The following is a 53,346-nucleotide window of genomic DNA, read 5'->3' as shown; positions in this document are numbered from 1 at the left end:
AGTGCGGCTAACCCGGCGTCCTGCCGGGTTACCCACGGATTCAAGCCTGCGTTCGGCCAGCGTGGTTTAACGGGGCGCCTAGGATCACAAGCAGGTCAAGATCAAAAGCCAGATCAAGAGCGGCTCGCTTCGCATCGTGGTTACGGTTGGGTGCTACGGTGGTGTGTAGATACGTATGGCAATCGGGGGCAAGCCCCCTCCCACATGGGGTATACCTGATTTTTAGAGCATACGCTCCAGGCCGACACTGGTGGCGAACCAGGCATTGAATCGGCGCCACCAACTGCCGGGCTCCCGGGTGAGGGTGTGCAACTGGCCGTTATCTTCCGTCACCCACACGATCTGCCCATCCTGCAGTTTCGCCTCGTAGCTCAGCGCTGGCGCCATCCCTTGCAGCGCCAGGTTGCGTACGTGTTCCGCCAGTTCCGGGCTGTCCACCAGTACGCCGACTTCGGTGTTCCACAGCACTGAGCGCGGATCGAAATTGAATGAGCCGATAAACGATTTTTCCCGATCGAAAATCATCGCCTTGCTGTGCAGGCTGGAGTCGGAGCCGTGCAAGCTGCCGCGACGAAACAGGTGCGGCCCGCTGCTTGCGCTGGGGTCGCCGGGTTGTCGACGCAGCTCATAGAGTTTCACGCCATGCTCCAGCAGCGCCTTGCGATAGGGCGCGTAGCCGCCGTGCACGGCGGGTACATCGGTGGCTTCGAGGGAGTTGGTCAAAAGGTTCACCGACACGCCCGCATCGGCGCGGCCCGTCAGGTACACCAGCCCGGGCGGCCCGGGAACGAAGTACGCCGAAATCATGATCAGCTCACGGCTGACGCCCTCGAGCTCCGGCGCCAGTTGCGTGGTGAGGAGCAATTGCGGGTCCGGGTCGGCCCTGGCCAGCACCTTGCTCGGGGCATCCCACAGCGCCTGGTTCCAGGCCCATATCAGCTCGCGACGCCAGATATCCATGCGCGGCTGGGTCTGGTAGGTGCGCAGGCGGTTATACAAGGCGTGGTTCTGCTGGCGCGATTGGGTCAGCGAGGCCTCCAGGCGCCCGCGCGCGACAGCGAGGTCGATCCTGGAAGGCATCGTTGAGACAAACTCATCGATAGGCTTGCTCAGCGCGCTGTTCCAGTACTGATCGAAACTGTGACCCAGTTGCTCGGCCACCGGCCCGACACTGAGCATGTCGATATCGGTGAAGTTCAGGTTGGGTTCGGCATCGAAATACTCATCCCCCAGGTTGCGCCCGCCCACGATCGCCACGCTGTTGTCGGCCAGCCACAGTTTGTTGTGCATGCGCCGGTGTTGCAGCGACAGGTTGAACAGGCGCCCCATGGCACGTGTCACCCCGGTGCTACGCCCCAGATGCAAAGGGTTGAACAGGCGAATGTCGATGTTGGGGTGGGCGGCAAGCGTCGCGATGATCTGGTCGAGCCCGTCGCTGGTGGTGTCGTCCAGCAGGATGCGCACGCGCACGCCGCGGTCGGCGGCCTTGAGCAGTTCATCCACCAGCATGCGCGTGCTGATACCGTCATGCACGATGTAGTACTGCAGGTCGAGGCTGGTCTGGGCGTTGCGGATCAGTTCGGCGCGGGCCATGAACGCTTCGCTGCTGTTGGGCAGCAGGCGAAAGCCGGAGCGGCCCTGATACGGTGCCGCCTGGGCCTGGATCGAACGGCCGAAGGAGGACTGCGCCGCCGGTAGCGCATCACTGGGCACGCGCGGTGTGTAGGCCGTCGCGCAGCCACCCAGTGCCAGTGCTCCCAACAGGAAAAGCGGTAAAAGCCGTTTAATCATCAAGGAAGCGGCATCCAGGTCAGGCGTTTGTCGGCATATGACGGCAATTGCTCGGAAAAGGTCAGTCTGCCCCTTCGGCCAGCAGGGCGTGCGCAGCGGTACCGACCTTGCGCACCGCCTCTTCAATCTGCGGCGTCGGTTTGGCAGCGTAGTTCATACGCAGGCAATTACGGTATTTGCCGGATGCAGAAAAGATGCTGCCTACGGCCACCTGAACCCCTTGGTCCATCAGCGTACGGTTGAGCTTGAGGGTATCGAAGCCCTCCGGCAACTCTATCCACAGCATAAAACTGCCCTGGGGCCGGCTGGCCCGTGTGCCGGCGGGGAAGTAGCGGCTGACCCAGTCGAGCATCAGGTCGCGATTACGCTGGTATTGCGTGCGCATCCGGCGCAAATGCGGTTCGAAATAGCCGCCTTTGAGAAACTCTGCAATCGCAATCTGCGGCTGGGTGGCGGTCGAGCCCGTGCTGATGTATTTCATGTGCAGCACCCGGTCCAGGTAGCGCCCCGGCGCAACCCAGCCAATGCGCAGGCCGGGCGCCAGGGTCTTGGAGAACGAACTGCACAGCAGGACGCGGCCGTCTTCGTCGAAGGATTTGATCGTGCGCGGGCGCGGGTAGCTGTAGGCCAGTTCGCCATACACATCGTCCTCGATGATCGCCACGTCGAAGCGCTGGGCCAGGGTCAGCAGTGCGCGTTTGCGCGCTTCCGGCATGATGTAGCCCAATGGGTTGTTGCAGTTGGGAGTGAGCTGGATGACCTTGATCGGCCACTGTTCCAGCGCCAGTTCCAGAGCTTCAAGGCTGATGCCGGTGATCGGGTCGGTGGGGATTTCCAGGGCTTTCATGCCCAGGCCCTTGAGGGTCTGCATGGCGCCGTGGAAACTTGGCGAATCCACCGCAACGATATCGCCGGGCTCGCAAATCGCGTGGATGCTGGCGGACAACGCCTCGTGGCAGCCGGTGGTGATGACGATATCCTCGGCCGTCAGTTGGCAACCGGAATCCAACGACAGTCGCGCGATTTGTTCGCGTAATTCCATACAGCCCATGATGTTGTCGTAGTAAAGCCCCGGCAGATCCTGGCGGCGGCTGACGCGGGCCAGGCTGCGAAGCAATGGCTTGAGGGTGGGCGATAACACATCCGGCATGCCACGGCCCAACTGTATGGTGTCCTTGCGCGGCACGGCACGAATCAATTCCAGCACCTGGTCCCACTGGGAAATCTCTACCGGCCGCTGGGCCGGGCGACCCACCTCGGGCAGCGCCGGCAGTTCACGGCCCGCCGGCACAAAATAGCCGGACTTGGGCTTGGGCATCGCCAGGCCATTGTCTTCCAGCAATCGATAGGCCTGCTGCACGGTGCTCAGGCTGACCCCGTGTTCCACACTCAATGCGCGTACGGAAGGCAGACGGTCGCCGGGGCGATAGAAGCCTTGTTCGATGCGGGTGCCCAGCAATTCGGCAAGGTTGACGTAAAGGGTCACGGCGGTCACTCCCAGCAGACCAGTACAGATAGGGGAAAAATACAGGATTCAGCCGTGCATAGGCAGTCTCTGTATGGATTTAATAAAGGGAGGCTGAATCTGTATTGGTTGTGCTCGCTCGCTCATTCTAGTCACTCAAGGCGGCAAGCTAACGAGGGACGGCAAATGAATGGCATGAGCGATGTGCGGCTGGCGTTACATAGCCAGGAACTGGAAGCCGAGCAGGAGCGGGCGCCAACTCTGCCTGGCGAAAATCGGTGGAGCCTGTTCTGGCGCCGCCTTCATACACGCAAGTCCTTGCTGACGCTGACACCAGAGCAATTGCGCGATGTGGGGCTGACGGCAGAGCAGGCACGCCATGAAGGCTTGAAGGCTTTCTGGCGCGATTGATCAGACCAGTTCCTTGAGGCGGTGCCAGAGCATCCCCAGGGCCAGCAGCGGCGAGCGCAGGTGTTTACCACCCGGGAAGGTCATGTGCGGCACTTGGGCGAACAGGTCGAAGCGCCCTTGTTGCTGGCCGCTGATGGCTTCGGCCAGCAACCTGCCGGCCAGGTGCGTGGCGTTGAGGCCATGGCCTGCGTAGGCCTGGGCGTAATACACATTGGGTTGATCTGCCAGGCGCCCGATCTGCGGCAACCGATTAGCGCCGATGCCGATCATGCCGCCCCACTGGAAGTCGATCTTCACGTTGGCCAATTGCGGGAACACTTGCAGCATCTTTGGCCGCATATAGGCGCCAATGTCGCTCGGGTCGCGCCCGGAATAGTGGCAGGCGCCGCCGAACAACAGGCGGCGATCGGCGGACAGACGGAAATAGTCCACCGTTACCCGCTGGTCGCACACCGCCATGTTCTGCGGCAACAGGCTGGCGGCTAGCGCTTCGCTCAAGGGTTCGGTGGCGATGATGTAGCTGCCGGCGGGCAATATCTTGCCACTCAAGTGCGGGTTGAGGTCGTTGAGGTAGGCGTTGCAGGCCAGCACCAGGGTCGTGGCATGTACCTGGCCCTGGGCGGTGTGCACCTTGACCTGCGCGCCGTAGTCGATGCGCGTCACCTCGGACTGCTCGAACAATTGCACGCCCAGTTGCCGGGCAGCGCCGGCTTCGCCCAGGGCGAGGTTGAGCGGGTGCAGGTGCCCGGAACCCATGTCGATCATTCCGCCTACATAGCGGTCGGAGCCGATCACGCTGGCCATCTCGCCGGCTTCCAGCAGGCGTACTGGATGGCGATAACCCAGGCTGCGCAGCTCTTCGGCGTCTTCGGCGAGACCCTGCAGGTCGCGGGGCTTGTTGGCGAGGTCGCAGTAGCCCCAGGTCAGGTCGCAGGGGATCTGGAAGCGCTCGACGCGCTCGCGTACGATCTCCACCGCTTCCAGGCCCATCAGTTTCATCTGGCGCACGCCGTCGGTGCCGATCACCTTGGCGAACTGGTCAAGGCCGTGGCCGACGCCGCGAATCAGTTGCCCGCCGTTACGCCCACTGGCGCCCCAACCGATCTTGCGCGCTTCCAGCAGCACGACGCTGAAGCCGCGCTCGGCCAGTTCCAGGGCGGTGTTGAGCCCGGAATATCCCCCGCCAATCACGCAGACATCGGCGCGCACCTCACCCGTCAACGCCGGGTAATCGGGGTGCGGCACGCTGCTGGCGGCGTAGTAGGACGCGGTGTGCCGGGCGCTGGCGATCATGGGGGCCTCCCTGTTTGGAAAATTTGACGCAGGATACAACGGTCGGACGAAGCTGTCTGCGCGGGGCGTTTTGAGTCAGAATCCACGCCTATTCGCCGTTCGGTGTGTGTTTCGATGAGTTGCAACAGTCAGAAAATCAGCGCGCTGCGTCGACAGATTCCTTCGTTCGAGTGCGTTCCCGGTTGTCACGACTGCTGTGGGCCGGTCACCACTTCGCCCGAAGAAATGTCACGCCTGCCGCGCAAGACAGCTGCCGAGCAGGCAGCGGCCATGGATGAGCTCAATTGCGTGCACCTGGGGCCCAACGGCTGCACCGTGTATGACGAGCGCCCGCTGATCTGTCGCCTGTTCGGCACCACCAAGACCTTGCCGTGCCCCAATGGCCGGCGGCCGGTGGAACTGATTCATCCACGGGTTGAAAAGCAGATCCACGCGTACATGGCGAGTACCCGACAGGTACTGGTGTAGCGGATTTACTCGGTCAGTGTGGGAGGGGGCAAGCCCTAATGCCGTCTGTAGGAGCGAGCTTGCTCGCGAAAAACTCACAGGCACCGCGCTCATTCAGAAAGCACGCGTTATCGTTGACCTTTTTCGCGAGCAAGCTCGCTCCTACAGAGGGCGGTGCAGGCTTAACTGACTGGCATTAGGGCAAGCCTCCTCCCACATTTGATTGAGTTGTGTCAGGTTAATCGGGGATCGGCAGGTTAAGGCTCTCTTTCACCTCTTCCATCACGATATAGCTCTTGGATTCGCGCACGTGGGGCAGTTTTAGCAGAATATCGCCGAGTAATTTGCGGTACGAGGCCATCTCGGAAATCCGCGCTTTCACCAGGTAGTCGAAGTCTCCGGACACCAGGTGACACTCCAGCACATGCGGTAGCTTGAGCACCGCGCGGCGGAACTCTTCAAACGTGTCGCCGGACTTGTAATCCAGGCTGATCTCGACAAATACCAGCAAACTCCCTTTCAAATGCTGCGGATTGAGCCGTGCGTTGTAGCCCATGATGATCCCTTCGCGCTCCAGGCGCCGGACTCGCTCGGTACAGGGCGTCGTCGACAGCCCGACCTTTTCCCCCAGTTCCGTGAACGAAATGCGCCCATCGGTTTGCAGGATGCGCAGGATGTTGCGGTCGATCTTGTCCAGCTCCCGCTTGGTCTGAGTGTTGGTACGCATAGGGGATACGCCTCTGTGAAAAGCATTTTTGCCGAGAATTGTCGCCAAATATAGGCATTTATATAGTGAAATGCACTGGTGATTGTTTTTTACACTGCGCCCATCATTGCTCGAATAACACACGTCAGCGGCTCAGCCCGTGATGAGGATATAAAAATGCGCGTTCTGGTCTTGGGTAGCGGCGTCATTGGCGTGACCAGTGCCTACTATTTGGCTCGGGCCGGCTTTGAGGTCGTCGTGGTCGACCGTCAACCCGCCGCCGCCATGGAGACCAGTTTCGCCAACGCCGGCCAGGTGTCTCCAGGCTATGCGTCGCCATGGGCCGCGCCGGGCGTGCCGCTCAAGGCGATCAAGTGGCTGCTGCAACGCCATGCGCCACTGGCGATCAAGGCCACCGCCGATATCGACCAATACCTGTGGATGGCGCAGATGCTGCGCAATTGCACCGCCAACCGATATGCGGTGAACAAGGAGCGCATGGTTCGCCTCTCCGAGTACAGCCGCGACTGCCTTGATGAACTGCGCGCTGAAACCGGGATTGCCTACGAAGGGCGCAGCCTGGGGACCACTCAACTGTTCCGTACCCAGGCCCAGCTCGATGGCGCGGCCAAGGACATTGCCGTGCTGCAGGAGTCCGGCGTGCCCTTCGAATTGCTCGACCGTGCCGGCATCGCCCGGGTCGAGCCGGCCCTGGCCAACGTCACCGACATTCTCGCCGGTGCGCTGCGCCTGCCCAACGACCAGACGGGCGATTGCCAGATGTTCACCACGCGCCTGGCCGACATGTGCAAGCAGTTGGGCGTTGAGTTCCGCTTCGAACAAGACATCCAGCGCCTCGATTTCGCCGGCGACCGCGTCAATGGCGTGTGGATCGATGGCAAGTTGGAGACCGCCGACCGCTACGTGCTGGCGCTGGGCAGTTATTCGCCCAAGCTGCTCAAGCCGCTGGGGATCAAGGCGCCCGTTTACCCGCTCAAGGGCTACTCGCTGACCGTGCCGATCACCAACCCGGCGATGGCGCCGACCTCGACCATCCTCGACGAAACCTACAAAGTCGCGATCACCCGTTTCGACAACCGCATTCGCGTCGGCGGCATGGCTGAGATAGCCGGTTTTGACCTGTCGCTCAACCCGCGTCGGCGTGAAACCCTGGAGATGATCGTCAACGACCTTTATCCTCATGGCGGCGATTTGGCCCAAGCCAGTTTCTGGACCGGTCTGCGCCCGACCACACCCGATGGCACACCGATTGTCGGTGGCACTCCGTTCAGGAATCTGTTCCTGAATACCGGCCACGGCACCCTCGGCTGGACCATGGCATGCGGCTCCGGACGTTTGCTGGCCGACCTGATGGCGAAGAAAACCCCGCAGATCAGTGCCGAAGGCCTCGATATCTCCCGTTACGGCAATCACCAGGAGTCCGCAAAACATGTCCATCCAGCGCCAGCTCACCAATGAACGCATGAGCCAGATCGTGGTTCACAACGGTACCCTGTACTTGGCGGGCCAAGTGGGCGACGACATGAATGCCGGCATTGAGCAGCAGACCCGTGAAACCCTGGTCAACATCGAGCGTTTGCTGGACCTGGCCGGCACCGACAAGACCCGATTGCTGTCGGTGACGATCTATTTGAAAGACATCGATGCCGATTTCGCCGGTATGAACGCGGTGTGGGACAAGTGGTTGCCAAAAGGTGTCGCCCCGGCCCGCGCCACGGTTGAAGCCAAACTGTGTGAGCCGAATATCCTGGTAGAGCTGTCCGTCGTGGCTGCGCTGCCTTAATACACATCCCTCTTGCGGTGCCGATGTTGTCGGTCGGCACCGGTTTTCTTCACTCTGCCGCCTAGAAGCCTGCCGCCATGCGTCCTGCCCGTGCCCTGATCGACCTCCAAGCCCTGCGTCACAACTACCAATTGGCCCGCGAAGTCAGCGGGGCCAAGGCCCTCGCCGTGATCAAGGCGGACGCCTACGGCCACGGCGCGGTGCGCGTAGCCCAGACGCTGGAAGCCGAGGCCGATGGGTTTGCGGTGGCGTGCATCGAGGAGGCCCTGGAGCTGCGCGCCGCCGGGATACGTGCACCGGTACTGCTGCTGGAAGGTTTTTTCGAAGCCGACGAGCTGGCGCTGATCATCGAGCAGGACCTGTGGTGCGTGGTGCATTCATTGTGGCAACTGGAGGCGATCGAGCAAGCCACGCTGGGCAAGCCGCTGACCATCTGGCTCAAGCTCGACTCGGGCATGCACCGAGTCGGCCTGCACCCCAAGGATTTCCAGGAGGCGTACAAGCGTCTGCTGGCCAGTGGCAAGGTCGCGAAGATCGTATTGATGAGCCATTTCGCCCGTGCCGATGAGCTCGATTGCGCAAGCAGCAGCGAGCAAGTGGCGGTATTCGAAGCGGCTCGCCAGGGTCTGGCGGCTGAAGTCAGCCTGCGTAATTCCCCGTCCGTACTGGGTTGGCCGAGTGTGCCCAGCGACTGGGTGCGCCCTGGCATCATGCTCTACGGCGCCACGCCTTTTGGCGATGACCAGGCTATCGCCGCGCGTTTGCAGCCGGTGATGACCCTGGAGTCGAAAATCATCTGCGTACGCGAACTGCCGGCGGGAGAGCCGGTGGGTTACGGGGCCAGGTTCATAACGCCCAAAGCGATGCGTATCGGCGTGGTGGCCATGGGGTATGCCGATGGCTACCCGCGGCACGCGCCCACGGGCACACCGGTGCTGGTCGCGGGTCAGCGCAGCCAGTTGCTGGGCCGGGTGTCCATGGACATGCTGTGCGTCGACCTGACGGATGTGCCCCAGGCGGGGCTGGGTTCCACGGTGGAGTTGTGGGGCAAGAATGTCCTTGCCAGCGACGTCGCGACCGCGGCTGAAACCATCCCCTATCAGCTTTTCTGCAACCTGCGCCGAGTGCCAAGGCTCTATTTGGGCGCTTGATCGCCAGGTACGAATGCCGCTGCCCAGGATTTAGGCCCAAGTGTTGTAAATACTGAACGCTGTCGCCATGATAACGCTCAATTACAACAAAGCCTGAATCCCAGGAGGCACCTGCATTGGACGTCGGCGAACGACTGCAATCCATCCGTAAACTCAAAGGTCTTTCCCAGCGCGAGCTTGCCAAGCGCGCGGGCGTCACCAACAGCACCATTTCGATGATCGAGAAAAACAGCGTCAGCCCCTCGATCAGTTCCCTGCGCAAGGTACTGGGCGGCATTCCCATGTCCATGGTGGAATTCTTTTCCGAAGAGATCCTCCAGGAAATACCCACGCAGGTCGTCTATAAAGCCAATGAGCTGATCGACATCTCCGACGGTGCCGTGACCATGAAGCTGGTAGGCCGAGCGCACCCGAGCCGGGCAATCGCGTTCCTCAATGAAATCTACCCGCCAGGCGCCGACACGGGCGAAGAAATGCTCACCCATGAAGGCGAAGAAACCGGAATCCTGGTGGAAGGGCGCCTGGAGCTGGTGGTCGGTCTTGAAACTTTTGTGCTCGAAGCAGGCGATAGCTACTACTTTGAAAGTACCAAGCCCCATCGTTTTCGCAATCCGTTCGACGTGCCGGCGCGACTAATCAGCGCAGCCACACCGGCGAACTTTTAAAACAGAAGGCGCCCTGCCAGCGTTGCAGGGTTCGCGCAGCTGTAAACCGTGAGGCTGAATCTCCCTTTATTTAATAGGGTTGTTTCGGCCAGGCGGGCTAACCGCTATACTTTCGCCGCCTGCGAAACCGTGGCCGCAGGCGTGAATAGCCACCATGAGGGTGAACGCGTGAACCTAATTATGAAAATGCTGGCTGCACCAGCAACCGTACTGGCCCTGTGGGCTGGCAGCGCTCAAGCTGCGACCAACGATGACATCGCCAAGCGCCTGGAGCCTGTGGGCCAGGTTTGTGTCCAGGGCCAGGAATGCAAGGGCATGGAGGTTGCTGTGGCGGCGGGTGGCGGCGGCGGTGCCAAGACGCCGGATGAAGTGATCGCCAAACATTGCAACGCATGCCATGGCACTGGCCTGCTGAGTGCGCCGAAAATCGGCGATGCCGCAGACTGGGGTAAACGTGCCAAAGAGCAGGGCGGCCTCGACGGGCTGCTTGCAAAGGCCATCACCGGTATCAATGCCATGCCGCCGAAAGGCACCTGCGCCGATTGCTCGGATGATGAGCTAAAGGGTGCGATCGAGAAGATGTCCGGCTTGAAATAAACCGATCTTCGTCAAAACAGCCGCTTACGGGCGGCTTTTTTGTGCCCCAGATTTGTGTTTCAACGCTGTTCTTTGCAGCAAAGACCCGCCACGCTCTGTCCAACCCCTAATCATGGAATGTTCAGGAGGGTCGGATGGTGCAGTTGTGTTCAATCGAGCAAGCAGTTGACGACGTACTGGCGCGGTTGCCGGCGCATATCCACATGGGCATGCCGCTGGGCTTGGGCAAGCCCAACCTGTTCGTCAATGCGCTGTACCGGCGCATTGCCAAGTTGCCCGAGCGGGCGCTGACCATCTACACCGCGCTGAGCCTGGGTCGCCCGTCCCTGGGGGACGGGTTGCAGAAGCGCTTTCTCGAACCTTTTATCGAGCGCGTGTTTGGCGATTATCCCGAACTGGATTTCCTCGCGGACCTGCACAAGGGCAGCCTGCCGAAGAATATCCGCGTGCAACAGTTCTTCATGCAGCCCGGCAGCCTGCTCCACAGCGACTCGGCGCAGCAGGATTATGTCAGCAGCAACTACAGCCATGCCGCCCGCGATATCAATGCCGCCGGCCTGAACCTGGTGGCGCAGCTGGTTGCCAGCAGCGCCGAGCATCCCGACCGCCTGAGCCTGAGCTGCAACCCGGATATCACCCTCGATCTGCTCCCCATGATCGCCAAGCGCCGCGAAGCCGGGGAAACCATTCTGGTGGTTGGCCAGGTTCACACTGAATTGCCCTACATGCCCGGCGATGCGGAATTGGGCATGGACGCATTCGACTACCTGCTCGACGAAAAAGACAGCACCACGCTGTTTTCCACGCCCAACATGCCGGTGGGGTTCCAGGACCATTTTATCGGCCTGCATGCCAGTACCCTGGTTCGCGATGGCGGCACCTTGCAGATCGGCATCGGCTCCATGGGCGATGCGCTGACCGCCGCCTTGCTGGCGCGCCAGGCCGACAACGAAGCCTATCGATTGCTGCTGACCGACCTGGATGTGTACCAGTGGGCGCCCTTGATCAGTCGTGAGGGTGGCGTCGATCCGTTCGCCCGGGGCCTTTATGGTTGCAGCGAAATGTTCGTCAACGGCATGCTGGTGCTGGCGGATGCCGGCATCATCCGGCGCAAGGTTTACCCGGATGTGGCGACCCAGGAGCAAGCCAATGCCGGGCTGCTCGACGATGCGGCGCAGCCCGATGGCATCTCCATCCATGGCGGTTTCTTCCTTGGCCCGCGCAGTTTCTACCAGCGCTTGCAGGAGATGAGCCACGCCAAGCGGCTGCAATTCAACATGACCCGCATCAGCTATATCAACGAGCTGTACGGCCAGGAAGAACTCAAGCGTTTGCAGCGCCAGGATGCACGATTCGTCAACAGTGCGATCATGGTGACGTTGCTCGGTGCCGGTGTGGCCGACCAGTTGGAAGATGGCCGGGTGCTCAGTGGCGTGGGCGGGCAGTACAACTTCGTTGCCCAGGGCCACGCGCTGGAGGATGCGCGTTCGATCCTGATCCTGCGCAGCTGGCGCGAGTCGGGGGGAGAGGTCAGTTCCAATATCGTCTGGGAATATGGCCATTGCACCATTCCCCGGCACCTGCGCGATATCGTCATTACCGAGTACGGCATTGCCGACTTGCGGGGGCAGGCGGATGCCAAGGTGATTGAAGCGTTGCTCAATATCACTGACTCGCGCTTCCAGGACGATTTGATCGAGCAGGCGCAAAAGGCCGGCAAGCTGCCCAAGGATTTCAAGCTGGACCCGCGTTTTGCCGACAACACACCGCAACGGCTCCAGGCGATTCAGGCCAGGCACCGACGCCTGTTCCCGGAGTACCCGTTGGGCAGTGACTTTACGGACGAGGAGCGGGACCTGCTGCGGGCGCTGAACTGGCTCAAAAGCAAATTCAAGCTCACGGAGATGCTGGAACTGGGCAAGGCGGCGCTGGATGCACCGGAGCCGGAGGCGTTTCCCGAGCACCTTGAGCGGATGCGCTTGGATCAGCCGGAGGGATTCAAGGAAGACCTGTACCAGCGCCTGTTACTCGCCGGCCTCCAGGCCACCGCACACTAAAAGCCAATAGCGAGCAAATGTGGGAGGGGGCTTGCCCCCGATGACCATAGGTATCTACACAACTCTGTAGCGCTCAACCGTAACCACGATGCGAAGCGAGTCGCTCTTGATCTTGATCTGCTTTTGATCTTAGGCGCCCCGTTAAACCACGCTGGCCGAACGCAGGCTTGAATCCGTGGGTAACCCGGCAGGACGCCGGGTTAGCCGCACTGGGCCATGGATGGCCCATTGCGGCGGCCCACGGATTCAAGCCTGCGTTCGGGCACACCGAGCCTAGGCGAGGTGCCGAGTGGTGGGGCAAGAGCGTTTTGCTTACTTTTGCGCTTTTCAAAAGTGAGCCGCTGTAAAAGCGGAACCATTAGCAGCCGTTACCGCAGAAACGGATATGTACTCGATCTGATCCAACATCCTGGTCGGCCCAGAGGCCGCCATCGGGGGCAAGCCCCCTCCCACAGGGTCCCGCGGGGTACCTAAAAGTTGTGTAGATACTCATGCCCCGATGACAGTGTGTCAGTCAACACATTGGGTGACTGATACACCGCTATCGGGAGCAAGCCCCCTCCCACATTTTGAGCCGCGTTGATTCAGATGAAGGTCACCACCCCACCGGCCAGCGACTTCACCCGCGCCAGCGATTCAACCCGATAACCCTGCGCATCCAGCTCGGCACGGCCGCCCTGGAACGACTTCTCGATCACAATGCCCAAGCCGGCCACGGTCGCGCCGGCCTGCTTGATGATCGAAATCAGCGCCTGGGACGCCTTGCCATTGGCCAGGAAGTCATCGATGACCAGCACGCGGTCGCTGCTGGTCAAGTGGCGCGGGGAGATCGCCACGGTGCTTTCGGTTTTCTTGGTGAAGGAATACACCGTCGCCGACAGCAGGTTTTCGGTGAGGGTCAGGGACTGCTGCTTGCGCGCGAAGATCACGGGCACGCCGAGGTTCAGGCCGGTCATGATCGCCGGGGCGATGCCCGAGGCTTCGATGGTGACGATCTTGGTGATGCCCGAGTCCTTGAACAGCGCGGCGAATTCGTCGCCGATCAGTTTCATCAGTGCCGGGTCGATCTGGTGGTTCAGAAAGGCGTCAACCTTGAGTACCTGATCGGAAAGCACGATGCCTTCTTCGCGAATTTTCTTGTGCAGTGCTTCCACGGAAAGCTTCCTCTGATGGCGCAACAGGCGCCGAAAGTAGATTAAAAAGTAGTCGATTCTAGCGCTTTAACATCGCGCGTATATCGGCCAGGGCGCTGTTGCCGCGAACGGCTTTCACCTCGGTCGGGGTGTCGTCGTTGCCTTCCCAGGCCAGGTCATCCGGCGGCAGCTCATCGAGGAACCGGCTGGGGGCACAATCGATGATTTCGCCGTATTGCTTGCGCTTGGCGGCGAAAGTGAAGGCCAGTGTCTGACGCGCGCGGGTAATCCCCACGTAGGCCAGGCGCCGTTCTTCCTCGATGGTGTCGGCTTCGATGCTGGAGCGGTGCGGGAGAATTTCCTCTTCCATGCCCATGATGAACACGTAGGGGAATTCCAGTCCCTTGGACGCATGCAAGGTCATCATCTGCACCCCTTCGGCGCCGTCTTCCTCTTCCTGCTGGCGCTCGAGCATGTCGCGCAGCACCAGCTTGCCGATGGCGTCTTCGACGGTCATTTCACCGTCTTCGTCTTTTTCCAGGGTGTTCTTCAGGGCTTCGATCAGGAACCAGACGTTGCCCATGCGGTAGTCCGCGGCCTTGTCGCTGGAACTGTTGGTGCGCAGCCAGTTTTCATAGTCGATGTCCATGACCATGCTGCGCAAGGCACTGATCGGGTCTTCGCCGGCGCACTGCTCACGGACCTTGTCCATGAAGCGCTTGAAGCGCGACAGGCGATCGGTGAAGCGCGTGTCCAGGTGTTCGCCCAAGCCGATTTCGTCGGTAGCGGCGTACATCGAGATCTTGCGTTCGGTGGCGTAGTTGCCGAGCTTTTCCAGGGTCGTCGAACCGATTTCCCGACGCGGCACGTTGATCACGCGCAGGAAGGCGTTGTCGTCATCCGGGTTCACGATCAGGCGGAAGTAGGCCATCAGGTCTTTGACTTCCTGGCGCCCGAAGAAGCTGTTGCCGCCCGACAGGCGATACGGCACCTGGTGGTGCTGCAATTTCAGTTCGATCAGCTTGGCCTGATAGTTGCCGCGATACAGGATCGCAAAGTCGCTGTAAGGGCGGTCGGTGCGCAGGTGCAGGCTGAGGATTTCCACCGCCACGCGCTCGGCTTCGGCGTCTTCGTTGCGGCAGCGGATCACACGGATTTCGTCGCCATGACCCATCTCGCTCCACAGTTGTTTTTCAAACTCGTGGGGGTTGTTGGAAATCAGCACGTTGGCGCAGCGCAGGATACGGCTGGTGGAGCGGTAGTTCTGCTCCAGCATCACCACTTTCAGCGACGGATAGTCGTCCTTGAGCAGCATCAGGTTTTCCGGGCGGGCGCCGCGCCAGGCGTAGATCGACTGGTCATCGTCGCCCACCACGGTGAACTGATTGCGCGTGCCGATCAGCAGCTTCACCAGCAGGTATTGGCTGGCGTTGGTGTCCTGGTATTCGTCCACCAGCAGGTAGCGCACCTTGTTCTGCCACTTTTCCAGGATGTCCTTGTGTTCCTGGAACAGTTTGACCGGCAGCAGAATCAGGTCGTCGAAGTCCACCGCGTTGAACGCCTTGAGCGTGCGCTGGTAGTGGGTGTAGACGATGGCGGCGGTCTGCTCCTTGGGATTGCGCGCGGCTTCCAGGGCTTCGGCGGGCAGGACCAGGTCGTTTTTCCAGGCGCCGATCATGTTCTTGATCTCGTCGACGCCGTCGTCGCCCGCGTATTCCTTCTGCATGATGTCGGTCATCAAGGCTTTGACGTCGGTCTCGTCGAAGATCGAGAAACCCGGCTTGTAGCCCAGCCGCGCATGTTCCTTGCGGATGATGTTCAGCCCCAGGTTGTGGAACGTGCACACGGTGAGGCCACGGCCTTCGCCACCCTTGAGCAGGGTGCCGACACGCTCTTTCATTTCCCGCGCCGCCTTGTTGGTGAAGGTCATGGCGACGATGTACTGGGCGCGGATGCCGCAGTTCTGGATCAGGTGCGCGATCTTGCGGGTAATCACGCTGGTCTTGCCGGAGCCAGCACCGGCGAGCACCAATAGAGGGCCGCCGACGTAGTTCACGGCTTCTTGCTGCCGGGGATTGAGTCGGGACATACAGAGTTCAGGGAGTCGTTATTCAAAAGGGCGGGCATTTTAACAGGCTGGCAAGATTCTGCTGCCTTAGAACGACGGTGTGACGTACCACTCGATCTAAATTTGCCGGTTTTGTTACTTTGCCGCAGGATGTCGTGGGTATCGCAACTATTTTTCACAGTCTGCGTGTTTGATAACACCTATCATTGGTCATGCATTTGTTATCGTCAGGCCGCACGTCATAATGCCCGCCGCCAACGAATTTTTGCAGAGTCTAGGGAGCTAGCTTGTCTACGCCTGTCGAACCCTTGCGTTTGCTGCTGCTGGCCGATACGCCGGCGTGGGCAGCGTTGTTGCGCGAGTGCCTGGCGCCGATGGGCGATGGGGCTGTGCTGATCAGTGCACCCAGTTGGGACTCGGTGAGTCGTCTGTTCGACGACGATCACGAAGCGGTGCTCTTGACCACGCCCAACCTGCAACCCGGTCCCGGTCGTTGCAGCCTGCCGTGTGTATTGCTGCTGGAACAGGAACCACTGGTTGCGCCGCTCGGCGTCAGCGATTGGCTGATCCATTCTGCGCTGGACGCCGGTACCTTGCGCCGCTGCCTGCGCCATGTGCGCGAGCGTGGCGTGCTGGAAAACACGTTGCAGCGCCTGGCCGAACAGGATCCGCTGACCGGTATTGCCAATCGTCAGGGTTTCCAGACCTTGCTGGCGGCACGGCTGGCGGAAAACGAAGGCCGCGGCCTGGCCCTCGGTCATCTGGACCTGGACAATTTCCGTCACGCCAACGATGCCCTCGGTCACCAGGCCGGCGACCGCTTGATCCTGCAGGTGGTCTCACGGCTCAAGAGCCAGCTTGAAGCCGGTGATCAACTGGCGCGCCTGGGCAGCGATGAGTTCGCGCTGCTGATCGACACCCGCCGTGCGCCCCAGCGCGCCGAATGGATGGCCGAACGCATCACCGAAGTCATGGCTGAGCCTTACTGGGTGGACGGCGAGAGCCTGCTGATCGGCTGCAGTTTGGGTGTGGCGCATGCCCGGGCCCGCGCCGGGGCCGACCCGTTGATGTGGCACGCCCATATCGCCATGCAACAGGCCAAAAGCACCCAGGGCTGTACCTTTCATATCTTCAACGAACGCATCAACCGCAACGCGCGCAGCCTGGCCGACCTGGAAAGCGAGTTGCGCCGTGCCTTGCGCCGCGATGAGCTGGAGCTGCATTACCAGCCGCGCCTGGACCTGGATGACGGGCATATCGTCGGCCTCGAGGCCCTGGTGCGCTGGCGCCATGGCGAGCGTGGACTGTTGCCGCCGAGCGAGTTCGTGCCCTTGGCCGAGCAGAGCGGCCTGATCGTGCCGCTGGGGTACTGGGTGATTTCCCGGGCCCTGCGCGACATGCAGGACCTGCGCGAACGCGGCCTGCCGGCGTTGCACATGGCCGTCAACCTGTCGTTTCGCCAGTTCCAGGACAGCCAATTGCTCTCGACACTCAGCCGGCTGATTGCCGAGCGCGGCGTGGAAGCACAATGGCTGGAGTTCGAGCTGACCGAAACCGCCGTGATGCGTCGCAGCGACCTGGTTAAACAGACCATGGACGCCCTCGGCCGCCTCGGTGTGCGGTTTTCCCTGGATGACTTTGGTACCGGTTTCTCATCGTTTGTGCACCTCAACAGCCTGCCGATTGCCTTGTTGAAGATCGACAAGAGCTTCGTCGGTGGCATGGAAGAGCGCGAAGAGAATCGCAAGCTGGTACACGCCATGATCAACCTGGCCCATAACCTCAACCTGGAAGTGGTGGCCGAAGGCGTGGAAACCCCTGAGCAGCTTGAGCTTCTGAGACTGTTTGGTTGCGATCAGGCCCAGGGTTACCTGATCAGTAAACCGTTGCCGTTGACTGAGCTGGTGGAGTATCTGACCTCCGGCAAAAGCCAGCAGGCGTTGTTGGGCTGAGTTGTAAACTCGGTCAGACCTGTGGGAGGGGGCAAGCCCCCTCCCACAGGTCTGACCGAGCAGGGCTTTACTCTGTCTGTGCCGCCTGAAAGGCAGGCTGTATGTCCGGTTCTCGCCGAATCATCCGCTTCATCTTCGCCTCGAACGCCCAGGTCAGGCTCACCGCCGCGCACGCCAACCCCAACGCCAGGCCCCACCACACACCGGTCGGCCCCCAGCCCAGGGTGAACGCCATCAACCAGGCTGCTGGCGCGCCGATCAGCCAGTAGCAACCGAGCCCCACCAGGAACGTGGTCTTGGCGTCCTTGAGGCCGCGGATGCAGCCCATGGCAATGGTCTGCACACCATCGAACAGCTCGAACCAGGCGGCGACGGCCAGCAGGCTGACGGCCAGGACGATGACATCATGAAACGCCGGATCGTCATGGTCGAGGAACAGCCCGATCAGCGGGTCGGCAGACAGCCAGAACACCAGGGCAAACCCCAGCATCAACAGGGCACCAAAGCCGATGCCGACCCGTCCGGCCATGCGTGCCCGCAGCAACTGCCCGGCGCCATAATGCTGGCCGATACGCATGGTCACCGCGTAGGACATCCCCGCCGGAACCATGAACGCCACCGAGACGATCTGCAGGGCAATCTGGTGCGCCGCCAACTGCGTACTGCCCATGGTGCCCATGCACAGCGCCGCAAACGCGAACAGCCCGACTTCCACCGCATAGGTGCCCCCAATCGGCAGGCCCAGGCGCCACAACTCGCGCAGGTACCGGGTATTGAGGCGCAGCAGCCCGCTGCTCAGTGGATAGGCGGCGTAGGTGCGGTTGCTGCGGATGTACCACATCAGTGCCAACGCCATGCCATTGGCGACGATGGCTGTGACCAGGCCAATGCCCATCAGCCCGAGTTTGGGCAGGCCGAACATGCCTTCGATCAGCGCGTGATTGAGCAGGTAGTTGACCACCGTGCCGCACAGGCTGATGACCATCACCGGGGTGGCTTTGCCGATGGCGCTGGTGAAGCCGCGCAGTGCCATGAAGCTCAGATAGCCGGGCAGGGCGAACGGCAGCAGGGTCAGAAATTGCCCGGCGGCCTGCACGTTGGTTTCGGTCTGGCCGAACATCAGCAGCACCGGCTTGAGGTTCCACAGCAGCAGCGCCGCCGCCAGGGCCATCAACCAGGCGAGCCACAGCCCGGCCTGGGTCAGCCGGGTGGCGCCGTCGATGTCGCCCGCGCCGTGACGGATGGCCACAAGGGTGCCCACTGCCGCGATCACGCCGATGCAGAAAATCGCCACGAACGAATAGCTCGCCGCGCCCAGGCCACCGCCGGCCAGGGCTTCGGGGCTCAAGCGCGCCATCATCAGGGTGTCGGTCAACACCATCAGCATGTGCGCCAACTGTGAGGCAATCAACGGCCCCGCCAGCCGCAGAATGGCCCAGAGTTCGGTACGTGCCGGATGCTGCATGATCATCGCTCTCGAAATGTCAGGGAGGTGGGGAGGGTTGATTCTCGGCGCTTTCGGCGCATTGCACAAAGGGATAAAAGCGATCGTTTGCATGATTAAAACTCATGCCTGATCGATTCTGGTAGGGTTTGGCCATTGCGCTGTCGGAGTCATCAAAATGTCTCGTCGTCTTCCCCCGCTTTATGCCCTGCGGGCATTCGAGGCCGCGTCCCGTCACCACTCCTTCACCCGCGCGGCGCAGGAGTTGTCGATTACCCAGAGTGCGGTCAGCCGGCATATCCGTACCCTCGAAGAGCATTTCGCCTGCCGGCTGTTCCAGCGCAGCGGCCGTACCTTGCAACTCACCGAGGCGGCGCGCTTGTTGCTGCCCGGCGTGCGCGAAGGCTTCGCCGCCCTGGAGCGCGCCTGCCATACCCTGAACGCCGAAGATGACATCTTGCGCATGAAGGCACCGTCCACCCTGACCATGCGCTGGCTGTTGGCGCGGTTGAGCCGCTTTCGGGCCCTGCAGCCGGGCAATGAAGTGCAGCTCACCAGCGCGTGGATGAACATCGATGAAGTGGACTTCAATCAGGAACCGTTCGATTGCGCAGTGTTGCTCAGTAACGGACACTTTCCGGCGGACTGGGAGGCCAGCCACCTGTTTGCCGAAATGCTGATTCCGGTGGGCGCGCCCAATCTATTGGATGACGGCCCCTGGGACGTGCAGCGGCTGGCAACGGCCGAACTGCTGCACCCGACACCGGACCGGCGTGACTGGCGTTACTGGCTGGAGCACATGGGGCTGACCTCCCGGGTCTCGCTCAAGGGTGGGCAGGTGTTCGACACGCTGGAGCTGGGCATGATCGCTGCCGCGCGCGGCTATGGCGTGTCCATGGGAGACCTGTTGATGGTGGCCGAGGACGTCGCCCAGAAACGCTTGAGCCTGCCGTGGCCAACGGCCGTCGCCAGCGGGGAAAGTTATTACCTGGTGTGGCCGAAAACCCGGCCCGGGGGTGAGCGCTTGCGGCGCCTGGCGGAGTTTCTGCAGAGCGAGGTGCAGGCGATGGTCTTGCCCGCGGTGACTCGCCTCGAATGAAGGGGTTGGTCTATGCACGGCAATCGATTGCGTCATACCTCTGTGAATCGCTCAAGTATTGTGAAACCGCGCCGAAGTAGGTGTGCTGGACCAATCGTGCCCCAACGTTTCCCACTAGATAATTCGCCGAGCAGCGCTAAGAGATCAGGATGATCCTGGCCTCGGCTCAGGAGCTGTCATGTCTCAACCTCGCGCTCGGATCGCTTCCCAGTTAGGCCTCGCATTAGCCGTGATTCTGGCGGTCGTCATCAGCGGCAGTACCGTTTTCGCACTACGCTCGCTCGATACCGCCAACCTCGCGACCCGTGAGGAGCACCTGGCCAGCGAGGCGCGTTTGCTCGCCGACCAGCTCAATACCTTCCACAGCACCTTGCGCGAGAGCACTCAGCGTTTGAGCGGGCTGTTTGAAAAGCGCTTCGGCGCCGGTTTGAGCGTGCGTGCGGACCAGCCTGTCGCCGTGGCCGGTGTACAAACCCCAAGCCTGTACCTGGGCGGCGAGTTGCTGAACAACAACTTCGGCGAAGTGGACGAATTCAAGGACATGTCCGGCGGCGTGGCCACGGTGTTCGTGCGCAGCGGCGATGACTTCATCCGTATCAGCACCTCCCTGACCAAGCAGGATGGCAACCGCGCCATCGGCACCGTGCTGGATCGCCAGGGCCCGGCCTACCAGCGTGTGTTCAACGGGCAGGCCTATATCGGCCGGGCCGTGTTGTTCGATCGCTCCTATATGACCCAGTACAGCCCGGTGCGTGATGCCAGCGGAAAAGTCATCGCGGTATTGTTCATCGGCTTCGACTACACCGACGAACAAAAAGCCCAGTTCGACAACCTCAAGCGCTTCCGTATCGGCCAGACCGGTTCCTTGTCGCTGCTGGATGAGCAGAAGCACTGGTTGGTGCCGCCGGCCGGTGTGCAAGCCTTGGATCAAGCTGTCGCCGTGATGCTCGACTTGGCGAAGAAACCCGGTGAAGGCCGCTTCTGGAGTGACAAGAACGAAGATTTCTACAGCGTGTCGGTCCCCTTCGAGGGCGGCCCTTGGGCGGTCGTGGCAAGTATGCCCAAGGCCGAGATTCGTGCCGTGACGTGGGACGTGGGGATGCGCCTGGTCATTGGCAGCGTGCTGGCCATGCTGTTGGCTGTGGGGGCCACGGTATGGCTGTTGCGCAGCAAGCTCGCGCCATTGAGTGACCTGGTGCGTCAGGCTGAAGCGCTCGGCGCAGGTGATCTGAGTGCGCGCCTGAATGTCTCCAGCCATGACGAAATCGGCCAGTTGGCGCGCAGCTTCAACCAGATGGGCGAGGCACTGTCGACCATGGTTTCGCACATCCGCAAGGCGGCTGAAGAGGTCAACAGCCGGGCCCAGGCGCTGTCGGGGTTGTCTGGCGGCGCCTATGAAGGCATGGAGCAGCAGTCCGGCGAAATCACCAGCATGGCCGGCGCGGTGGAAGAATTCAGCGCCACCTCGCTGAATATCGCCGACAACATGGGCAATACCGAGCGTCTGGCCCAGGAAAATGCCCAGCAGACCCGTATCGGGCGTACCTCGATGGAAGAAGCGTCGTCGTCCCTGGAACATATCGCCACCGCGCTGAACAGCACCGCTACGGTGATCAACACCCTGGGCCAGCGCTCCCAGGAAATCGGCGGTATCGTCGGCGTGATTACCTCGATTGCCGAACAGACCAACCTGCTCGCGCTCAATGCCGCCATCGAAGCGGCCCGCGCCGGTGAGCAAGGTCGCGGCTTTGCCGTGGTCGCAGACGAAGTGCGCAACCTGGCCTCGCGCACCCGCCAGGCCACCGATGAAATTTCCGTAATGATCCAGAGCATCCAGCAGGAAACCGGCAATGCCATCAGTACCATGGAGCACGGCAACGTGTTGATGCAGGAAGGCCTGTCGCGCAACGCGGATGTGGCCTCGGCCCTGGCGCGCATCGACGAGCAGAGCCGCTCGGCCGGTCAGCAGTTCGCCGCAATCACCACCGCCACCCAGGAGCAGAGCAGCACCGCGACGTTGCTCAGCAGTAATTTGCAAAGCATCGCACTGGCCAACAGCGAGCAGCGTGAAGTGGTGTCGAACCTGGCGATCACCGCCAAAGAGCTGGAAACCCTGGCGGCGGGCTTGCGGCATGAGGTGGATCGCTTCCGCTAAGCCACTCAAGAGCTCGCTGCCGGGCGGTATTGCAAGGCCTCTTGCAAATGGTGGCGAGCGATGGCGTCTTGTTGTTCCAGGTCCGCCAACGTACGCGCCACCTTGAGCAAGCGATGAGCCGCGCGCAACGACAGCGTCAGCCGCTCGCAGGCGTTCTCCAGCCAGCCTTCGTCGACCTTCGCCAGCGTGCAGTACTCGCGCAGCCCCGGCAGGTCGAGGAAGGCATTGGCGCAGCCCTGGCGTCGTTGCTGGCGTTCCCGTGCGTCGGCCACCAAGGCGGCCGTTTTCGCGGTGGTGTCATCGGTCTGTTGTGCCGGGCTCAGCGCCGTGGCTTCTCGCGCCACCGTCAGGTGCAGGTCGATCCGGTCCAGCAACGGCCCCGAGAGCTTGTTGCGATAGCGCTGTATCTGTTCCGGCGTACACCGGCAACGGCCGCTGGGTTCGCCCATATAACCGCACGGGCAGGGGTTCATCGCCGCGACCAGTTGAAAGCGCGCCGGGAAGCTCACCCGGTCACGGGCGCGGGAAATCACGATATGTCCCGACTCAAGCGGCTCGCGCAGGACTTCCAGCACCTTGCGGTCAAATTCCGGCAATTCATCCAGGAACAACACGCCGTGGTGGGCCAGGGTGATTTCCCCCGGTTGCGGCTTCGAGCCGCCGCCGACCAGCGCAGGGCCCGAGGCCGAATGGTGCGGCTGGCGAAACGGCCGGTGCGGCCAATGGCTCAACGGTGCCAGGCTGACCACCGATTGAATCGCCGCGACTTCCAGCGCTTCCTGCTCACTGAGCGGTGGCAGCAACCCCGGCAGGCGGCTGGCGAGCAGCGTCTTGCCGGTGCCGGGCGGGCCGCTGAGCAGCAGGTTATGCGCCCCCGCCGCCGCGATCAGCAGCGCTCGCTTGGCAGCCATTTGGCCCTGGACTTCGCTGAGGTCCGGGTAAGGTTTGTTCAGGTACAACAGGCCGTCCGACCGGTAGGGCTCGATCGGCACATGCCCATTCAAGTGCGCCACCACCTGTAGCAAGTGATCCACCGCAATCACCGTCAACCCTGACGCCAGGCACGCCTCCTCAGCGTTTGCCCTGGGCACTATCAAGGTGCGCCCGGCCTTGCGCGCCGCCAAGGCGGCCGGCAACACGCCTTTGACCGCGCGTACTTCGCCGGACAGCGCCAACTCCCCCAGGCACTCGACCTCATCGAGCATCAGCGCCGGCACCTGCACGCTGGCCGCCAGGATCCCCAGGGCAATCGCCAGATCAAAACGCCCGCCGTCCTTGGGCAGGTCGGCGGGCGCCAGGTTGAGCGTGATGCGCCGCGCCGGGTACTGCAGGGCCGAGTTGAGAATGGCGCTGCGCACGCGGTCCTTGCTTTCCTTCACCGCAGCTTCCGGCAAGCCCACCAGCGTCAGTGACGGCAACCCATTGGCCATATGCACTTCAACAGTGACGGCGGGGGCTTCGACGCCGACCTGGGCGCGGCTGTGAACGATGGCGAGGGACATGCTCGATCCTTGAATGGGGGGCCGCTTCCTGCGGATTATTCAAGGGTAGACGAGGTGGGAATAAGGATGGCGGGGAGGTTTTACAGAACGTATCCAGACAACGAAGTGAGGGAGGGGGCAAGCCCTGATGCCAAGGCTTTTTGTAGGAGCGAGCTTGCTCGCGAAAAACTCACGGGCACCGCGTTCATTCAGGAAGCACGCGTTATCGTTAACATTTTTCGCGAGCAAGCTCGCTCCTACAGGGGGCGGCATCAGGGCTTGCCTCCCACACTCATCGGGTTTATTCGGCCGATGGGGGCGTCAGCCGCGCTTCCAGTTCCGCTACCTTCGCTTCCAGGCTCTCAAGCCGTGCACGCGTGCGGGCCAACACCACCATCTGGCTGTCGAATTCTTCACGGCTGACCAGGTCGAGCTTGCTGAAGCCACTTTGCAGCAGGGCCTTGAACTGGCTTTCGATTTCGTTGCGGGGCAGCGGGGTGTCGCCGCTGAACAGGCGAGAGGCGTGGCCGCTCAGGGCGTCGAGGAAGTCTTTGGGCGCGAGCATGGGAAATATTCCGGAAAACAGTTGGCCGGCAGTGTATCACGCAGCGTCTATAGTCTTTTCATGGCCCGGCACGCACGCTTTTCGCGCATAGGGATGGGCGGTCGCGCACTGTTTTGATGCGCATCGCCGTCGCCGGAGCGCCCCGCAGATGGGCATAAGTGGGCAACGGACTGATTTCAGTGATTTTTACGGAGCTGGCAAGGTTTCTGCTTAGACGATCATGACCCATGCACTGATGCAGTCGCTGTGACGAATGCAGTGCGCCGACGGATCAGGGGTACAGGTTTCGTCACCAGTGGTTCGCTGGCGTCGCCACGGTAATACGCAGGCGACGATGCGTTACAAAGCCAGGCACTGCGCTTAGACTTGAGACGGGTTTGTTTTCCTGGGGCAAGTCCACCAATTCGGGAGAGAGTTTTCATGAAGCTAGTCACTGCCATCATCAAGCCGTTCAAGCTGGACGACGTACGCGAGTCACTGTCCGAGATCGGCGTGCAGGGCATTACCGTCACTGAGGTCAAGGGCTTCGGTCGGCAGAAGGGTCATACCGAGCTGTATCGCGGTGCGGAATACGTGGTCGATTTCCTGCCGAAGGTGAAGATTGATGTCGCCATTGACGACAAGGATCTTGACCGGGTTATCGAGGCGATAACCAAGGCCGCCAACACCGGCAAGATCGGTGACGGCAAGATCTTCGTGGTCAATCTGGAACAGGCTATCCGCATTCGTACCGGCGAAACCGATACCGACGCAATCTAAGCCGCCAAACCCCAACGCCCCAGGAGAAAAACACTATGACTCTGCGTAAATTCGCAGGGCTCGGAGCCCTGTTGTCCATCGTAATGCCAAGCCTTGCCATGGCGGCGGACGAAGTGGCGGCTCCAGTCCTCAACTCCGGCGATACCGCCTGGATGCTGACCGCCACCGCACTGGTGCTGTTCATGACCATTCCTGGCCTGGCGCTGTTCTACGGCGGTATGGTCCGCTCCAAAAATATCCTGTCGGTGATGATGCAGTGCTTCGCCATCACTGGCCTGATCAGCATTCTGTGGGTTGTCTACGGCTACAGCATTGCGTTCGATACCACCGGTATGGAACAGGGCGTCGTCAACTTCAACTCCTTCTTCGGCGGCATGGGCAAGGCATTCCTGGCGGGCGTCACTCCGGCCAGCATCACCGGGCCTGCGGCGCTGTTCCCGGAAGCGGTGTTCATCACCTTCCAGATGACGTTTGCCATCATCACTCCGGCGCTGATCGTCGGTGCATTCGCCGAGCGCATGAAGTTTTCCGCGATGCTGATCTTCATGGCCATCTGGTTCACCCTGGTCTATGCGCCGATTGCGCACATGGTCTGGAGCGGCAACGGCGGCCTGATGTGGGACTGGGGTGTGCTGGATTTCGCCGGTGGCACCGTGGTGCACATCAACGCCGGTGTGGCTGGCCTGGTGGCGTGCATCGTGCTCGGCAAGCGCAAAGGCTTCCCGACCACCCCGATGGCACCGCACAACCTGGGTTACACCTTGATCGGCGCGGCCATGCTGTGGATCGGCTGGTTCGGCTTCAACGCCGGTTCCGCTGCCGCGGCCAACGGCACGGCCGGTATGGCGATGCTGGTCACCCAGATCGCCACTGCCGCCGCTGCGCTGGGCTGGATGTTCGCCGAGTGGATCACCCACGGTAAGCCAAGCGCACTGGGCATCGCCTCGGGCGTAGTGGCCGGCCTGGTCGCAATCACTCCAGCTGCCGGCACCGTGGGCCCGATGGGCGCTTTGGTCATCGGCCTGGCAGCGGGTGTGGTGTGCTTCTTCTGCGCCACTACTCTCAAACGCAAGCTGGGATACGACGATTCCCTGGACGCCTTCGGCGTGCACGGTATCGGCGGTATCCTCGGCGCGATCCTGACCGGCGTGTTCGCGGCTCCATCGATGGGTGGCTTCAATGCCGCTACCACCGACATCGCTGCACAGGTCTGGATCCAGTGCAAAGGGGTCGGCTTCACCGTGATCTACACGGCGATTGTCACCTACGTCATTCTCAAGGTACTGGACATGGTCATGGGCCTGCGGGTCACTGAAGAGGAAGAGGCGGTCGGCCTCGATCTGGCGCAACACAACGAGCGCGGTTACAACTTGTAATTACGCGAAAAAAAGATGCCCGGCTTGCCGGGCATTTTTTTGCCTGGCGTTTGTCTTTGACTATAAGTTGCATGGGTTTTCCATCGACTTTGTGGTGCGATCCACACGGCACTTTCAAGGGTGCGAATGTCTTACAGGCATGTGGGCGTATTCGGCACTTTGTTTTTTTCCAGAGCGCGCTAGAATGCGCGCCGATGGGCGGAGAACTGTATGTGGCAACAGACCCTGATTACGCTGCGGGCCAAGCCCCGGGGCTTTCACCTGGTGACCGACGAGTTGCTTGCCGGCCTGCCTGAATTGAAGGCCTGCCGCGTGGGCCTGTTGCATCTGTGGCTGCAGCACACCTCGGCCTCGTTGACGGTCAACGAGAATGCCGATCCGGCGGTCCGCCGCGACTTCGAACGTTTTTTCAACCTGCTGGTGCCGCAAGGCCAGGCAGGCTTCGAACACAACGACGAAGGCCCGGATGATCTGCCGGCGCACTTCAAGGCCAGTCTCCTGGGCTGCCAGCTGAGTTTGCCGGTGAAGGCCGGCCGCTTGGCGATGGGGACCTGGCAAGGTGTTTATCTGGGCGAGCACCGTGATCATGGCGGTGCTCGTAAAGTCCTCGCCACCTTGCACGGTGAAGGGGCATAAGCCACTGGTGATCCAGTGGATGTTGATTTTTTTCCGGCGGCCTCGACAGAGGGTAAAGCTGGGCTATAACTAATCTGCTTTTCGCAAGTCATGAGGTAGAACATGAGCGACGATGATCTGGAAAACGACGACCTTGAAGTAGGTGACGAAGAGGACACTGAAGACAGTCTTGAAGTGGCGGCTGATGACGTTGCTGAAGACCTCGAGGACAGTGCTGCCGACGATGCCGCTCCCAAGGCCAAAGGCAAGGCCAAGGCTGCTGTTTCGGTAGACGAGCTGCCCAGCGTTGAGGCCAAGAACAAAGAGCGCGATGCCCTGGCCCGAGCGATGGAAGAATTCCTCGCCAAAGGCGGCAAAGTGGTCGAGGTCGAGCCCAATGTGGTTGCGGATCCACCGAAGAAGCCGGATAACAAGTACGGCAGCCGTCCCATCTGAGGTCAGCTGACTGCTTGTAAGAAGAAGCCCGCCGTCGCTGCGGGTTTTTTCATGCCTGGTGAATTACTCGAGCCTTGTGGTGATTCAACTGTGGGAGGGGGCAAGCCCCCTCCCACAGTTGGATCTCCAGTGTTACTGCCAACTGCGCAGCAACGCCGGCAACTCCGTCAGGCTGCGAATCTCTGCATCAGGGCGCTTATCTGCTTCCCATGCCTTGGCGCTGGGGTTAAACCACACCGCCCGTAACCCCGCCTGCTGCGCGCCGGCGATGTCATCCCCGGGGTGATCGCCCACATGCACCGCCGCACTGGCGTCCACACCGCCGCGCTGCAACGCTTCCTCAAACAACCGCGCATCCGGCTTGGCGATACCGATGTCTTCAGCGCGCAGGGCAAAGTGGAAGTAGTCCGCCAGGCCTACACGTTGTACGTCGGCATTGCCGTTGGTGATCACCCCCAGGAGGAAGTGCTGGCGTAGCGCTTTGAGCATCGGTTCGGCTTCGGGGAAGACCGTGAGCTGGTGCCGCGCATGAATGAACGCCTCAAAACACACATCGGCCATCTCTGTCGCTTCGGGCTGCGGATAGCCGGCCTCTTCGAACGCATGCAGCAATACGCGATGGCGCAGGACGCTGATGCGGTGTTTGAGCTCAGGATGACGTTCCAGCACCTGTTGGCGCAGGTTGGCGAAATGCTCCAGGGGCAGGTCGCCGACCCTGGATGCATTGACCGCCAACCATTCGCGCATTGACGCTTCGGCGCTGATGATGACGGGTACGTTGTCCCAGAGCGTGTCGTCCAGGTCGAAGGTGATCAGCTTGATGCTCATGAGTCGCCGCCCTTGATGCGTTTGGCCCGTGGATGGGCGCTGTCGTACACCGTTGCCAGGTGCTGGAAGTCGAGGTGGGTGTAGATTTGCGTGGTCTTGATATCGGCGTGGCCGAGCAGCTCCTGGACCGCGCGCAGGTCCTGGGATGACTCCAGCATATGGCTGGCAAAAGAGTGCCTGAGCATATGCGGGTGCAGGTTTTGCCCCAGTTCGCGTTCGCCGGCGGCCTTCACGCGCAGCTGAATGGCCCGTGGCCCCAGGCGTCGGCCTTGTTGGCTGATGAATACCGCGTCGTCTTTCGGATTGGCCAGCGCACGTAACGGCAGCCACAGCTGCAGGGCTTCGCGAGCCTTCCTGCCGACGGGCAGCACGCGCGTCTTGCTGCCTTTACCCAGCACCTGCACCAGCCCATCGGCCAGGTCCAGTTGCTCAAGGTTCAGGCCGGTCAGCTCCGACAGGCGCAGGCCCGAGGAGTAGAACAGTTCGAGGATCGCCTGGTCGCGATGGGCAAGGAAGTCATCCTCGATCGCGCCATCCAGCAGTTGCAGGGCGCGGTCGGTGTCCAGGGTCTTGGGCAGGCGTCGCTCGCCTTTGGGCGGCGACAGGCCGTTGGCCGGGTCGTGGTCGCACAGGCCCTCGCGGTTGAGGTAGTGATAGAGGCCGCGTACCGCTGAGAGCAGGCGCGACAGGCTGCGCGAGGACTGGCCTTGCTGGTGCAGCCGTGCGACCAGGCTGCGCAGGCCCTGGATATCCAGGGCTTTCCAGCTGGCAACCTGCTGTTTTTCGCAATAGGCCAGGACCTTGTTCAAGTCCCGCCGGTAGGCTTGCAGGGTATGAGGCGACACCTGGCGCTCGTTGCGCAGGTGAGCGCAGTAAGCGTCCAGTTGCCGTTCCATGGCTAGCGCACCGCGCGCAGGGCAGTGGTGAAACGCGGCAGGACGCGGCCCAGCACTTCGGCGATATAGGTCAGGAACAGGGTGCCCACCGAGCTTTTATAGTGCGCCGGATCACGGCTGGCAATGGCCAGTACGCCGTGCAGGCCTTGGTGGCTGAGGGCAACCACGGCGGTAGAGCCGATCTGTTTGCGCTGTTCGGCGCCGAACAGGAAATCCAGTTCATGCTCGCGCAGCGTACCGCTGATGGTCTTGCCTTCCGAAAGCAGGCCGCCGATAGCGGTCTGTGCTTCGCCACCGCTGACCCAGCGACCTACCGGCATTGGGTTATCGCTGAACAGGATGAGGCTGACAAATGGCACCTGGAAGTCCTGGCGCAGGCTGTCTTCCACCGCCATCACTGTTTCTTCCAGGCTGGCGGCGTCCATCAGGGTCAGGATCAGGCGACGGGTCTTTTCGAACAGGCGATCGTTGTCGCGAGCGACGTCCATCAGGTGCGAAAGGCGGTGGCGCATTTCGATATTGCGCTCGCGCAGGATTTTCATCTGCCGCTCCACCAACGACACGGTATCGCCGCGTTGGTGAGGGATGCGCAAGGCCGGGAGCAATTCTTCGTGCTCGACGAAGAAGTCCGGATGAGCCTCAAGGTACGCCGCAACCGCAGCGGCCTCCAGGCTTTCACTCGAGGTGACGGGGGCGGGTACTTGAGGCTTATCGGTCATTGGCTTGGCTCACTCATAGACGGACCTGTCCTTCGTATACACGCGTGGCCGGCCCGGTCATCATCACCGGGTGGCCAGGGCCTGCCCATTCGATGGACAAGCGTCCACCCGGCAGGTCGATCAACAGCGGCGAATCCATCCACCCCTGGCTGATCGCGGCCACGGCAGCGGCGCAGGCGCCGGTGCCGCAGGCCTGGGTTTCGCCGGCGCCGCGTTCCCACACACGCAATTGCGCACGGGAACGGTCGATCACCTGCAGGAAGCCCAAGTTGACCCGCGCCGTAAAGCGCGGGTGATGTTCGATCTTCGGCCCCAGTTCGTGCACGGGTGCATTGTTGATGTCGTTGACGCGCAGCACCGCATGGGGGTTGCCCATGGACACAGCCGCGATATCGACCGTGTTGCCGTCCACGTCCAGCGCATAACTGAGGGCCTGCTCGGGCGCCTGGAACGGAATGTCCGCCGGCACCAGGCGTGGCGCGCCCATGTTGACGCTGATCTGGCCGTCACTGCGCACATCCAGTTCGATCACGCCGCCCTTGGTTTCGACGCGAATCTGGCGCTTGGCGGTCAAACGCTTGTCCAGCACAAAGCGCGCGAAGCAGCGCGCACCGTTGCCGCACTGTTCCACTTCGGAGCCGTCGGAGTTGAAGATCCGATAACGGAAGTCCACCTCCGGGTTGGTCGGCGCTTCCACCAGCAGCAGTTGGTCGAAGCCGATACCGGTATGGCGGTCGCCCCATTGTTTGGCGTGCTTGGGCAGGATGTGCGCGTGCTGGCTGACCAGGTCGAGAACCATGAAGTCATTGCCCAGCCCGTGCATCTTGGTAAAACGCAGCAGCATGGCTTACTCCGGCAGCGGGCTTTCGCCAGCATACAACTCGGCTACCGTCTCGCGGCGACGCACTTCAAACGCTTGATCACCGTCCACCAGCACCTCGGCGGCGCGGCCGCGAGTGTTGTAGTTGGAACTCATGACAAACCCATAGGCACCGGCCGAATGCACGGCCAGCAGGTCGCCTTCCTCCAGGGCCAGCTGACGATCCTTGGCCAGGAAGTCGCCGGTCTCACAGATCGGGCCGACAATGTCGTACGCACGCGCCTGGCTGTGGCGCGGCGCCACTGCCGTGACGTTCATCCAGGCCTGGTACAGCGCCGGGCGGATCAGGTCGTTCATCGCCGCGTCGACGATGGCGAAGTCCTTGTGCTCGGTGTGCTTGAGGTACTCGACCTGGGTCAGCAGTACACCGGCGTTGGCGACGATATAGCGGCCCGGCTCGAACATCAGCGTCAGGTCGCGCCCTTCGATACGCTCGCGCACGGCCTTGATGTAGTCGGCAATCAGCGGCGGCTCTTCATCGCGATAACGCACGCCCACACCCCCACCGAGATCGATGTGATGCAGGTAGATGCCGCAGTCGCCCAGGCGGTCGATCAGCGCCAGCAGGCGGTCCAGGGCATCCAGGAACGGCGGCAGGGTGGTCAGTTGCGAGCCGATATGGCAGTCGACGCCCAGCACGTCCAGGTTCGGCAATTGCGCGGCGCGGATGTACACGTCTTCGGCGTCGGCGATGGCGATGCCGAACTTGTTCTCTTTGAGACCGGTGGAAATGTACGGGTGAGTGCCGGCGTCGACGTCCGGATTGACGCGCAGGGAGATCGGCGCGCGAACGCCCAGCTCGGCGGCCACGACCTGCAGGCGCTCCAGTTCGTCGGTGGACTCGATGTTGAAGCAATGCACGCCCACTTCCAGGGCGCGACGCATGTCTTCGCGGCTCTTGCCGACGCCGGAGAACACGATCTTGTCGGCCTGGCCGCCAGCGGCCAATACCCGTTCCAGCTCGCCACGGGACACAATGTCGAAACCGGCGCCAAGGCGCGCCAGGACATTGAGCACGCCCAGGTTGGAGTTGGCTTTGACCGCGTAGCACACCAGATGCGGCACGCCTTCGAGCGAGTCGGTGAACGAGCGGTATTGCGCTTCGATATGGGCGCGCGAATACACATAGGTCGGGGTACCAAAGCGCTGGGCAATCGCGGACAGCGCCACGCCTTCCGCGAACAGCTCGCCGTCCCGGTAGTTAAAAGCGTCCATGGGGATCCCTTAGTAAGTGTCGTGCTTGTGCGCTTTGGACGGCTTTTGCGACGACTGCGCCTGTTCGTTCGGGTCTTTGCTGTCGTCAGGCAGGTACAGCGGTCCTTTCTGACCACAGGCACTGACGAGGCAAGCAACCGCGACGAGCGCAGCAAGGGAAGAGATCAGGCGCTTCATGGCGAAATCCTTGAATATGCATTAATTGCGCCCGAGTATACCGACCACCTGCCGGCTTGCCTATGCGCTGGAATACCCGTCCGGCGGGGGTTTGCCGAGATAGTCGGGAAGCGGGCTACGTTGGTTGAGGATATTTCATACCGCCATCTATGATGAAATCGGTATCCTTTGCAATCGGCGGGGCGCGTCCGTATCGTGCGGCGCTTGAGCAAAACCAGACACTTTCGAGGTTGCCACAATGAGTTTGACCGAAGCCCGTTTTCACGACCTGGTGGATGCGACCCAGCAGGCGCTGGAAGATATTTTCGACGACAGCGGTTTGGACGTGGACCTGGAAAACTCGGCCGGCGTGCTGACGGTCAAGTTCGAAAACGGCACTCAGTTGATCTTCAGCCGTCAGGAACCGTTGCGGCAGTTGTGGCTGGCGGCACGTTCCGGTGGTTTTCACTTCGACTACAACGAAGAAGACAACAATTGGCAATGCGATAGCAGCGATGAGCTGCTCAGCGAGATGCTGGCGCGTCTGGTTCTGGAACAATCCGGCGCCGAGCTGGATTTCGACGAGATTTGACCGTGAGCCAGTCCGCACCCACGCGCCCGCCCAAGCCGCTGTTCAGCAATGTCAGCCCGGCGGTGCCGTCACCTTGTATCAGTTTATGTCGCCTGGACGAGCAGAAAGTCTGCCTCGGCTGTTTCCGCCATGTGGAAGACATCCGCGAATGGCGCTCCGCCGACGATGAGCGGCGCCGGGTGATCTGTGCCGAGGCCGAGCAGCGCCGAGCCCAGGCCTGAAGTCGTCTTGTTTATTTGTGACGCTGTGGTAGTGTCCGGGTACGCCTCAACTCATCGAGGCCCGTGAGAACCCCGCCTTTTCCTGGCGGGGTTTTGCTTTTTTGTGCAGAAAAAAGGAGTCTGCCTGAATCATGACCACCGCACCGTCCATCATTCTCACCCGTCTTGACGTGCAGCGTCTGGAGCAACTGATCGACCGCCTGGGCGACGAGTTTCCCGGTGTCGAAGCGTTGCAACACGAACTCGACCGCGCCGAAGAAGTGGTTGGCCACGATGAGGTGCCTGCGGGTGTCGTGACCATGAACTCCAGCGTGCATTGCCGTGAGCAAGGCAGCGGCAAGGATTACCACCTGACCCTGGTTTACCCGAAAGACGCGAACGCCGATGAAGGCAAGATCTCGATCCTGGCACCGGTGGGCAGCGCGTTGCTCGGCCTGCAAGTGGGCCAGCATATTGACTGGCCTGCACCGGGCGGCAAGACCCTCAAGCTTGAGTTGCTGAGTGTCGAAGGCCAGCCCAAGGATGGCGGCGCCTTTGCGCTTTAAATCTGCTTCAGCGCCTGATTGAGCGCGAGCTCAAGCTCCGCCTTGTAGCGCAGGTACAGATTGCTCGGGCTTTGCACGTCGCCAAGCAGGCCCGATAGATCCAGATCGGTGATGTAGCAACGGTAACGCTCGGTTTCCCGGCGCTGCCCGACGATTTCCCGGGCGACTACCGCAAACAGCTGGTCGCCAAACTCCAATTCGGAAAATTCCCGCTGATTGCAGTACAGCGTGATACCCACCTGCCCGGGCGCCGCCCTGGCGATAATCGCCTGCACGTCATAGAACGGCTGGTTGGCGCGGTTTTGCGGAGCCGGCCTTGGCTCAACGAGACGAGCGCGGGCATTGCCCGACGGCAGCAGTTGGTAATACGCGATCTGCACTTCGCCCAACGGCTGTTGGGTGTCCAGAGCCGATAGTGCTTCGCGGCGATAGATGATCGAGAGCAGAAAACGCTGCAGCGGTGCCAGCAGGCTTTGCTCATCATGGAACGGCAAACGCTGCTGCCAGAGTGCATTGAACTCGTCGAGCACATACAGTTCGGCAAATTCTTCATGGACCCGGTAGAACACCTGTATGCAACCGGCCGCACCCATGGGCAGCAGCAGCGCCAGGTCGTGATCTTCCAGGGCCATGGCGTCCAGGTGCCAGGGGCTGTAACTGGCCAGCTCTTCGCTGAGGTAGGCGATCAATGCGTCCTGGGTCGGCAGCGGTACATGGGTGGCTTGGCCGGGGATCAACTCCATGACGTGATAGTGCTGCTGCACCTGGAGCAGGTAGCGGTGATTGCCCTGGCCGAGCAGCAGGTTCTGCGCGGTGTCGAATACCTCTTCCACACGCTGGGCAATGAACTGCGCTCGGTTGTGACAGAAGCAACGCACGCGCAACCGTGGCAAATGATCCGACGGCAGTTGGTTGAGGTAGTCGCGCAGGCAGTCGAGCAGCGCATGGGGCCCGTCGTAGCGGCTGACCATCACCTCGTTCCAGCTATTGAGCGTGACCTGGTCCAGGGTCAGTACCAGGTTCTCACGCACGCCGGCATAACTCAGCGAGTCGGTACGCTCGGTGGTCATCAGAATATTCAGGTCGCGGTGATGCTTGAGCGGGTCGACGCCGACGTTGATCAGCAACAGCACTTCTTCGGGCACCGCCGAGCGTAACAGGCGGGTTTCATCGACGCTGGCCATGGGCAGGGCGATAGTCTGCTGCAGGCTGCCCAGCAGGTTGAACAGCTCGAACTCGGTCATGTCGCTGGCGCCCGGGTGCAGCGCCAGGCGCGTACTGCTGTCGATCACCCCGTTGCGATGGCACCAGGTAAGCATTTCCAGCAGGTCGCGGCTGCGCTTGATGGGGGCGAAATGCTCCCATTCCAGTGCGGTGAGGTTGCCGTTATACAGGCCCCAATGGTGCTGCCCCGGCTCCTTGCGGTTGGGTGAGTGCACCAGGGTCAAGGTGTCTTCGGCCAGGTCCGGGGCAATGCCGGGGTTGATGAACTCGACCTTGCCGGCCTTGCGTTCAAAGGCTGCGTACAAGCGCCGGCCCAGTACATTGAGGTCGCGCCGGTTGATCGGGCTGACGGTCTGTTCCGTGCGGGCGAACTGGGTGAGGAAGCGATAACTGTAGTTCAGTTCGTTGACCAGGGCGCGGCGCTCGGAGGCGACCTGACGCACTTTCCATTGGCTGCGGCTGTCCAGCAGGGCCAGTTGGCGCTGGTCCCAGTCCCATTCATGGGCCAGGCGTTCCAGCAGCAGTCGTTGCCAACTGGCAATGCGCTGGCCGGCGCTGAGCTTGCGGTTGACCTTCAGGTACAGGCTGCGCCGTACCAGTTCCAGGCGCTCCGGTTCATTGCGGGCCTTGAGGTATTCCTCGATGCGGCGGTAGACCACGATGTAAGGGTCCAGCTCATCCAGGTCCATCTGATTGGCAAACACCGCGCGCTTGAAGCGCAGGCTCAGGCACTGCACGTTGGGGTGCTCGCTGGCATAGACCTCGGTCAGCAGCAGCTTGAGCACCGATTTATAGGGCGATTCGATGCCCTTGAACAATTGCCACAGCCCGGCACCGATGAACTCCCCTGGAGGGATGTGCGCCAGATGGCCGAGATCCAGGGTTTCGTCGGCGCGGATGAAACGTTTGGTGAGCAGCGCGTGGGTGAACTCGGCGTAGCGGCTTTCTTCATACACCGGCACCAGCCACCAGATCGGCGTGCGCCCGGCCAGCCAGATTGCGGTGCGGTAGAACTCATCCAGCAGCAGGTAGTGCTGAGTGGTCCCGCAATCGTCGGAGCTCAGTTGCGTGTCCCGTTCACCCAGCACAAAGCGTGTCGGTTCAATCAGGAAGAAGTGCGCCTCGGCGCCCATGGTCTGGGCCCAGGCTTCCAGCAGTTGGCACTTCTTGCGCAGCTCGACCAGCTCGTTGTCACTCAGGTCGGGCGCGTGGCATACCCACACGTCCATATCGCTTTGATCCGCCTGGGCCAGCGTGCCCAGGCTGCCCATCAGGAACAGGCCGTGAATGGGCGTTGGCGGGTTGCCGCGACGGGCTTTGTAGGAGAACGAGCGGGTCAGGCGCTGGGCTTCGGTCAGGGCCTGGGTGTCGGGTTCGAAATTCGACAGACCTGCTGGCGTACTGCCTGATACATAGCCGGGCAGCAGCGGATGGTTGACGTGAAAAAACAGTGGCAACAGGGTCAGCACGCTCTGCTGGCGCGGTGTCAGCCCTTCGATCGCCCGGGCCATACGCCCTTCGTTGAGGGCCATGAAACGCGCGCGCAATTGGGCCAGCACCTTGCGGTCGATGCCTTCGTCCAGGTCGGGGCGGATTTCATGGGTGCGGGTCATGTCGAACTCGGTGGCTCGCAGGGCCCGACGTGGGCGGCCGTGTAGGAGTTTACAGACAGTCGCGTAGGAGTTTTAGAGGAAATGGACGTTGGCTGCAGAATTTTGTGAGCTGCGCAGCAACGCCCGTGGAATCCGCAGAGGGCGGACTCCATGGGCGGGGATCAGGGGTCAGGCGGCTTCTTTGGTGGAGGCGGTGGTCAAGATAGTCAGCAAGGTCTGGGCTTGCTCGGCGGCGTCCCGGCCAAGGCTGGTCAGGTAGCCTCCGTCCGGTTGGTCGATAAGCCCTTTGGCATGGAGGCGCCTGGCAGCGGCAACGGCAGTGGGAGCGGCGGTCTGATGGACTTTCAGACCCTCCTTGGTGCTGTCCAGGGGGAAGAGTACAAGGATTTCCAGTTCGGCAACCAACTCAGGGGTATACGACATAAGGACTCCAGACGTTCTAAAATTTATTAGAGGCTAGCAGGCCATAAGGTGAACGCACTTTGCCGAACTGTCCAGCGTGTTGCAGCGCGGCCGGATTATTCCTTTTCAGGCGGCAGCTCGGGCAGTGCCCGCAGCGCGGTTTCATACCATTGGGTATCAAAGGCGCGGTCCTCATCCAGCATCGCGTCGATCTCGAAAGCCAGCACGTGGGCCATGAGATTCAGGATCTCTTCTCGCTCATAACCGACCAGCGTCAGCTTGTTGAACGTGGCCTTGGCCGCCGGCGGGTTGTCGCTGTCGATCTGGTTCTCGATGGCCTGGATCAGCGTGCTTTCGGTGAATTCTTCTTCGTCATTGTCGATATCGGTCGGCTCGCTCATGGCAGGCTCCTCAAGGAAAGGGCGCCAGTCTAACGCCATTCAGGTCGCTGATGCTGCTGGCCAGTCCCAGCCTCAGCGTCTATAACGCTTGCAGCCAACCCCGCACCCGGCCTGGAGGCTTTGCGATGCTCAAGCTTTATGGATTTTCGGTCAGCAACTACTACAACATGGTCAAGCTGGCGCTGCTGGAGAAAGGGCTGCCTTTCGAAGAGGTGCCTTTTTACGCAGGACAAACGCCTGAAGCCCTGGCGGTGAGCCCACGAGGCAAAGTGCCCGTGCTGGGTGTCGAGCAAGGCTTCATCAACGAAACCAGCGTGATCCTCGAATACCTCGAGCAGACACAGGAAGGGCCTGCGCTGCTGCCAGCCGATCCGTTCCAACGTGCCCAGGTGCTGGCGTTGTGCCGGGAAATCGAGCTGTATATCGAATTGCCGGCGCGGGCGTGCTTCGCCGAAGCCTTTTTTGGCATGACGGTGCCGGAGGCGATCAAGGAAAAATCCCGCGCTGAATTGTTGCTGGGGGTCGGTACGTTAGGCCGGCACGGTAAATTCGCGCCCTATGTGGCGGGAGAGCACTTCACGATTGCCGATCTGTATTTCATGTACAGCTTGAATCTGGCCTGTGGGGTAGGCGAAAAGCTGTTCGGACTGGACCTGCTGGCGCAGTTGCCGCAAGCGAAGGCGTTGCTGGGGCGATTGAACGAGATGCCCAATGCGCAAAAGGTCGAGGCGGACAGGCTGGCGGCGATGCCGGGATTTCTGGCGATGATTGCAGCAAGGAAATAATCAGATGTGGGAGGACACTTCCCCCCGATAGCATAGGTATCTACACACCTGCGTAGCACTTAACCGTAACCACGATGCGAAGCGAGCCGCTCTTGATCTGGCTTTTGATCTTGATCTGCTTGTGATCCTAGGCGCCCCGTTAAACCACGCTGGCCGAACGCAGGCTTGAATCCGTGGGTAACCCGGCAGGACGCCGGGTTAGCCGCACTGGGCCATGGATGGCCCATTGCGGCGGCCCACGGATTCAAGCCTGCGTTCGGGCACACCGAGCATTAGCGAGGTGCCGAGTGGTGGGGCAAGAGCGTTTTGCTTACTTTTGCGCTTTTCAAAAGTGAGCCGCTGTAAAAGCGGAACCATTAGCAGCCGTTACCGCAGAAACGGATATGTACTCGGTCCAATCCAACATCCCGGCCAGCCCAGAGGCCGCCATCGGGGGCAAGTCGAATCGTCGCACCGCCCCCCCACATTTTTTAGCGACTGGCGAGCAGTGCCTGGCCACGCACGACTGCGGCCTTCACCTGCGCCGGCGCAGTGCCGCCGATGTGATTACGGGCATTCACCGAGCCTTCCAGGGTCAGCACGGCAAATACGTCCTGCTCGATCTGGTCGCTGAACTGGCGCAGTTCTTCCAGGCTCATTTCCGCCAGGTCCTTGCCGGTGTCCACGCCGTACTTCACGGCATGGCCAACGATTTCATGGCAGTCGCGGAAGGGCAGGCCACGACGCACCAGGTAGTCGGCCAGGTCGGTCGCGGTGGAGAAACCACGCAAGGCCGCTTCGCGCATGATCGCATGCTTGGGCTTGATCGCCGGAATCATGTCGGCAAACGCACGCAGTGAATCGCGCAGCGTGTCGGCGGCGTCGAACAGCGGTTCCTTGTCTTCCTGGTTGTCCTTGTTGTAGGCCAGCGGCTGGCCTTTCATCAGGGTCAGCAGGCCCATCAGCGCGCCGAATACGCGGCCGCTCTTGCCACGTACCAGTTCGGGAACGTCGGGGTTTTTCTTTTGCGGCATGATCGAGCTGCCGGTGCAGAAACGGTCCGGCAGGTCGATGAACTGGAATTGCGCGCTGGTCCACAGCACCAGCTCTTCGGAAAAGCGCGACAGGTGCATCATCGCAATGCTGGCGGCGGCGCAGAATTCGATGGCGAAGTCGCGGTCCGACACGCCGTCCAGGGAGTTACCGCCCACGGCATCGAAGCCCAGCAACTGCGCGGTGTACTCGCGGTCGATCGGGTAGGTGGTGCCGGCCAGCGCGGCGCTGCCCAGTGGCATGCGGTTGGCGCGCTTGCGGCAATCGACCAGGCGCTCGTAATCGCGGCTGAGCATTTCGAACCAGGCCAGCAGGTGGTGGCCGAAGGTCACAGGCTGAGCGGTCTGCAGGTGCGTGAAGCCGGGCATGATGGTGTCCGATTCGCGCTCGGCCTGTTCCAGCAAACCTTTCTGCAGGCGGGTGATTTCAGCCAGGATCAGATCGATTTCATCGCGCAGCCACAGGCGGATATCGGTGGCCACCTGGTCGTTACGGCTGCGACCGGTGTGCAACTTCTTGCCGGTCACACCGATGCGATCGGTCAGGCGTGCCTCGATATTCATGTGCACGTCTTCCAGGTCGACGCGCCAGTCGAACGTGCCGGCTTCGATCTCGCCCCGGATGGTGGTCAGGCCTTCGATGATGCTGTCGCGCTCGGCATCGGTCAGCACGCCGACCTTGGCCAGCATGGTGGCATGGGCGATGGAGCCCATGATGTCGTGGCGGTACAGGCGCTGGTCGAAGTTGACGGAGGCGGTGAAGCGCGCGACGAAGGCGTCGACGGGTTCACTGAAGCGGCCGCCCCAGGACTGGTTGGTCTTGTCGGTGCTCATGAATTCGCTCGTGATCTGCTTAAAAAAGGCGTGAAGGTGTGCCGCCGATAATAACAGGGTTGTTCGCGGACGCGATGGTGCGGGTGGACGGCAATTTTATTTGTACAAAGGATGGCTAAGTGCCTTGCCGCCGATCGCATCCAGGACGAGACTGGGAGCAGGCCGTTATTGAAACGATATTTGACGATTGAGCAATATCGTTCCAGCGAGCGTCTACAGTTGGACTGAGAGTGTGTGAATGCACCAAAGTCGGGTGATGCGGTCAGAGCCCAGACTATCCATTAAATACGGGGGTATTCGGATTGTGTATCAGCAAACCCTATGACAATGCGCGAAGTTGGCGGGTCTTGGGCGCTATTGAACAGGTCCGGGTAAATTTGGGTGCCACTCCAAGGGCACTTTTTGCCGCTTGCGCCAGTCTTAGCGTGGATCGCTGTGACGTAAGTCACCGCACCTGTCTACGCTATCCTTGTGCGAGACTCACGCAGGAATCCAGCGCAATATGAATGTCCTGATCGTTGATGACGAACCCCAAGCCCGCGAGCGACTGAGCCGTCTGGTCAGTGAAATCGAGGGTTATACAGTCCTTGAACCGAGCGCCACCAGCGGCGAAGAGGCGTTGACGCTGATCGACAGCCTCAAGCCGGATGTGGTGTTGCTCGATATCCGCATGCCGCTCCTCGATGGCCTGCAAGTCGCTGCCCGTCTGAGCGAGCGCGAATCGCCACCGGCCTTGGTGCTGTGCGCGGCACAGGAAGAGTTTTCTGCACAGACGCTCGAAGAAAGCGGTGTGAGTTTTCTCGTCAAGCCGGTGGCCGGCGACGCATTGCTCAAGGCGTTGAAGAAGGCCGAGCGTCCCAGTCGCGCCCAGCTCGCAGCCCTGACCCAACCGGCTGCCCAGAGTGGCAATGGCCCCCGCAGCCATATCAGCGCACGCACCCGCAAGGGCATCGAGCTGATTCCCCTCGCTCAGGTGGTCTATTTTATCGCCGACCATAAATACGTGACCTTGCGTCACGAAGCGGGCGAAGTGTTGCTCGATGAGCCGCTCAAGGCCCTGGAGGATGAGTTCGGCGACCGCTTTGTGCGCATCCATCGCAATGCGCTGGTGGCTCGCGAGCGAATCGAGCGCTTGCAGCGCACGCCTCTTGGCCACTTCCAGCTCTTTCTGAAGGGGCTCAACGGCGATGCCCTGATCGTCAGTCGGCGCCATGTCGCCGGCGTGCGCAAGATGATGCAGCAGCTCTAGCCAGGGGCGGTGGCGAGCTCTGCAGTTCCTATCCCGGTGTGATGCGGCCAGGGAGGCCCCGCACTTGCTGATTCAAATCAAAGCGTATTTGCCTGAGCTGTTATTATCTGCCGTATCTATTCAGTACGGATTGATCCATGTCTTCTCGCGAAATCCGCATCGCCACCCGTAAAAGCGCCCTGGCCTTATGGCAGGCCGAGTACGTCAAAGCACGTCTTGAACAGGCTCATCCTGGCCTCAGGGTGACCCTGGTGCCCATGGTCAGTCGCGGCGACAAGCTGCTGGACTCGCCGCTGTCGAAAATTGGCGGCAAGGGTCTGTTCGTCAAGGAGCTGGAAACCGCGCTGCTGGAAAATGAAGCAGACATCGCTGTGCATTCGATGAAAGACGTGCCCATGGACTTCCCTGAAGGGTTGGGCCTTTTTTGCATCTGTGAGCGGGAAGACCCGCGCGACGCCTTTGTTTCCAACACTTACGCATCCCTGGATGAATTGCCCCTGGGCAGTATCGTGGGCACCTCGAGCCTGCGTCGCCAGGCCCAATTGCTGACCCGTCGACCCGACCTGCAGGTCCGCTTCCTGCGTGGCAACGTCAACACGCGCCTGGCCAAGCTCGATGCGGGCGAGTATGACGCGATCATCCTCGCCGCCGCCGGCCTGATCCGCCTGGGCTTCGAAGACCGCATCACCCGCGCAATCAGCGTCGAAGACAGCCTGCCGGCCGGCGGGCAGGGCGCGGTCGGCATTGAATGCCGTACCGCCGACAGCGAAATTCACGCACTGCTCAAGCCGCTTGACCACGCGGACACCGAAGTTCGTGTCACAGCCGAGCGAGCCCTGAACAAGCACCTCAACGGTGGCTGCCAGGTACCGATCGCCTGCTATGCCGTGCTCGAAGGTGAAAACCTGTGGTTGCGTGGCCTGGTAGGCGACCCGGAGGGCGGCACGTTGCTGACCGCCGAGGTGCGCGGTCCACAACGCGACGCCACGGCCCTGGGCATCCAGGTCGCCGAGGAACTGTTGGACAAGGGCGCTGGCGCCATTCTGCAAAAAATCTACGGCGAGGCCGGCCCGCAGTGACCCAGTGGCGAGTGCTGCTGACACGGCCTGCCGAAGAATCGGCAGCCCTGGCGGCGACATTGTCCGATGCGGGAATATTCAGCAGCGAACTGCCGTTGCTGGAGATCGAAGCCTTACCGGTCACGCCGGAACAACAGGCGGTCCTTGGGGCGCTGCAGCGCTATTGCGCAGTAATCGTGGTAAGCAAACCGGCGGCGCGTCTTGCCTTGCAACAATTGACCGCGCCCTGGCCGCGACTGCCGTGGTTCAGTGTGGGGGCCGCCACGGCACAGGTACTGGCCGATCAGGGTTTGGATGTCCACTATCCGCCAACGGGTGACGACAGCGAGGCCTTGCTTCAATTGCCGGCCTTGCGCGAGGCTATCGCATGCCCCGGTGCCAGGGTATTGATCCTGCGCGGCGAGGGCGGCCGGGAGTTGCTCGCAGAGCGTTTGCGCGAGCGAGGTGTTAGTGTCGACTACCTGGAGTTGTACCGCCGTTTTCTCCCGGCCTACGACGCGGGCGCACTCACCCAACGCATCCAGTTGGAACGCTTGAACGGCCTGGTGGTCAGCAGTGGGCAGGGTTTTCTACACTTGCAGGCCCTGGCCGGCTCCGATTGGCCTGAGGTGGCGAAGCTGCCGTTGTTTGTGCCCAGTCCGCGCGTCTACGAGATGGCGCGGGCCGCTGGCGCAGAAAAAGTTGTGGATTGTCGAGGCGCGAGTGCCTCGGCTTTGTTAGTGGCGTTAGGGAGCAATCCCGTTCCCACTCTCTGATACGCAAAGGACGGATACGTGAGCGAAACAGCCTTGCCTAAAGATGAAGCTCAGCCCGCGCTTGATGCGCCGGTCGGGACACCGGTCACCGCGCCACGCCGTGGCAATGGCCTGGCGGTCGTCGCGTTGCTGCTTGGCGCTGCCGGTGTTGCCGCCGGCGGCTGGGGGATCTGGCAGGTCCGTGCCCTGCAAGCCAGCAGCCAGCAGCAACTGGGTCAGGTGCAGACCCTCGATGACCAATCCCAGAGCCTCAAGCAGAGCCAGCAACAATTGGCCGCCCGCCTGGCGCAATTGCCCGGCGCGGATGAGCTGGAAGAGCGTCGACGCCTGGTTGCCCAGTTGCAGGGTGATCAGCAGCGCCTGAACCAGCGTCTGGAAACCGTATTGGGCGCCAGCCGCAAGGATTGGCGCCTGGCTGAGGCCGAGCATCTGATTCGTCTGGCCAGCTTGCGTCTGTCGGCTTTGCAGGACATCAACAGCGCCCAGTCGCTGGTCCAGGGTGCCGACGAAATTCTTCGTGAGCAAAGCGACCCAGGCGTGTTCGCCGCCCGTGAGCAACTGGCCAAGAGCCTGGCGGCTTTGCGCAGCACCGAACAACCGGACCGCACCGGCTTGTACCTGCAGTTGGCGGCGTTGCGCGACCAGGTGGTGCAATTGGCGGCTGTCGCTCCGGAGTATCAACTCACCGAGTCCGGTTCCCAGGGCCGTCCCAGCAGCGATACGGGTAATCAGTTGAGCCAATGGTGGGAACAGATCTCCCGTTATTTCCGTATCGACTTCAACCCGGATGACAACATTCGTCCGCTGCTGGCGGGCCAGGGGTTGAATCAGGTGCGCCTGGCCTTGAGCCTGGCGCTGGAGCAGGCACAGTGGGCAGCGCTCAACGGCGAGTCGGCGGTGTATAGCCGTTCGCTGGGCGAAGCGCGTAGCGTGTTGCAGGATAACTTCAACCAGGACAACCCGCAGAGCAAGGCGATGCTGGCGCGTATCGCCGAGCTTGAGCCCAAGGCCGTTTCGGTGGTGACGCCTGACCTGGCCGCAAGCCTGGCGGCCGTGCAGGCGTACCTCGAGCGCCGCCATTTGTCTGCCGACGAAGCCAAGGCTTCGGCTGCCAAGCCTGCGACCCAGGAGTAGAACCGATGAAGCGCTTCTATGTGATCCTGGTGCTGGCAATTGCGATCGCCCTGGCGCTGGCCGTGGGCATTTCCAAACACACCGGCTACGTGCTGATTACCTATCCCCATTTGCTGCATTACGAGTCCAGCCTGTGGGCCACATTGGTGGCGGTGTTCGCCATAGGCCTGGCGATCTACCTGATCCGAGTGCTGTTGGGTCTGGTCAGCGTTTCCGGCGGTGTGGTCAACCCGTGGTCGCGGCGCAATCGCAGCCGCCGTGTGCAAGTTGCAATCGAGCAAGGCCAGATGGACCTTGCCGAAGGCCGCTGGGCCAGTGCCGAACGCCACCTGCACCGTGCTGCCGAGGCGGAGCGCCAGCCATTGCTGTACTACCTCGGCGCGGCACGTGCGGCCAACGAGCTGGGCCGTTACGAGGCATCGGATGCTTTGCTGGAGCGCGCCCTGGCTCGCCAGCCCCAGGCGGAGCTGGCCGTTGCCTTGAGCCATGCGCAACTCCAGATGGACCGTGGCGATACGGAAGGTGCCCTGACCACCCTGCAGGCCATGCACGAGCGCCATCCCCACAACGCCCAGGTCCTGCGACAGTTGCAGCGATTGCACCAGCAGCGTGGCGATTGGTCGTCGGTGATTCGCCTGTTGCCCGAACTGCGTAAAGACAAGGTGTTGCCGGCCAGCGAGCTGGCTGAATTGGAGCGTCGGGCCTGGGGAGAAAACCTTGGCCTGGCGGCCCAGCGTGAGGAGCATGGCGAAGCCGGCTTGCAGTCCCTTGACCGCGCATGGGAGCAATTGACTTCAGCCCACCGCCAGGAGCCACAACTGGTGTTGGCTTATGCCGATCAACTGCGTCGACTGGGCGCCGATGCCAGGGCCGAGGAAGTGCTGCGCGGAGCAATCAAGCGCAGTTATGACAGCCACCTTATTCGGCTCTATGGCCTGCTGCGCGGCAGCGACCCGGCCCGTCAGCTGAAGTTTGCCGAAGGCTGGCTGAAGGATCATCCTGGCGATGCCAGCCTGTTGCTGACGCTGGGTCGTCTCTGCCTGCAGAACAGTCTGTGGGGAAAGGCCCGGGATTATCTGGAAAGCAGCCTGCAGGTGCAGCGCAATCCCGAAGCCTGTGCCGAATTGGCCCGTTTGCTGGCCCAATTGGGTGATACCGAGCGCAGCAACCGGCTGTTCCAGGAAGGCTTGGGGTTACTCGATAATCGTCTACTGGCCTCACCCTTGCCAGCACCGGCGCAAGCTTGAAGTAGGAAAGTGTTCACGGGTTGGCTCAGATCTATCTGTCAGCCAACCCTTTAACCCTTTGTAATTACTGAGCTTAAGTAGGCCTGTAATCAATTCTTACGTGTTGTAGGGCGATTTCCTCCGTGTGTTGACGGAATCTCCTTGTCTCTTCGCGGAATTGTCCGCTCCAAGGCGTATTGAAAGGGATCGGGCCTTTCCTCTACCGTAGCGACCTATCTCTTGCGGTGCGGATAAACAATGTCTTTGGCCCCTTTACGCTCCTTGTTTGTCCTGGCGTTCATGGCCGGTGCGCTGACGTTGGGCGTGTCTTTCTATCTGGAATATGGTGCGCTGTTACAGCCCTGCTTTTTGTGCCAGGTACAACGGTTGTTTCTCGCCGTCTTTGTACTGATCAACCTGATCGCCGCCCTGCATAATCCTGGCCGCGCAGGCGTGTGCCTATATGGGCTGGCGAGTATCGGGTGTGCATTATTCGGCGCCGTCACCGCCGGGCGCCAAGTGCTGCTGCAGAACACTACGTCGGATCAGATGCCCAACTGCTGGCCAAGCCTGGACTACATGATTGAGCACCTGTCGTTCTGGCGGGCTGTCCAGTCAGTCTTCAAGGGATCGGTCGACTGCGTCGAAATCAATTGGACGCTATTTGACCTCAGCGTTCCGGAGTGGAGCCTGCTGTTTTTCCTGGCGATGCTGATTCTGTGGAGCACACTGCTTTCCCGGTTGTTGCCTGGCCGGCGTCACGTATCACAAAGCGAGGAAAATTCTGTTCATGTGGTAGGACGGGATTAAACGCTTGTATGAACTTTCTCTCCTGCGTACCTTGAAGCCATAGTGATGCGGGCATAATCTGGCCCGCACGCGTTATCGAAACCGCTTGTCAGACGCGACCTCGTCCGATTGCCGCTTCAACCCTGAAGCATTGCGCGGGCACGGTGCAGCAGCGTCCCCTATAGGGAAGAGAGATCATCATGTTGGAACGTTGCAAGAATGCTCGCGAACGCTGGGGTGGCGTGCACACACTGATCGATAAGTGGTTGGATGCGCGTCGCAAATTGGTTCTGGCTTTTGATGAGTTGGGGGCCGAGCCTGGAGCGCTGGCCGAGAAACGTGAGCCGTTGCAGGACTTCTGTGTCGTACTGGTGGATTACGTTTCTGCCGGTCACCTGAGTATCTACACGCAACTCACCAAGGAAGCGGAAGCCTTCGAGGACAAGCGCGGTCTTGAGTTCGCTGAGACCCTTTACCCGCGCATTGATGTGATTACCGAAAAGCTGCTGGCTTTTAACGATCTGTGCGATGAAGGCAAGTGTGTCGCGGAAAAATTCAAAGAGCTGGGTGGTCTGTTGCATGAGCGTTTCGAGCTTGAAGATTGCCTGATCGAAGTGCTGCACAACGCCCACAAAGAAGAGCCTGCTCAGGTCTGATCGGGGCAATGCGATAAAAAACGGTGCGCTTGACGCACCGTTTTTTTATGCGTCAGTGGCGGGTCCCGAGTAACTCGATGTCGAAGACAAGGGGTGTGTAGGGCGCAATCAATTCGCCTGCGCCGTCCGCGCCGTAGGCTTGGGCCGAGGGGATTACCAGACGCCATTTCGCGCCGGTGGGCATCTGCTGCAATGCACTGCGCCAGCCACTGATCACGCTGTCCAGGCGAAACCACTGGGGTTGTGTGCTCTGGTCAAACACGCTTCCATCGGGCAGCCGACCCACATATTTCACCTGCACCTCATCAGTTGCCAACGGCTTGGTGCCGGTGCCCGGCGTCAACTCGGTGAGCAGGATGCCGTCCGCCAACTCACGCACACCCTTTGAAGCTTTTTCCTTCGACAAAAATTGCTGTTCGGCGGCGAGTGCTTTTTCGCTCTGCGGCGCTGGGTTGTCTGTGGCGTTCTGTGCTTCGTGCTGTGCAAGAATCTGTTCGATGCGCGCATTGTCCAGTGCCAATGGTTTGCCCTGGTAGGCTTGTTTAAGTCCATCGATCAGGGCCTGGATCTGCAAGTCGGGGACCTCCTGGCGCAAGCGTTCTCCGAGGCTGGCGCCCAGGCTGTAGGCGAGGTCATGCTGATCTTGGACAGCGGTTTTTGGCGGCGATTGCTCGTCCGCATGGGCGCTGGAAATCGCCAGGGCAAGCACTACGAAAAGGTAACGCGACATGGGTGTCCTCCCGCCTGAAGTGCGACGGATTATGCCAGCGTAAATGGCTGAGCAGTGGTGCGCTTTTCTGTTATATCGATAAGAATTTTCGTACGTTGCAACGCAACGCAAACGATACTGTCAACATGCCCTAGCGGCGGTAAGAGCAGAGGGCTAGTATGAGCCGCACCCACGTCAGCCAGGAGGTAAACCATGTCGGCCAAACAGAAGCCTGTAAATACCCCGTTGCACTTACTCCAACAATTGTCGGGCAGCCTGCTCGAACATCTGGAAAGCGCTTGTTCCCAAGCCTTGGCCGATGCAGAAAAACTGCTCGCCAAACTGGAAAAACAACGCGGCAAAGCGCAAGAAAAGCTGCACAAATCCCGCACCAAACTGCAAGACGCCGCCACTGCCGGCAAGGCCAAGGCACAAGCCAAGGCCAAAGACGCTGTTAAAGAACTTGAGGACCTGCTGGACGCCCTCAAGGATCGCCAAGCCGAAACCCGCAGCTACATTTCCCAACTCAAAAAAGACGCTCAGGAAAGCCTGAAACTGGCTCAGGGCGTTGGTCGTGTGAAGGAAGCTGTCACCAAGGCGCTGGGTACTCGTACTCCGGCTAAAGCTGTCGCAGCCAGCGCGGCCAAGAAGCCGGCGAGCAAGGCTGTTGCAGCGAAGGCACCGGCTAAAACGGCCGCCAAGCCAGCTGCTAAAACCGCTGCTGCAAAACCAGCCGCCAAGCCTGCTGCCAAAACCGCTGCTGCCAAACCAGCCGCCAAGCCAGCTGCCAAAACCGCTGCTGCCAAACCAGCCGCCAAGCCAGTCGCTAAAACCGCTGCTGCCAAACCAGCCGCCAAGCCAGCCGCTAAAACCGCTGCTGCCAAACCAGCCGCCAAGCCAGCCGCTAAAACCGCTGCTGCAAAACCGGCCGCTAAGCCAGCTGCTAAATCTGCTGCTGCCAAACCAGCCGCTAAGCCAGCCGCTAAAACTGCTGCTGCCAAACCAGCCGCCAAGCCAGCCGCTAAAACCGCTGCTGCAAAACCAGCCGCCAAGCCAGCTGCCAAAACCGCTGCTGCCAAACCAGCCGCCAAGCCAGCTGCCAAAACCGCTGCTGCAAAACCGGCCGCCAAGCCAGCCGCTAAAACCACTGCTGCCAAACCAGCCGCCAAGCCAGCTGCAAAACCGGCCGCAAAACCCGCTGCCAAGCCTGCTGCGGCAAAGCCAGCACCTGCAAAGCCAGCAACTCCCGCAGCAACTGCCGCTACCCCGGCAGCGTCCTCCGCGCCAGCCGCATCCGTCGGCAGCGCTGCTGCACCGGCAGCGCCAAGCGTCACCCCAACCAGCGCTTCCTAAGCGCGGGTGACCATGACGCGCAGCTGCTGCAGCGCGTTGTGGTCAAGGTTGGCGGCTTCGGTCGCCAGACCTTCAAGCCATTCCTGTCGACCTGTCACCTCGTTGCTCGACCATGACTGTGCCAGCGCTTCCAGGCGCATCAGCAAGGCTCGCTCGGCCTCCAGCTCCAAGGCCTTGACCTGCTCTCGCAATTCAGCCAGATGCGCATCCTGCTGTGCCATCGCCCGCCATTGCACACGTACCGCCCGCAAGGGTTCGACGACGTGCATCCGCCACGGCCGCGCAAGCTGTTGCAGTGCCACAACGCGCTCGGGCAGCCGCGCCACACCCCGTTGTTCCAGCCACGCACCACACAGCAGCAGGCACACATCCGCTCCCTGTTCCTGCAACCGCAGGCAAGCGGCCTCCACACCGGGGCGGGCATAAGTCGAGAGGGCAAAGCTCCACAGGTCAGCGCACATATTCACACCCAAGCCAGCGGTCAACGAAGCTGGTAGACTCCGCCGCCATTATGATCCGACTTCAAAGCCTAACATTACAGCGTGGCCCGCAACGTCTTCTTGAAGATGCCGAGCTGACCCTGCACGCCGGTCACAAAGCCGGCCTGATCGGTGCCAACGGCGCCGGAAAATCCACGTTGTTTGCCCTGTTGCTGGGTGAGCTGACCCCGGATTCCGGGGACTGCCTGCTGCCGGCCGACTGGCGTATCGCCCATATGCGCCAGGAGATCGACACCCTGGACCGCATCGCAATCGACTACGTGCTCGATGGCGACCTGCGCCTGCGCCAGGTACAGCACGACCTCGCCGCGGCGGAAACAGCCCAGGACGGCGCCGCCCAGGCGCGCCTGCACTCGGAACTCGACAGCGCCGACGGCTACACCGCCGACGCCCGCGCCCGCAAGATGCTGGCCGGCCTGGGTTTTACCAACGAACAGATGGATCGCCCGGTCGCCGACTTCTCCGGCGGCTGGCGCATGCGCCTGAACCTGGCCCAGGCGCTGATGTGTCCCTCGGACCTGTTGCTGCTCGACGAACCGACCAACCACTTGGACCTCGATGCGATCCTGTGGCTGGAAGACTTCCTCAAGAACTACCAGGGCACCTTGTTGCTGATTTCCCACGACCGGGATTTCCTTGACGCCGTGGTCGACAATATCGCCCATGTCGAACAGAAGAAAATCACGCTCTACCGTGGCGGCTATACCGCCTTCGAGCGCGCCCGTGCCGAGCGTCTGGCCCAACAGCAGCAAGCGTTCGAGAAGCAACAGGCGCAGCGCGCGCACATGGAAAGCTACATCGCCCGGTTCAAGGCCCAGGCCACCAAGGCCCGCCAGGCCCAGAGCCGGATCAAGGCCCTTGAGCGCATGGAAGAGCTGTCGGCGGCCCACGTCGATTCGCCGTTCGACTTCGTGTTCCGTGAGTCGGTGAAAATCTCCAGTCCCCTGCTCGACCTGTCGGATGCGCGCCTGGGTTATGGCGACAAGACCGTCCTGGAGAAGGTCAAGCTGCAGCTCATACCCGGCGCGCGGATCGGTTTGCTGGGGCCTAACGGCGCGGGCAAGTCGACGCTGATCAAGAATCTGTCGGGCGAGCTTGAGCCTTTGGCCGGGCGCCTGACCCGTGGCGAGAACACGGTGGTGGGTTACTTTGCCCAACATCAACTGGACTCGCTCGATGCCAAGGCCAGCCCGTTGTTGCACCTGCAGCGCCTGGCGCCGAGCGAACGCGAGCAAACCCTGCGCGACTTCCTCGGAGGCTTCGACTTCCGTGGTGCGCGCATCGACGAGCCGGTGCTGAACTTCTCCGGTGGTGAAAAAGCCCGACTGGCCCTGGCCCTGATTGCATGGGACCGCCCGAACCTGTTGCTGCTCGACGAACCGACCAACCACCTGGACCTGGAAATGCGCCTGGCGCTGACCATGGCCCTGCAGGAATTCAGCGGTGCAGTATTGGTGGTGTCTCACGACCGCCATCTGCTCAAGAGCACCACCGATAATTTCCTGCTGGTGGCCGATGGCAAGGTCGAAGAGTTCGATGGCGACCTGGACGACTATGCGCGCTGGCTGACTGACTATCGTCTGCGCAATGCGCCGGTCAGCAACACCCCGGTCAACCCGGACAAGACCGACAAGAAAGCCCAGCGCCAGGCCGCCGCCGCACTGCGTCAGCAGTTGGCCCCGCACAAGCGCGAAGCCGACAAGCTGGAGGCCGAGCTGGGCAAGGTGCATGAGCGCCTGGCCAGGATCGAAACCAGCCTGGGCGACAGCGCCGTGTATGAGGCCGCGCGCAAGGATGAATTGCGTGACTTGCTGGCCGAACAGGCCAGGCTCAAGGTGCGCGAGGGGCAATTGGAGGAGTCCTGGATGGAAGCCCTCGAACTGCTTGAAACCCTTCAGGCGCAGCTCGAGGCGCTGTCCTGATGGACGCGTTGCAACTGCCCTTGCCGGCGCAATGGATCGAACCTGTGTGGATCGGCGTGCAAATCCTGCTGATCCTGCTGGCCGGCTACCTTTCCCAGCGTTTTGTCGCCAAAGGCCTGACCCGCCTGGGTGAGCGCTATCCGTTCCCGCCGCAGTTGCTGATGCCGCTGCGGGGTGGCCTGCGCTGGGTGATCATGGGCAGCGCGCTGATCTTCGTGTTGGGCCGCCTGGGTGTATCTGCCACGGTGCTGTGGACGGCGCTGTCAGGCTTTGTGGCCGTGGCGGCAGTGGCGTTCTTCGCCATGTGGTCCGTGCTGTCCAATTTGCTGTGCGCCATTTTGATCTTCACCGTGGGTCCGTTTCGCCTCGGCGATATCGTCGAACTGGTGGACACCGTCGACAAGCCCGGCGTGAAGGGGCGCGTGGTGGCGATCAATCTGCTCTATACCACGCTGATCGAGGTGCAGGAGGCCGGCACCGACAGTGCGATGGTGCAAGTGCCCAACAGCTTGTTCTTTCAGCGTTCGGTACGGCGCTGGCCTGGTACGCACGTGTTCCCTGGCGACCGCTAGAATCATATCTTGTAAAAATTTATAGCCAGCCTTTGGTCGCCGGAGTTAGCTTAAGGCACAACCACAAACTCCCTTTCGAGGTGTGCTATGGCACTCGACACGTGGCTGGCTTTTCTCGTGGCCAGCTGGATCATTTCCCTTTCCCCCGGCGCAGGCGCCATCGCCTCGATGTCCAGCGGTCTGCAGTACGGTTTTGTACGCGGCTACTGGAACGCCATTGGCCTGCAACTGGGCCTGGCGATGCAGATTGCCGTGGTGGCGGGCGGCCTGGGGGCGATTCTGGCGACGTCATCGACCGCGTTCTATGCGATCAAATGGTTCGGGGTGGCGTACCTGGTGTACCTGGCCATCAAGCAATGGCGCGCCTTGCCGCTGGACATGACCGATGACGCGGCGATACGTCCGATCGGCAAGCCGCTGGCGATGATGTTCCGCGGGTTCCTGGTCAACGCCAGCAACCCCAAGGCGCTGGTGTTCATGCTCGCGGTGTTGCCGCAGTTCGTGAATCCACAGGCGCCGTTGGCGATTCAGTACCTGATCATCGGTGCGACGATGATCAGCGTCGACATGATCGTGATGGCCGGTTACACGGGTCTGGCCTCGAAAGTCCTGCGCCTGCTGCGCTCGCCCAGACAGCAGAAGCGTGTAAACCGTACGTTCGCCGGGCTGTTCGTCGGTGCCGCCGGTTTTCTCGCCAGCCTGCATCGCGCGACGGCCTGACTGAAGAAACTGGATCAAAATGTGGGAGGGGCGTGACGAAATAACACCTTGAGTCAAATCGGTTAAAGCTCAACAATAGTGTTACTTCGTATTTCCACCTGAGATTCATTCATGACTGCCCCTTTCCGCTTTCTCGCCTGGCTGATGCTGCCGGTGTTGATGTCGTGCAGCTTCAATCTATGGGCCGCGACCGCCGAAGGCGCACCACAGGCTCTGCATTTGCTCGATTACATCGGCGCCGACTACCCGCCGACGGTAGAGGCGGGCAAGGTGGTGGACGACTCGGAATACCGCGAGCAGGTGGAGTTCCTGGGCGTGCTGCAGGGTCTGGTCGCGCAACTGCCGGAAAAACCCGAACGCGCCGAGTTGATAAAGGGCGTCGATGAGTTGCTGGCGGCCGTCACTGCCCATGCAGACGGCGCAACTGTCGCCCGCCAGGCGCGTCAGTTGGGCGCCAAACTGGCAGTGGCGTATGAAGTCAGCCAGGCGCCGGCGATCACTCCAGATCCCACGCGCGGTGCGCCGCTCTACGCACAGCACTGTTCGGTGTGCCACGGTACTGCTGGCGCCGGCGATGGCCCGGCCGCCATGGGCATGACACCGCCGCCGGCTAACCTGCGCGATGCCACGCGACTGGATCGCCTGAGCCTGTATGCGATCTACAACACCCTGGGCCTGGGTGTCGAAGGCACCGACATGCCATCCTTTTCCGATCAGTTGGATGACCGTCAGCGTTGGGACCTCGCCACGTACATCGCAGGTTTCACAGCGGACCCGGCTGCGGCCAAGAGCGAACAGCCCTTCAACCTCGCCGACTTGGCGCGCCAGACGCCCAACGAAGTGCTGGCGG

The 53,346-nt window shown here is 61.4% G+C and carries 52 protein-coding genes; 31 read left to right on the top strand and 21 right to left on the bottom strand.

The window, feature by feature from the left end; translation table 11 throughout:
* Positions 1-222: 222 nt before the first annotated feature.
* Positions 223-1,791 (bottom strand): phospholipase D family protein, encoded by a 1,569-nt coding sequence (locus tag BFP96_RS27330; protein ID WP_065893969.1) that lies wholly within the window; start codon positions 1,789-1,791, stop codon positions 223-225.
* Between the two features lie 61 nt (positions 1,792-1,852).
* Entirely contained in the window at positions 1,853-3,277 is a 1,425-nt protein-coding gene (locus BFP96_RS27325) for an aminotransferase-like domain-containing protein (protein WP_065898087.1), read from the bottom strand.
* Between the two features lie 165 nt (positions 3,278-3,442).
* Between BFP96_RS27325 and BFP96_RS27320 the strand changes: the two genes are divergently transcribed.
* On the top strand, positions 3,443-3,667 hold the full coding sequence (locus BFP96_RS27320; protein WP_065937396.1) for a DUF1127 domain-containing protein: 225 nt from the start codon (positions 3,443-3,445) through the stop codon (positions 3,665-3,667).
* Here the strand turns inward: BFP96_RS27320 and BFP96_RS27315 are convergent, their stop codons facing one another.
* Positions 3,668-4,960: an NAD(P)/FAD-dependent oxidoreductase gene (locus BFP96_RS27315; protein WP_065886952.1), complete on the bottom strand. Its 1,293-nt coding sequence runs from the start codon at positions 4,958-4,960 to the stop codon at positions 3,668-3,670.
* Between the two features lie 114 nt (positions 4,961-5,074).
* Between BFP96_RS27315 and BFP96_RS27310 the strand changes: the two genes are divergently transcribed.
* Complete coding sequence (locus BFP96_RS27310; RefSeq protein WP_065893967.1) at positions 5,075-5,428, top strand: YkgJ family cysteine cluster protein; 354 nt, start codon at positions 5,075-5,077, stop codon at positions 5,426-5,428.
* Positions 5,429-5,645: 217 nt separating this feature from the next.
* Here BFP96_RS27310 and BFP96_RS27305 read toward each other — a convergent pair whose 3' ends face one another.
* Positions 5,646-6,134, bottom strand: coding sequence for an Lrp/AsnC ligand binding domain-containing protein (locus BFP96_RS27305; protein ID WP_003176896.1), 489 nt, complete (start codon positions 6,132-6,134; stop codon positions 5,646-5,648).
* A 156-nt stretch (positions 6,135-6,290) separates the two neighbouring features.
* On the opposite strand from BFP96_RS27305, the gene dadA reads away from it, so the two are divergent.
* The 6 genes from dadA to BFP96_RS27275 all read left to right on the top strand — a co-directional run bounded on the left by dadA (position 6,291) and on the right by BFP96_RS27275 (position 12,387).
* Positions 6,291-7,592, top strand: a complete 1,302-nt coding sequence (gene dadA / locus BFP96_RS27300; RefSeq protein WP_065893966.1) for a D-amino acid dehydrogenase — start codon at positions 6,291-6,293, stop codon at positions 7,590-7,592.
* Positions 7,564-7,917, top strand: coding sequence for a RidA family protein (locus BFP96_RS27295; RefSeq protein ID WP_065886956.1), 354 nt, complete (start codon positions 7,564-7,566; stop codon positions 7,915-7,917). Before dadA ends, BFP96_RS27295 begins: the two co-directional genes overlap by 29 nt.
* A gap of 77 nt (positions 7,918-7,994) precedes the next feature.
* Entirely contained in the window at positions 7,995-9,068 is a 1,074-nt protein-coding gene (gene alr, locus BFP96_RS27290; RefSeq protein ID WP_065937395.1) for an alanine racemase, read from the top strand.
* A 116-nt stretch (positions 9,069-9,184) separates the two neighbouring features.
* Positions 9,185-9,733, top strand: coding sequence for a cupin domain-containing protein (locus tag BFP96_RS27285; protein ID WP_065886958.1), 549 nt, complete (start codon positions 9,185-9,187; stop codon positions 9,731-9,733).
* Between the two features lie 180 nt (positions 9,734-9,913).
* Positions 9,914-10,330: a c-type cytochrome gene (locus tag BFP96_RS27280; protein WP_065893963.1), complete on the top strand. Its 417-nt coding sequence runs from the start codon at positions 9,914-9,916 to the stop codon at positions 10,328-10,330.
* Between the two features lie 134 nt (positions 10,331-10,464).
* A complete protein-coding gene (locus BFP96_RS27275; protein WP_065937394.1) occupies positions 10,465-12,387 on the top strand; it encodes an acetyl-CoA hydrolase/transferase C-terminal domain-containing protein in 1,923 nt (640 codons plus the stop codon).
* A gap of 584 nt (positions 12,388-12,971) precedes the next feature.
* On the opposite strand, the gene BFP96_RS27270 is transcribed toward BFP96_RS27275, so the two are convergent.
* Entirely contained in the window at positions 12,972-13,541 is a 570-nt protein-coding gene (locus tag BFP96_RS27270) for a xanthine phosphoribosyltransferase (protein WP_003176890.1), read from the bottom strand.
* 58 nt (positions 13,542-13,599) lie between these two features.
* Positions 13,600-15,609, bottom strand: coding sequence for a DNA helicase Rep (gene rep, locus BFP96_RS27265; protein WP_065893961.1), 2,010 nt, complete (start codon positions 15,607-15,609; stop codon positions 13,600-13,602).
* Between the two features lie 266 nt (positions 15,610-15,875).
* Here rep and BFP96_RS27260 point away from each other — a divergent pair, with 266 nt between their 5' ends.
* Entirely contained in the window at positions 15,876-17,540 is a 1,665-nt protein-coding gene (locus BFP96_RS27260) for a putative bifunctional diguanylate cyclase/phosphodiesterase (RefSeq protein WP_065898094.1), read from the top strand.
* 67 nt (positions 17,541-17,607) lie between these two features.
* Here BFP96_RS27260 and BFP96_RS27255 read toward each other — a convergent pair whose 3' ends face one another.
* Positions 17,608-19,011: a NorM family multidrug efflux MATE transporter gene (locus BFP96_RS27255; RefSeq protein ID WP_065898095.1), complete on the bottom strand. Its 1,404-nt coding sequence runs from the start codon at positions 19,009-19,011 to the stop codon at positions 17,608-17,610.
* A 151-nt stretch (positions 19,012-19,162) separates the two neighbouring features.
* On the opposite strand from BFP96_RS27255, the gene BFP96_RS27250 reads away from it, so the two are divergent.
* Both BFP96_RS27250 and BFP96_RS27245 read left to right on the top strand, forming a co-directional pair.
* Entirely contained in the window at positions 19,163-20,083 is a 921-nt protein-coding gene (locus tag BFP96_RS27250; RefSeq protein WP_065893958.1) for a LysR substrate-binding domain-containing protein, read from the top strand.
* Positions 20,084-20,261: 178 nt separating this feature from the next.
* Positions 20,262-22,238: a methyl-accepting chemotaxis protein gene (locus BFP96_RS27245; protein ID WP_065898096.1), complete on the top strand. Its 1,977-nt coding sequence runs from the start codon at positions 20,262-20,264 to the stop codon at positions 22,236-22,238.
* Positions 22,239-22,243: 5 nt separating this feature from the next.
* Here the strand turns inward: BFP96_RS27245 and BFP96_RS27240 are convergent, their stop codons facing one another.
* Both BFP96_RS27240 and BFP96_RS27235 read right to left on the bottom strand, forming a co-directional pair.
* Positions 22,244-23,740 (bottom strand): YifB family Mg chelatase-like AAA ATPase, encoded by a 1,497-nt coding sequence (locus BFP96_RS27240; protein WP_065937393.1) that lies wholly within the window; start codon positions 23,738-23,740, stop codon positions 22,244-22,246.
* 280 nt (positions 23,741-24,020) lie between these two features.
* Entirely contained in the window at positions 24,021-24,284 is a 264-nt protein-coding gene (locus BFP96_RS27235; protein ID WP_003195432.1) for an accessory factor UbiK family protein, read from the bottom strand.
* A gap of 420 nt (positions 24,285-24,704) precedes the next feature.
* On the opposite strand from BFP96_RS27235, the gene glnK reads away from it, so the two are divergent.
* The 4 genes from glnK (at position 24,705) to sutA (ending at position 27,490) form a co-directional block, all read left to right on the top strand.
* The gene (gene glnK, locus BFP96_RS27230) at positions 24,705-25,043 is read left to right on the top strand and encodes a P-II family nitrogen regulator (RefSeq protein WP_002555808.1); all 339 of its coding nucleotides are present in this window, start codon (positions 24,705-24,707) and stop codon (positions 25,041-25,043) included.
* Positions 25,044-25,078: 35 nt separating this feature from the next.
* On the top strand, positions 25,079-26,419 hold the full coding sequence (locus tag BFP96_RS27225) for an ammonium transporter (RefSeq protein ID WP_065886966.1): 1,341 nt from the start codon (positions 25,079-25,081) through the stop codon (positions 26,417-26,419).
* Positions 26,420-26,629: 210 nt separating this feature from the next.
* The gene (locus BFP96_RS27220) at positions 26,630-27,055 is read left to right on the top strand and encodes a secondary thiamine-phosphate synthase enzyme YjbQ (protein WP_065886967.1); all 426 of its coding nucleotides are present in this window, start codon (positions 26,630-26,632) and stop codon (positions 27,053-27,055) included.
* 102 nt (positions 27,056-27,157) lie between these two features.
* Positions 27,158-27,490: a transcriptional regulator SutA gene (sutA, locus tag BFP96_RS27215; RefSeq protein ID WP_065886968.1), complete on the top strand. Its 333-nt coding sequence runs from the start codon at positions 27,158-27,160 to the stop codon at positions 27,488-27,490.
* Positions 27,491-27,622: 132 nt separating this feature from the next.
* Here the strand turns inward: sutA and BFP96_RS27210 are convergent, their stop codons facing one another.
* The 6 genes from BFP96_RS27210 to BFP96_RS29815 are packed head-to-tail and all read right to left on the bottom strand — an operon-like array spanning position 27,623 to position 32,205.
* Positions 27,623-28,318 carry an HAD family hydrolase gene (locus BFP96_RS27210; protein WP_065937392.1) on the bottom strand — a complete coding sequence of 232 codons (696 nt, stop codon included), beginning with the start codon at positions 28,316-28,318 and terminating at the stop codon, positions 27,623-27,625.
* Positions 28,315-29,214 (bottom strand): tyrosine recombinase XerC, encoded by a 900-nt coding sequence (xerC, locus tag BFP96_RS27205; protein ID WP_065886970.1) that lies wholly within the window; start codon positions 29,212-29,214, stop codon positions 28,315-28,317. The genes BFP96_RS27210 and xerC overlap by 4 nt, the downstream gene beginning before the upstream one ends.
* Before the next feature lie 2 nt (positions 29,215-29,216).
* Complete coding sequence (locus BFP96_RS27200) at positions 29,217-29,933, bottom strand: DUF484 family protein (protein WP_065886971.1); 717 nt, start codon at positions 29,931-29,933, stop codon at positions 29,217-29,219.
* A gap of 13 nt (positions 29,934-29,946) precedes the next feature.
* Positions 29,947-30,777, bottom strand: coding sequence for a diaminopimelate epimerase (dapF, locus tag BFP96_RS27195; RefSeq protein WP_065937391.1), 831 nt, complete (start codon positions 30,775-30,777; stop codon positions 29,947-29,949).
* 3 nt (positions 30,778-30,780) lie between these two features.
* Complete coding sequence (lysA, locus tag BFP96_RS27190; protein ID WP_065898100.1) at positions 30,781-32,028, bottom strand: diaminopimelate decarboxylase; 1,248 nt, start codon at positions 32,026-32,028, stop codon at positions 30,781-30,783.
* Between the two features lie 9 nt (positions 32,029-32,037).
* Positions 32,038-32,205, bottom strand: a complete 168-nt coding sequence (locus tag BFP96_RS29815; protein ID WP_003195417.1) for an LPS translocon maturation chaperone LptM — start codon at positions 32,203-32,205, stop codon at positions 32,038-32,040.
* A 238-nt stretch (positions 32,206-32,443) separates the two neighbouring features.
* Between BFP96_RS29815 and cyaY the strand changes: the two genes are divergently transcribed.
* The 3 genes from cyaY (at position 32,444) to rnk (ending at position 33,542) form a co-directional block, all read left to right on the top strand.
* Entirely contained in the window at positions 32,444-32,776 is a 333-nt protein-coding gene (gene cyaY / locus BFP96_RS27185) for an iron donor protein CyaY (RefSeq protein ID WP_065886973.1), read from the top strand.
* Positions 32,777-32,778: 2 nt separating this feature from the next.
* Complete coding sequence (locus BFP96_RS27180) at positions 32,779-32,997, top strand: DUF1289 domain-containing protein (RefSeq protein ID WP_065893991.1); 219 nt, start codon at positions 32,779-32,781, stop codon at positions 32,995-32,997.
* A gap of 131 nt (positions 32,998-33,128) precedes the next feature.
* Positions 33,129-33,542 (top strand): nucleoside diphosphate kinase regulator, encoded by a 414-nt coding sequence (rnk, locus tag BFP96_RS27175; protein WP_065893930.1) that lies wholly within the window; start codon positions 33,129-33,131, stop codon positions 33,540-33,542.
* Here rnk and BFP96_RS27170 read toward each other — a convergent pair.
* The 3 genes from BFP96_RS27170 to BFP96_RS27160 all read right to left on the bottom strand — a co-directional run bounded on the left by BFP96_RS27170 (position 33,539) and on the right by BFP96_RS27160 (position 37,182).
* Complete coding sequence (locus tag BFP96_RS27170) at positions 33,539-36,379, bottom strand: class I adenylate cyclase (RefSeq protein ID WP_065893929.1); 2,841 nt, start codon at positions 36,377-36,379, stop codon at positions 33,539-33,541. The two genes, rnk and BFP96_RS27170, sit on opposite strands and share 4 nt — an antisense overlap.
* A gap of 168 nt (positions 36,380-36,547) precedes the next feature.
* Positions 36,548-36,802, bottom strand: a complete 255-nt coding sequence (locus BFP96_RS27165; RefSeq protein WP_065886976.1) for a TIGR02647 family protein — start codon at positions 36,800-36,802, stop codon at positions 36,548-36,550.
* A gap of 95 nt (positions 36,803-36,897) precedes the next feature.
* The gene (locus BFP96_RS27160; protein ID WP_065898102.1) at positions 36,898-37,182 is read right to left on the bottom strand and encodes a hypothetical protein; all 285 of its coding nucleotides are present in this window, start codon (positions 37,180-37,182) and stop codon (positions 36,898-36,900) included.
* A 125-nt stretch (positions 37,183-37,307) separates the two neighbouring features.
* Between BFP96_RS27160 and BFP96_RS27155 the strand changes: the two genes are divergently transcribed.
* Positions 37,308-37,967 (top strand): glutathione S-transferase family protein, encoded by a 660-nt coding sequence (locus BFP96_RS27155; protein ID WP_065893927.1) that lies wholly within the window; start codon positions 37,308-37,310, stop codon positions 37,965-37,967.
* A 470-nt stretch (positions 37,968-38,437) separates the two neighbouring features.
* Here BFP96_RS27155 and argH read toward each other — a convergent pair whose 3' ends face one another.
* Positions 38,438-39,832 (bottom strand): argininosuccinate lyase, encoded by a 1,395-nt coding sequence (gene argH, locus BFP96_RS27150; RefSeq protein ID WP_065886979.1) that lies wholly within the window; start codon positions 39,830-39,832, stop codon positions 38,438-38,440.
* A 502-nt stretch (positions 39,833-40,334) separates the two neighbouring features.
* Between argH and BFP96_RS27145 the strand changes: the two genes are divergently transcribed.
* The 7 genes from BFP96_RS27145 (at position 40,335) to BFP96_RS27115 (ending at position 46,720) form a co-directional block, all read left to right on the top strand.
* Positions 40,335-41,081, top strand: a complete 747-nt coding sequence (locus tag BFP96_RS27145; RefSeq protein WP_065893926.1) for a LytR/AlgR family response regulator transcription factor — start codon at positions 40,335-40,337, stop codon at positions 41,079-41,081.
* 137 nt (positions 41,082-41,218) lie between these two features.
* The gene (gene hemC, locus BFP96_RS27140) at positions 41,219-42,160 is read left to right on the top strand and encodes a hydroxymethylbilane synthase (RefSeq protein ID WP_065893925.1); all 942 of its coding nucleotides are present in this window, start codon (positions 41,219-41,221) and stop codon (positions 42,158-42,160) included.
* A complete protein-coding gene (locus BFP96_RS31500) occupies positions 42,157-42,915 on the top strand; it encodes a uroporphyrinogen-III synthase (RefSeq protein WP_065937390.1) in 759 nt (252 codons plus the stop codon). The genes hemC and BFP96_RS31500 overlap by 4 nt, the downstream gene beginning before the upstream one ends.
* 18 nt (positions 42,916-42,933) lie before the next feature.
* Positions 42,934-44,049 carry a uroporphyrinogen-III C-methyltransferase gene (locus tag BFP96_RS31495; protein WP_065937389.1) on the top strand — a complete coding sequence of 372 codons (1,116 nt, stop codon included), beginning with the start codon at positions 42,934-42,936 and terminating at the stop codon, positions 44,047-44,049.
* A gap of 5 nt (positions 44,050-44,054) precedes the next feature.
* The gene (locus BFP96_RS27125) at positions 44,055-45,296 is read left to right on the top strand and encodes a heme biosynthesis protein HemY (RefSeq protein WP_065937388.1); all 1,242 of its coding nucleotides are present in this window, start codon (positions 44,055-44,057) and stop codon (positions 45,294-45,296) included.
* Between the two features lie 237 nt (positions 45,297-45,533).
* Positions 45,534-46,085: a disulfide bond formation protein B gene (locus BFP96_RS27120; protein WP_065937387.1), complete on the top strand. Its 552-nt coding sequence runs from the start codon at positions 45,534-45,536 to the stop codon at positions 46,083-46,085.
* A gap of 179 nt (positions 46,086-46,264) precedes the next feature.
* On the top strand, positions 46,265-46,720 hold the full coding sequence (locus tag BFP96_RS27115) for an Rsd/AlgQ family anti-sigma factor (protein WP_065898107.1): 456 nt from the start codon (positions 46,265-46,267) through the stop codon (positions 46,718-46,720).
* Between the two features lie 52 nt (positions 46,721-46,772).
* Here the strand turns inward: BFP96_RS27115 and BFP96_RS27110 are convergent, their stop codons facing one another.
* A complete protein-coding gene (locus BFP96_RS27110) occupies positions 46,773-47,450 on the bottom strand; it encodes an FKBP-type peptidyl-prolyl cis-trans isomerase (RefSeq protein WP_065937386.1) in 678 nt (225 codons plus the stop codon).
* 192 nt (positions 47,451-47,642) lie between these two features.
* Here BFP96_RS27110 and BFP96_RS29795 point away from each other — a divergent pair, with 192 nt between their 5' ends.
* Complete coding sequence (locus tag BFP96_RS29795; protein WP_083216703.1) at positions 47,643-48,782, top strand: AlgP family protein; 1,140 nt, start codon at positions 47,643-47,645, stop codon at positions 48,780-48,782.
* Here the strand turns inward: BFP96_RS29795 and BFP96_RS27095 are convergent.
* Positions 48,779-49,243 carry a TIGR02444 family protein gene (locus BFP96_RS27095; protein ID WP_065937384.1) on the bottom strand — a complete coding sequence of 155 codons (465 nt, stop codon included), beginning with the start codon at positions 49,241-49,243 and terminating at the stop codon, positions 48,779-48,781. The two genes, BFP96_RS29795 and BFP96_RS27095, sit on opposite strands and share 4 nt — an antisense overlap.
* Before the next feature lie 50 nt (positions 49,244-49,293).
* On the opposite strand from BFP96_RS27095, the gene BFP96_RS27090 reads away from it, so the two are divergent.
* The 4 genes from BFP96_RS27090 to BFP96_RS27075 all read left to right on the top strand — a co-directional run.
* Positions 49,294-51,204: an ATP-binding cassette domain-containing protein gene (locus tag BFP96_RS27090; protein ID WP_065937383.1), complete on the top strand. Its 1,911-nt coding sequence runs from the start codon at positions 49,294-49,296 to the stop codon at positions 51,202-51,204.
* Positions 51,204-51,776, top strand: a complete 573-nt coding sequence (locus tag BFP96_RS27085) for a mechanosensitive ion channel family protein (protein ID WP_065937382.1) — start codon at positions 51,204-51,206, stop codon at positions 51,774-51,776. The genes BFP96_RS27090 and BFP96_RS27085 overlap by 1 nt, the downstream gene beginning before the upstream one ends.
* An 87-nt stretch (positions 51,777-51,863) precedes the next feature.
* Positions 51,864-52,496: a LysE family transporter gene (locus BFP96_RS27080; RefSeq protein WP_065886993.1), complete on the top strand. Its 633-nt coding sequence runs from the start codon at positions 51,864-51,866 to the stop codon at positions 52,494-52,496.
* A gap of 111 nt (positions 52,497-52,607) precedes the next feature.
* The coding region (locus BFP96_RS27075) for a c-type cytochrome (protein WP_139113456.1) at positions 52,608-53,346 on the top strand (739 nt) is incomplete at its 3' end.

The sequence above is a fragment of the Pseudomonas sp. 34 E 7 genome (assembly GCF_900005715.1).
Taxonomy (GTDB): domain Bacteria; phylum Pseudomonadota; class Gammaproteobacteria; order Pseudomonadales; family Pseudomonadaceae; genus Aquipseudomonas; species Aquipseudomonas orientalis_A.
Note: the sequence above shows the minus strand (reverse complement) of the source record. Positions and strands in the feature narration are given on the sequence as shown.

Bases quoted from the DNA above. Each gene is read 5' to 3' on its own strand.
- BFP96_RS27330 (WP_065893969.1), bottom strand. From the start codon at position 1,791: ATGATTAAACGGCTTTTACCGCTTTTCCTGTTGGGAGCACTGGCACTG.
- BFP96_RS29815 (WP_003195417.1), bottom strand. From the start codon at position 32,205: ATGAAGCGCCTGATCTCTTCCCTTGCTGCGCTCGTCGCGGTTGCTTGC.
- BFP96_RS29795 (WP_083216703.1), top strand. From the start codon at position 47,643: ATGTCGGCCAAACAGAAGCCTGTAAATACCCCGTTGCACTTACTCCAA.
- BFP96_RS27320 (WP_065937396.1), top strand. From the start codon at position 3,443: ATGAATGGCATGAGCGATGTGCGGCTGGCGTTACATAGCCAGGAACTG.
- rnk (WP_065893930.1), top strand. From the start codon at position 33,129: ATGACCACCGCACCGTCCATCATTCTCACCCGTCTTGACGTGCAGCGT.
- BFP96_RS27110 (WP_065937386.1), bottom strand. From the start codon at position 47,450: ATGTCGCGTTACCTTTTCGTAGTGCTTGCCCTGGCGATTTCCAGCGCC.
- BFP96_RS27155 (WP_065893927.1), top strand. From the start codon at position 37,308: ATGCTCAAGCTTTATGGATTTTCGGTCAGCAACTACTACAACATGGTC.
- BFP96_RS27120 (WP_065937387.1), top strand. From the start codon at position 45,534: ATGTCTTTGGCCCCTTTACGCTCCTTGTTTGTCCTGGCGTTCATGGCC.
- dadA (WP_065893966.1), top strand. From the start codon at position 6,291: ATGCGCGTTCTGGTCTTGGGTAGCGGCGTCATTGGCGTGACCAGTGCC.
- BFP96_RS27245 (WP_065898096.1), top strand. From the start codon at position 20,262: ATGTCTCAACCTCGCGCTCGGATCGCTTCCCAGTTAGGCCTCGCATTA.
- BFP96_RS27305 (WP_003176896.1), bottom strand. From the start codon at position 6,134: ATGCGTACCAACACTCAGACCAAGCGGGAGCTGGACAAGATCGACCGC.
- cyaY (WP_065886973.1), top strand. From the start codon at position 32,444: ATGAGTTTGACCGAAGCCCGTTTTCACGACCTGGTGGATGCGACCCAG.
- lysA (WP_065898100.1), bottom strand. From the start codon at position 32,028: ATGGACGCTTTTAACTACCGGGACGGCGAGCTGTTCGCGGAAGGCGTG.
- BFP96_RS27250 (WP_065893958.1), top strand. From the start codon at position 19,163: ATGTCTCGTCGTCTTCCCCCGCTTTATGCCCTGCGGGCATTCGAGGCC.
- BFP96_RS27160 (WP_065898102.1), bottom strand. From the start codon at position 37,182: ATGAGCGAGCCGACCGATATCGACAATGACGAAGAAGAATTCACCGAA.
- argH (WP_065886979.1), bottom strand. From the start codon at position 39,832: ATGAGCACCGACAAGACCAACCAGTCCTGGGGCGGCCGCTTCAGTGAA.
- BFP96_RS27280 (WP_065893963.1), top strand. From the start codon at position 9,914: ATGAAAATGCTGGCTGCACCAGCAACCGTACTGGCCCTGTGGGCTGGC.
- BFP96_RS27210 (WP_065937392.1), bottom strand. From the start codon at position 28,318: ATGAGCATCAAGCTGATCACCTTCGACCTGGACGACACGCTCTGGGAC.
- BFP96_RS27145 (WP_065893926.1), top strand. From the start codon at position 40,335: ATGAATGTCCTGATCGTTGATGACGAACCCCAAGCCCGCGAGCGACTG.
- BFP96_RS27235 (WP_003195432.1), bottom strand. From the start codon at position 24,284: ATGCTCGCGCCCAAAGACTTCCTCGACGCCCTGAGCGGCCACGCCTCT.
- BFP96_RS27255 (WP_065898095.1), bottom strand. From the start codon at position 19,011: ATGATCATGCAGCATCCGGCACGTACCGAACTCTGGGCCATTCTGCGG.
- BFP96_RS27165 (WP_065886976.1), bottom strand. From the start codon at position 36,802: ATGTCGTATACCCCTGAGTTGGTTGCCGAACTGGAAATCCTTGTACTC.
- BFP96_RS27275 (WP_065937394.1), top strand. From the start codon at position 10,465: ATGGTGCAGTTGTGTTCAATCGAGCAAGCAGTTGACGACGTACTGGCG.
- BFP96_RS27295 (WP_065886956.1), top strand. From the start codon at position 7,564: ATGTCCATCCAGCGCCAGCTCACCAATGAACGCATGAGCCAGATCGTG.
- BFP96_RS27115 (WP_065898107.1), top strand. From the start codon at position 46,265: ATGTTGGAACGTTGCAAGAATGCTCGCGAACGCTGGGGTGGCGTGCAC.
- BFP96_RS27315 (WP_065886952.1), bottom strand. From the start codon at position 4,960: ATGATCGCCAGCGCCCGGCACACCGCGTCCTACTACGCCGCCAGCAGC.
- BFP96_RS27085 (WP_065937382.1), top strand. From the start codon at position 51,204: ATGGACGCGTTGCAACTGCCCTTGCCGGCGCAATGGATCGAACCTGTG.
- xerC (WP_065886970.1), bottom strand. From the start codon at position 29,214: ATGGAACGGCAACTGGACGCTTACTGCGCTCACCTGCGCAACGAGCGC.
- BFP96_RS27240 (WP_065937393.1), bottom strand. From the start codon at position 23,740: ATGTCCCTCGCCATCGTTCACAGCCGCGCCCAGGTCGGCGTCGAAGCC.
- BFP96_RS27200 (WP_065886971.1), bottom strand. From the start codon at position 29,933: ATGACCGATAAGCCTCAAGTACCCGCCCCCGTCACCTCGAGTGAAAGC.
- BFP96_RS27220 (WP_065886967.1), top strand. From the start codon at position 26,630: ATGTGGCAACAGACCCTGATTACGCTGCGGGCCAAGCCCCGGGGCTTT.
- BFP96_RS27310 (WP_065893967.1), top strand. From the start codon at position 5,075: ATGAGTTGCAACAGTCAGAAAATCAGCGCGCTGCGTCGACAGATTCCT.
- rep (WP_065893961.1), bottom strand. From the start codon at position 15,609: ATGTCCCGACTCAATCCCCGGCAGCAAGAAGCCGTGAACTACGTCGGC.
- glnK (WP_002555808.1), top strand. From the start codon at position 24,705: ATGAAGCTAGTCACTGCCATCATCAAGCCGTTCAAGCTGGACGACGTA.
- BFP96_RS27170 (WP_065893929.1), bottom strand. From the start codon at position 36,379: ATGACCCGCACCCATGAAATCCGCCCCGACCTGGACGAAGGCATCGAC.
- dapF (WP_065937391.1), bottom strand. From the start codon at position 30,777: ATGCTGCTGCGTTTTACCAAGATGCACGGGCTGGGCAATGACTTCATG.
- alr (WP_065937395.1), top strand. From the start codon at position 7,995: ATGCGTCCTGCCCGTGCCCTGATCGACCTCCAAGCCCTGCGTCACAAC.
- hemC (WP_065893925.1), top strand. From the start codon at position 41,219: ATGTCTTCTCGCGAAATCCGCATCGCCACCCGTAAAAGCGCCCTGGCC.
- BFP96_RS27090 (WP_065937383.1), top strand. From the start codon at position 49,294: ATGATCCGACTTCAAAGCCTAACATTACAGCGTGGCCCGCAACGTCTT.
- BFP96_RS27095 (WP_065937384.1), bottom strand. From the start codon at position 49,243: ATGTGCGCTGACCTGTGGAGCTTTGCCCTCTCGACTTATGCCCGCCCC.
- BFP96_RS27080 (WP_065886993.1), top strand. From the start codon at position 51,864: ATGGCACTCGACACGTGGCTGGCTTTTCTCGTGGCCAGCTGGATCATT.
- sutA (WP_065886968.1), top strand. From the start codon at position 27,158: ATGAGCGACGATGATCTGGAAAACGACGACCTTGAAGTAGGTGACGAA.
- BFP96_RS27225 (WP_065886966.1), top strand. From the start codon at position 25,079: ATGACTCTGCGTAAATTCGCAGGGCTCGGAGCCCTGTTGTCCATCGTA.
- BFP96_RS27125 (WP_065937388.1), top strand. From the start codon at position 44,055: ATGAAGCGCTTCTATGTGATCCTGGTGCTGGCAATTGCGATCGCCCTG.